Source organism: Streptococcus sp. NCTC 11567 (genome assembly GCF_902141215.1).
Taxonomy (GTDB): Bacteria; Bacillota; Bacilli; order Lactobacillales; family Streptococcaceae; genus Streptococcus; species Streptococcus dysgalactiae.
The window spans coordinates 980,418-1,038,088 of sequence record NZ_LR595857.1; the positions used below are offsets into that span (position 1 = coordinate 980,418).

Below are 57,671 nucleotides of genomic sequence, written 5' to 3' on the forward strand. Positions count from 1 at the left end.
CCAAATTGGCAATAGTGATGTCTTTGCGGAAGAAAAAGATGGGATTGATGCTGAGAAACTAGTCGATCATCAAGTTGCTGTTGCTGGTCTTGCTGTTATTACCAACTCTAAAGTTAAGGTTTCCAACCTTAGTAGCCAGCAGTTACAAAAGATTTTTTCAGGGGAATATACTAACTGGAAACAAGTTGGGGGCCAAGATCTTGAGATTTCAGTTATTAATCGTGCGGCGAGTTCTGGATCACGAGCAACCTTTGATAGTGTTATTATGAAAGGTGTCACTGCTAAACAAAGCCAAGAACAAGATTCCAACGGAATGGTTAAATCCATTGTTTCTCAGACACCAGGCGCTATTTCGTACCTCTCATTCGCCTATGTTGATTCCTCAGTGAAGTCATTACGATTAAATGGTTTTAAGGCGGATGCAAAAAATGTTGTGACAAATGATTGGCCAATCTGGTCTTACGAACACATGTATACTAAAGGTAAACCAACAGGATTGACCAAAGAATTTCTCGACTACATGTTATCAGATGAAGTCCAAAACAAAATCGTTACCCATATGGGCTATATTTCGACAACTGACATGAAAGTCATCAAAACCCATGATGGCAAAGTCATGGATAAATAATGGGGGAATTATGAAAAATCAGGAATTGGCTAAAAAATTAGTCTCACCATCAAAGAATTCAAGGCTAGAAACCTTTGGCCGTACCATCACGTTTTTGTGCTTGGCTTTGATTGTTTTTATCGTTGCGATGATTCTAATCTTTGTTGCTCAGAAAGGTCTGTCAACTTTCTTTGTGGACAAGATCAATCTTTTTGATTTCTTATTTGGTAAAGAATGGCAACCTAGTGTCAAAAATGCAGCTGGTGTTCCTTATCTTGGAGCGCTCCCAATGATTACAGGGTCTTTTTTGGTCACTATTTTATCTGCCATTATTGCAACACCATTTGCCATTGGAGCAGCTGTCTTTATGACAGAAATTTCACCCAAATATGGCGCTAAGCTATTACAACCTGCAGTGGAACTTTTGGTAGGTATCCCTTCCGTGGTATATGGGTTTATTGGCTTACAAGTGATTGTTCCTTTTATACGCTCTATCTTTGGTGGTACAGGTTTCGGGATTTTATCTGGGGTTTGTGTCTTATTTGTTATGATTTTACCAACCGTAACCTTTATGACAACAGATAGTTTGCGCGCTGTGCCTCGTCATTACCGTGAAGCATCGATGGCTATGGGAGCAACACGTTGGCAAACCATTTGGCGTGTTGTTCTTAATGCAGCTCGTCCAGGTATTTTTACTGCCATTATTTTCGGGATGGCGAGAGCTTTTGGTGAAGCCTTAGCCATTCAAATGGTTGTCGGTAACTCTGCTGTAATGCCAAGTTCACTAACGACACCAGCAGCAACCTTAACGTCTGTCTTGACAATGGGTATTGGTAACACGGTTATGGGAACTGTTCAAAATAATGTCCTTTGGTCACTTGCTTTAGTCTTGTTATTAATGAGCCTAGCTTTCAATTCCCTTGTCAAATTAATCACGAAAGAGAGAAAGAGAAATTATGAACGCTAAAAAAGTCGATAAATTAGCGACTGGTACCCTCTATACCATTGCTGGAATTATTGTAGCTATTTTGGCTTCCTTAATTCTGTATATTCTTGTCCGTGGCTTGCCACACATCAGCTGGTCCTTTTTAACAGGAAAATCGTCTTCGTACGAAGCTGGTGGGGGAATTGGTATCCAGTTGTATAATTCCTTCTTCCTATTGATTGTTACCTTGATTATTTCCATTCCTCTTTCAACTGGAGCGGGGATTTACTTGGCTGAATATGCCAAGAAAGGACCTGTTACCAACTTTATTAGAACCTGTATTGAGATTTTGTCTTCTCTACCATCTGTGGTTGTGGGGCTCTTTGGTTACTTGATTTTCGTTGTGCAGTTTGAATATGGCTTTTCTATTATTTCAGGAGCTCTTGCTTTGACGGTCTTTAACCTTCCTCAAATGACCCGTAACGTTGAAGATAGTTTACTTCATGTACACCACACACAACGTGAAGCAGGATTAGCTTTAGGCCTATCACGCTGGGAAACAGTCTTCCATGTGGTTATTCCAGAGGCATTGCCAGGAATTGTCACTGGTATTGTTTTGGCTTCTGGCCGTATTTTTGGGGAAGCAGCAGCGCTCATTTATACTGCAGGTCAATCAGCACCTGCCCTTGATTGGTCTAATTGGAACCCGCTTAGTGTCACCAGCCCAATCTCTATCTTCCGTCAATCGGAAACCCTAGCTGTTCATATTTGGAAAGTTAACAGCGAAGGAACAATCCCTGACGCCACACTTGTTTCCGCAGGAAGTGCAGCAGTACTGTTAGTCTTTATTCTTTTGTTTAACCTTTCAGCTCGCTTTATTGGGAAGAAACTTCATTCTAAAATGACAGCAGCGAAATAAGATATTGGAGAAATCATGACAGAATATAATTGGAATGAACGTCATATCATCACATTCCCTGAAGAAACGATTGCTCTAGCTACCAAGGATTTACATGTCTACTATGGTGCGAAGGAAGCTATCAAAGGGATTGATATGCAGTTTGAAAAAAATAAAATTACCGCCTTGATTGGTCCGTCTGGATGTGGCAAATCAACTTATCTTCGCAGTCTTAACCGTATGAATGATACCATTGATATTGCCAAGGTTACAGGTGAAATCCTTTATCAAGGGATTGATGTTAACCGTCAAGACATGAATGTCTACGAAATTCGGAAGCATTTGGGAATGGTTTTCCAAAGACCTAATCCTTTTGCAAAATCCATTTATAAAAACATTACCTTTGCCCATGAAAGAGCTGGTGTTAAAGACAAGAAAGTTTTGGATGAAATTGTTGAGACTTCACTGAAACAAGCCGCACTTTGGGACCAAGTGAAAGATGATCTTCATAAATCAGCCTTTACCTTGTCAGGTGGGCAACAACAACGCTTGTGTATTGCGAGAGCTATCTCTGTGAAACCTGATATTCTTTTAATGGATGAACCAGCCTCAGCCTTGGATCCAATTGCAACGATGCAACTGGAAGAAACCATGTTTGAATTGAAGAAAAATTACACCATTATTATTGTGACACATAACATGCAGCAAGCTGCTCGCGCTAGTGACTACACTGCCTTCTTCTATTTGGGCGACCTCATTGAATACGATAAGACACGTAATATTTTCCAAAATGCGAAATGTCAGTCAACAAACGACTATGTTTCCGGGCACTTTGGTTAGAAAGGGGACATGATGACAGAACCTATTTTACAAATCAGAGACCTTTCTGTTTACTATAACCAAAAGAAAACATTAAAAGATGTCTCTTTGGATTTTTATCCAAATGAAATAACAGCTTTAATTGGACCTTCTGGATCTGGGAAATCTACTCTCTTGAGGTCTATCAATCGTATGAATGATTTGAACCCCGAAGTGACGATTACTGGGTCAATCGTTTATAATGGTCACAATATTTATAGTCCAAGAACAGATACTGTCGATTTAAGAAAAGAAATTGGAATGGTTTTTCAACAACCGAATCCATTTCCAATGTCTATTTATGAAAATGTTGTTTATGGATTGCGCTTAAAAGGTGTTAAGGACAAGGCAATTTTAGATCATGCCGTTGAAAGTTCTCTCAAAGGGGCTTCGATTTGGGATGAAGTAAAAGACCGTCTACACGATTCTGCGGTCGGCCTCTCAGGAGGTCAGCAGCAGCGTGTCTGTGTTGCGAGGGTGCTTGCAACAAGTCCTAAAATCATTCTTTTAGATGAACCTACCTCAGCTCTCGATCCAATTTCAGCTGGTAAAATCGAAGAAACTCTTTTCTCTTTGAAAAAAGATTATACCATGGTTATCGTTACCCGCTCCATGCAACAGGCATCACGTTTATCAGACCGGACAGGTTTCTTCTTAGAAGGAGATTTACTAGAATTTGGCCCTACAAAAGCTATGTTCATGAACCCTAAACGTAAAGAAACTGAAGATTACATCTCTGGTAAATTTGGCTAATCATCACTAGTAGATGGTTGTGTCCAACACCAGTTAGCCCTATAGCAATGATCAAGAAATCATAGAAAGTTAAACCGATGTTAAGAACGAAATTTGAAGAAGAATTAGATAAGTTACACAATCAATTTTACTCGATGGGGACAGAAGTATTGGCCCAAATCAATAAAACGGTACGTGCTTTTGTAAGCCATGATCGTGAATTGGCCAAGGAAGTTATCGAAGAGGATGATACCATCAATGAATTTGAAACCAAGTTGGAAAAGAAGTCGCTTGAAATCATCGCTTTACAACAACCCGTTTCAAATGACCTTAGAACCGTCATCACTGTTTTGAAAGCCTCAAGTGATATTGAACGTATGGGAGATCATGCTTCATCGATTGCTAAGGCCACCATTCGTATGAAAGGTGAAGAGCGTATCCCAGTGGTTGAAGAACAAATCAATCTGATGGGTAAAGCCGTTAAACACATGGTTGAAGAAGCCTTGAACGCCTATATCAATGCGGACGATGCTAAGGCTTATGAAATTGCAGCTTCTGATGAAGTAATTGATAACTATTTCCGTGAAATCCAGGCTTTGGCAGTAGAGGAAATCCGTAAATCTCCAGATGCTGTTTTTGCAGGTAAAGAGTACTTCCAAGTTTTAATGTATTTGGAACGTATCGGGGATTATGCTCGTAATATTTGTGAGTGGATTGTTTACCTCAAAACTGGAAAAATTATTGAATTATAAGAAAATATGCTATAATGGGACTGGGAAAAAACTTGCCAGTCCCTAATTTTATACGAAATAGGCAAGTTAAATAGAACCAACAAGATAAACTGGCTTTTGCCAATCGTGATTTTGCTGGGCTAACAAGGAAAAAAGGTAAAGGTGATATTTGATATCATCTCTTAGCTTACTATTCCTTGTTATTAGAATTAAGGAGTTATATGAAGACAGTAGAACATCTCATCGAGACATTTGTCCCTGAAAACTATAATATCTTTTTAGATATCAACCGTCAGACAAAAACATTTACAGGGAATGTTGCGATTAATGGTGAAGCATTAGATAATCATGTGGCTTTCCACCAAAAAGATTTAGATATTAAGTCTATTTTACTCGATAACGAAGCTGTTGTTTATCAAGTAGATAACGACAATGAAGTTGTTCGTGTTGAATTGCCAGAGACGGGAATGATGACACTTGTTATTGAGTTTTCAGGTCATATCACAGATAATATGACAGGGATTTACCCGTCATATTACACTAAAGATGGTGTGAAAAAAGAAGTGATTTCAACTCAGTTTGAAAGTCACTTTGCACGTGAAGCCTTCCCATGTATTGATGAACCACATGCAAAAGCGACCTTTGACTTAAGTTTGACCTTTGATCAAGAAGCTGATGACATCGCCTTATCTAACATGCCAGAAATCAATGTCGATCGCCGTGAGGAAACTGGCCTTTGGACATTTGATACCACTCCGAGAATGTCATCTTACTTGCTAGCCTTTGCTCTAGGGAATCTTCATGGAAAGACTGTAAAGAGTAAAAGAGGAACTATTGTAGGTGCCTATGCCACTACAGCTCACCCCCTTAGTTCTCTTGATTTTTCATTAGACATTGCTGTACGTGCTATTGATTTTTATGAAGATTATTTTGGTGTTCATTACCCTATTCCGCAATCGCTCAATATTGCGCTTCCAGATTTCTCATCGGGTGCCATGGAAAACTGGGGCTTGATCACTTACCGCGAGATTTATTTGCTCGTTGATGATAACGCTACAGCTCAGAGTAGACAACAGGTGGCCCTTGTTGTCGCACATGAGATTGCTCACCAATGGTTTGGTAATTTAGTTACCATGAAGTGGTGGGATGACCTTTGGCTGAATGAAAGTTTTGCCAATATGATGGAATATGTGGCTATTGACGCTATTGAGCCATCTTGGAATATATTTGAAGATTTTCAAACAGGAGGCGTTCCATTAGCTTTGAAACGCGATGCCACTGATGGTGTGCAATCTGTCCATGTAGGTGTCAATCATCCAGACGAGATTAATACCTTGTTTGATCCTGCTATTGTTTACGCCAAAGGTAGCCGTCTCATGCACATGTTACGTCGCTGGATTGGGGATCGTGATTTTGCCGCGGGCTTACAACACTATTTTGACAAGCATCAGTACCGTAATACCGTTGGACGTGACCTGTGGGATGCCTTGTCGGACGCTTCAGGAAAAGATGTGGCTGCCTTTATGGACGCTTGGCTAGAACAACCAGGCTATCCTGTGTTAACTGCTCGCCTTGCTAATGACCAACTGATTCTTAGCCAAAAACAATTCTTTATTGGTGAGGGTAAAGATCAAGGTCGCCTCTGGCCGATTCCACTCAACAGCAATTGGAAAGGCCTCCCTGAAACTCTAACAGAAGCTGAAGTTATCATTCCAAACTTTAGTCAATTAGCAGCTGAAAACCAAGGAGCACTAAGGTTCAATACAGAAAATATTGCTCATTATATCACGGACTACCAAGGGTCATTATTAGATGCCTTAGTAACTGATTTGTCCCACCTAGACAATACCTCTGCTCTTCAAGTTATTCAAGAGCGCCGATTATTGGCTGATAGTGGCTTGATTTCTTACGCAGAATTGGTAGACTTGGTTGCCCAATTAGATGCTCCTAAGTCTTACATGGTAGCTGAAGCTGTGCAACAAGTTGTCACTGGATTGAAACGCTTTGTGGATGAAGGAAGTTTGGCTGAGAAATCCTTTAACCGTCTTGTAACGTCTATTTATCAGGAAGATTTTTACCAGCATGGTTTTGAGAAAAAAGTAGACGAATCAGACCAAGATGAAATGGCGCGTCAAGTTGCGTTAGGCCAGTTATGGTCAGCAGATAATCAAGCTGTTATTGATGGTGCTAAAGCTATTTTTGAAGCACATCCTGATAATCTTTCAAGCATCCCAGCTGCTGCTCGCCGCTTGGTTCTAGCTAATCAGATGAAACATTTCGAGACTGAACAGTTAGTGGATACTTACTTCGACACTTACGTAGTGACAACTGATAACAACTTACGTAATGACTTGACGGTTGCTTTAAGTAAAACCAGTCAGTCATCAACCTTAAAACGTATCTTGGTGAGCTTGAAAGACAAAGATATTATCAAACCTCAAGACTTATCATTCTGGTACAATGCACTGCTGGTACAATCTTTCACTCAAGAAACCATCTGGGAATGGGCGAGAGAGAACTGGAACTGGATCAAAGCCGCCCTTGGTGGAGACATGAGTTTTGATAAATTTGTCATTTACCCTGCAGGTAATTTTAAAACTCAAGAGCGTTTAGATGAATTTAAAGCCTTTTTTGAGCCTCAACTAGAGGATATGGCTATTAGTCGTAATATTGCGATGGGAATTAACGAGATTGAAGCACGCGTTGCTCTTATTGCTAAAGAAAAAGCAGCTGTTATAGAAGCTCTCAGTCATTATTAAAACCATAAAAAGAGTTGGAGAGCCTTATCCAGCTCTTTTCCCTTAATCTAATCGTCATATCTTTAATTAGAATAGAAAAATGGTGTCAACATTTAGTAAAGGTTAAGCTTTCTATGATACAGTCTCAATAGAAATGAAATAAAGTAAGAACGTCATAAACGATTGTCTTAGCTGCTTTAGTGACGTTGATAAGAGGTAGAAACATGATCAAACTATTATTAGTAGAAGATGACTTAAGTTTATCCAATTCCATTTTCGATTTTTTGGATGATTTTGCTGATGTCACACAAGTTTTTGATGGCGATGAAGGCTTATATGAAGCCGAAAGTGGCATTTACGATTTGATTTTACTTGACCTTATGTTGCCAGAAAAAAATGGCTTCCAAGTCTTGAAAGAATTGCGAGAAAAAGATATTAAAATTCCTGTGCTGATTATGACAGCCAAAGAAAGCCTAGATGATAAGGGACATGGCTTTGAATTAGGAGCAGATGATTACCTCACTAAGCCTTTTTACCTGGAGGAACTCAAGATGCGAATTCAAGCCCTGTTAAAACGTACGGGGAAATTCACGGATAAAAATCTAGCCTTTGGGAATGTCGTAGTGGATTTAGGACAAAAAGAAGTTCAAGTGGATGGCCGGCCGATAGAACTATTAGGTAAAGAGTTTGATTTGTTGGTCTACCTTTTACAAAATCAGAATGTTATTTTACCTAAAACACAAATTTTTGATCGCTTATGGGGTTTTGATAGCGATACGACCATTTCAGTAGTTGAAGTTTACGTTTCTAAAATTAGAAAAAAACTGAAAGGTACAGATTTTGTGGACAAACTGCAGACATTGAGAAGCGTGGGGTATATTCTAAAAAGCCATGAATAAATTAAAAAAAGAAGTCTTCTCTGACCAATACAACCATTTTTTTCATTTTTTTGCGGTTTTTACAGGTATTTTTGTTGTGATGACCATCATTATTTTGCAGATTATGCGATTTGGTGTGTATTCTTCTGTCGATAGTAGTCTGATTTCTGTTAGTAATAATGCAAGCAGTTATGCCAATCGTACTATGGCTAGAATATCCTCTTTTTACTTTGATGCAGAAAATAATGTCATTAAACCTTTGCCTGATTCAGATAATTCAAAGCTAGTAGGAACACCGGCGGCAAACACAGATATTATCCTATTTAGTGCCAATGGCACAATTTTGAATTCCTTTGATGCTTTCTCCAATTATCAAAATTTTCATTTAGACAAGCGACAATTAGGGACGATTGTTACTACTAGCCTGATTAATTTTTACGGTCAAGAGGAGAAGTATCATACCATAACAGTAAGGGTTCATATTAGAAATTACCCAGCTGTGGCATATATGATGGCAGTTGTCAACGTCGAGCAGTTGGACAGTGCCAACGAACGCTACGAACAAATTATTATCATTGTGATGATCATCTTCTGGTTAATTTCTATTTTGGCAAGTATTTATTTGTCCAAGTGGAGCCGAAAGCCGATTTTGGAAAGTTATGAAAAACAAAAAATGTTTGTGGAAAATGCTAGTCATGAATTAAGAACCCCATTGGCTGTTTTGCAAAATCGCTTAGAGTCTCTTTTCCGGAAGCCTAATGAAACCATATTGGAAAATAGTGAACATTTGGCTTCAAGTCTAGATGAAGTTCGAAATATGCGTATTTTAACAACTAATCTCTTAAATTTAGCAAGACGTGATGATGGGATCAACCCTCAGTGGACTGACTTAGACGCTACCTTTTTTGATGCTATTTTTGAGAATTATCAGCTAGTTGCTGAAGAAAATGGCAAGGTATTTCTTTTCGAAAATCAAGTTAACCGCATCTTGAGAATGGACAAGGCTCTTTTGAAACAATTGATGACGATTTTATTTGATAATGCGATCAAATACACGGATAAAGAAGGCGTTGTTGACATTAAGGTCAAGACAACAGAGAAAAATCTCTTGATTTCAGTCATTGATAACGGTCCAGGAATTAAAGATGAGGAAAAGAAAAAGATTTTTGACCGTTTTTATCGCGTTGATAAAGCTAGAACCCGTCAGACTGGAGGCTTTGGCTTAGGCTTGGCCTTAGCTCAACAGATTGTGATATCACTCAAAGGAAGTATCAGCGTTAAGGATAACCTTCCTAAGGGTAGTATCTTTGAAGTCAAACTATAAACATAGTAAAAGGGCAGCCTATCTGGTTGCCCTTTTACTATGTTTTATTAAATCTTTACTTATTTAACGATTGAAGAAATTGGAGAAGACGTCGAATAGCCTTCTTTTCATAAAACAAAAAGAAAAAACTCCTGTTGGAGTTTTCATTGGATATTTATTAGCCAAGTTTTGCAGCAAGACGAGCTTTATCGCGGCTAGCTTTGTTTTTGTGAATCAAACCTTTTGATTCGGCTTTGTCGATGCTTGAAGAAGCAGCGCGGAAAAGCTCTTCAGATGGGTTAGCTTCAAATGCTTTGATAGCAGTACGCATAGCTGATTTTTGTGCTGAGTTTTTTTCGTTTGCTTTAACGTTAAGTTCAGCGCGTTTAATAGCTGATTTAATATTTGCCAATGTTTTCACCTCCAAATTAATCTAACTACATTATTATATAGAAAATATATGCGTTTGGCAACCCTTTATCACTTTTTGAGGTAAATTTCATCAATTTTGTGATCAGCGGCTTTATGTAAAATCAATTCTGCTCGATTTCGCGTCGGTTCAATGAATTTTTCAAGATTTTCTAAATTAACTGTTTTCCAAACATTGCGGGCAAAGGCTACAGCCTCATCCTGAGGAAGAGTGGTGTATTGGGCATAGTAACTGTTAGAATCTTGTTTTGCCATGTTCAAAATACTTAGAAAGCGTTCAATATACCAGTGTTCTATATGGGCGCTATCAGCATCAATATAAATGGAAAAATCAAAATAATCACTCATATATAAGCGGTTATTTTGCTGGTTTTGGAAAACGTTTATACCCTCGACGATTAGAAAATCAGGACTGTCAACCGTTTGTTCCTGATCAGGGACAATATCATAAATATCATGAGAGTAAAGTGGTATGGTAGCTGATTGCCCACTTTTAATAGTATCCAAAAAATTCAACAGCAGTTCCATATTGTAGGATTCTGGAAATCCTTTACGATTGAAGATCCCTCGTTCAATCAAAACCTGATTAGGGTATAAAAAACCATCAGTAGTAACTAGTTCGACACGACTATTTGGGTGAGTACGTGAGAGAAGTAATTGTAAGAGTCGGCTGGTTGTTGATTTACCAACAGCGACAGAGCCAGAAATTCCAATAATAAAGGGCCTCAATTGAATGTCTTTCTTTAGAAAGAGACTTTTAGAAAAGGAAAGGTTCTCTTGAGCAATTTTGTAAATCTGAATTAAATTAATCAAAGGGAGATAAACATCAACCACATCTGTGATGTTAATATTATCATTTAAACTCGTAATACTTTTTAGTTCTTCTTGTGTCAATAAAGGTTTGGTTTTTTGGTGCAACATTTTCCAAGACTCCCTTGAAATCTTTTCAAAGTTGATAAATTCGTTTGACATACTAACTCCTAATCATTTGACAGTGCTTACATTATAACATTTCAAGGAAAAAAATGAAAAATTTTTCGTTTGAATTCGTGTGAAAATGTGTAGTATTTCGAAAAAAATATCGAACATTCCCTAGACATTTTTCTGAAAATTAAAAAGCGTGCAGTTAATGTTCGGTTTTACCGATTAATCCCCTTGGAAACCTTTAAAAACAGGCGTCTTGTAAACCGTTTCAAAGTGTGATAGAATGAAAAAGCATCTTAAAAAGATAGGAAAAACGATGACAAACATGTATTACGACGAGAACCCAGATAGCCTTCATGATATTCATGAATTGAATGTAACATTACTCGGTTTTCCGTTTACTTTCTTAACAGATTCTGGTGTTTTTTCAAAGAAAATGATTGATTTTGGCAGCCAAGTCTTACTAAACACACTTCATTTTAATAAAGGTGAGCGGGTTTTAGACTTAGGTTGTGGTTATGGCCCTTTGGGAATAAGCCTAGCTAAAGTTCAAGAAGTAGAAGCTACTTTGGTTGATATTAATAATCGAGCAATTGATTTGGCACAAAAAAATGCACGTCAAAATCAAGTTGACGTTACTATTTTTCAATCTAACATTTATGAAAACGTTAGGGGATCATTCAACCATATCATTAGTAACCCTCCTATTCGAGCGGGTAAGAAGGTTGTCCATGAGATCATTGAAAAAAGTATTGATTTTTTAGATGATCAGGGTGATTTAACCATTGTGATTCAAAAGAAACAAGGGGCGCCTAGCGCCAAAGAAAAGATGGCAAATGTTTTTGGCAATGTTGACATTATCAAAAAAGATAAAGGCTACTATATTCTAAGGAGTACAAAACATGAGAACAGTTGATTTAATTCAAAAAAAACGTGATGGAGAGGAACTGACTACAGAGGAAATCAATTGGTTAATTAAGGGATATGCTAATGGTACTGTCCCAGATTACCAAATGGCTGCTTTTGCTATGGCAGTTTATTTCAAAGGAATGACAACCCGTGAGACACGAGATTTAACCATGAGTATGGTTGAGACTGGAGAACAGATTGACCTGTCAGCAATTGCTGGTATTAAAACAGATAAGCATTCCACAGGTGGGGTGGGCGATAAGGTAACCTTGATTTTAGCTCCGCTTGTAGCAAGTTTTGATGTTCCAGTTGCTAAAATGAGCGGTCGTGGCCTAGGTCATACTGGAGGAACCTTAGATAAACTTGAAGCCATTAAAGGTTTTCAAATTGACCGTAGCCAAGATGACTTTATTAAACAAGTGCAAGACATTGGCATCTCTGTTATCGGTCAATCCGATAAACTGGTTAAGGCGGATAAACTGTTATACGCTCTAAGGGATGTTACGGCAACCGTTGATATTATTCCTCTAATAGCAAGCTCAGTCATGAGTAAAAAAATCGCCGCCGGTGCGGATAGTATTCTCTTAGATGTTACTGTTGGGGATGGGGCTTTCATGAAGACCATCGAAGACGCAGAAAAGCTTTCCCGTCTAATGGTAGATTTAGGAAAAGAAGTTGGTCGTAAAACAGTTGCTGTCATTACTAATATGAGTCAGCCCCTAGGGCGAGCTATCGGGAACCGTCTTGAAGTTTTAGAAGCTTTAGAAATCATGCAAGGTAAGGGACGTGAGGACATCACCCATTTCATTTGTGAACTGGCTCAGATTATGTTACGTCTAGCAGGTGTTGATAAGTCACTAGAAGACATCAGAAAAAATCTGGTTGATGGAACAGCTTTAGCGAAATTTGAAGAAATGGTTACCTATCAAGGTGGTGATCTCAAAGACCTTTATAGAGAGTCAGCGTCACCTGTTCAAACAGAAGTGTTTGCTGATGAAGATGGCTATATCACAGAATTGCCAGCACTAGAATTCGGACTCTTTGCGATGAGATTAGGAGCTGGTCGAGCAGTAAAAACTGACCCATTGGATTATGAATCAGGGATTGTTTTTGATAAGAAAATTGGTGACCCTGTAAGCAAGGGAGACCTCATTGCTGTCATCTTTTCACAAGAAGTTTTACCGAAAAAAGTGCTTACAGAATTCGAAAAAAATGTTAAAATAGGTGTAGAACAATTTGAGCCTAAAGAGATCATTAAAATCATTTCCTAAGGAGGAATTACCACAATGAAAATTAATAAATACATCGACCATACGTTGCTAAAAGCAGATAGCGTTCAATCACAATTTGATCAATTGATTGATGAAGCAAAGACTTATGATTTTGCTAGTGTCTGTGTGAATTCATGTTGGGTTGCTTATGCTGCAGAAGCACTAAAAGATTCTGATGTTAAAGTTTGTACCGTTGTCGGTTTTCCTCTAGGAGCAACAACATCAGCAACTAAAGCTTTTGAAACAAAAGATGCCATTGCAAATGGCGCTGACGAAATTGACATGGTCATTAATATTGGTCTTTTGAAACAAGGCGATGATCAAGCTGTTGAAGATGATATGCGAGCTGTTGTTGAAGCAAGTGGGGACAAACTTGTGAAAGTCATTATTGAAGCTTGCCTTCTAACAGATGAAGAGAAAGTTAGAGCATGCCAATTGGCTGTTAAAGCAGGTGTTGATTTTGTTAAAACATCCACAGGATTTTCAACCGGTGGAGCAACAATCTCAGATGTTAAATTGATGCGTCAAACAGTCGGTCCTGATATCGGCGTTAAGGCTGCTGGTGGTGCGCGTTCATTAGAAGACGCTATGGCATTTATCGAAGCAGGTGCTACTCGTATTGGAACGTCTGCTGGCGTAACCATTATGAAAGGTGAAGTTGCAAATGGTGGCTACTGATTTAGTTTCTTTAGCTATTGGTGCCAGTAAACACGCTTATGTTCCTTATTCCCACTTCCCTATTGGTGCAGCCTTAAAAACAAAAGATGGCACAATCTATACTGGTTGTAACATTGAAAATGCTAGTTTTGGATTAACCAATTGTGGTGAGCGAACAGCTATTTTTAAAGCTGTTTCTGACGGGCATAAAGAACTGGCTGAAATTGCGATTTATGGTGAAACGCAGGAACCTGTATCTCCTTGCGGTGCTTGCCGACAAGTAATGGCGGAGTTCTTTGAACCAAGCTCTCTTGTTACCTTAATTGCCAAAAATGGTCAAACCCTTGAAACGACTGTTGGTGATTTACTTCCCTATTCATTTACAGATTTATCATAATCTGGCTTAATTCTTGTTATCTAGCCGTCTTGGCTTTATATTTACTTTCAGCAACCTGGTTGCTAGAAATATTTTTTAGGAGGGTTCATATTCATGAACAAGAAATTTATTGGTCTTGGTTTAGCTTCAGTAGCTTTACTAAGTTTAGCTGCTTGTGGTAACCGTGGTGCTTCTAAAGGTGGAGAAGCAGGGAAAACTGATTTAAAAGTTGCAATGGTTACTGATACTGGTGGTGTTGATGATAAATCATTCAACCAATCAGCTTGGGAAGGTTTACAAGCTTGGGGTAAAGAAATGGGCCTTAAAAAAGGTGCTGGTTTTGATTACTTCCAATCTACAAGTGAATCTGAGTATGCAACTAACCTTGATACAGCAGTTTCAAGCGGCTACCAAGTTGTTTATGGTATCGGTTTTGCTTTGAAAGATGCTATTGCCAAAGCAGCTGGCGACAATGACGGTGTTCAATTCGTTATCATCGATGACGTGATTGAAGGTAAAGACAATGTTGCAAGCGTTACTTTCGCCGATCACGAAGCAGCTTACCTTGCAGGTATTGCAGCAGCAAAAACCACTAAAACTAAAACTGTTGGTTTTGTAGGTGGTATGGAAGGTACTGTTATTACTCGTTTTGAAAAAGGATTTGAAGCAGGTGTTAAATCTGTTGATGATTCCATCCAAATCAAAGTAGATTATGCTGGATCATTCGGTGATGCTGCTAAAGGTAAAACAATTGCAGCAGCTCAATACGCAGCAGGTGCAGATGTTATCTATCAAGCAGCAGGTGGAACTGGAGCAGGTGTCTTCAACGAAGCGAAAGCTGTTAACGAAAAACGTGACGAAGCTGATAAAGTTTGGGTAATCGGTGTTGACCGTGACCAAAAAGATGAAGGAAAATACACTTCTAAAGATGGCAAAGAATCAAACTTTGTACTTGCATCATCAATCAAAGAAGTTGGTAAAGCTGTTCAGTTGATCAACAAACAAGTAGCAGATAAAAAATTCCCAGGTGGAAAAACAACTGTTTACGGTTTGAAAGATGGCGGTGTTGAAATCGCAACTACAAATGTTTCAAAAGAAGCTCTTAAAGCTATCGAAGAAGCGAAATCAAAAATTAAATCTGGTGACATTAAAGTTCCTGAAAAATAATGTTTAAAAACAAGAAGCGCGACCTTTGTCGGTCGCCCTTTTTGGACTGAGATAACTTTTATCTCAGTAAAGCTTGTGACAAATGACAAGCTTTACTGAAATAAAAGATTGAATTGAAAGGAAATTATCCTATGACACAGCATGTCATTGAAATGAGAGAAATCACGAAAAAATTTGGTGATTTTGTTGCAAATGACCACATTAATTTGAATGTCAGAAAAGGTGAGATTCATGCCTTGTTGGGTGAAAATGGGGCAGGTAAATCAACCTTGATGAATATGCTAGCTGGTCTCTTGGAGCCAACTAGTGGAGAAATTGTCATTAATGACAAGCCAGTTCTGATTGATTCGCCATCTAAATCCGCTAAACTTGGTATCGGAATGGTCCATCAGCACTTTATGTTGGTAGAAGCCTTTACAGTTGCAGAAAATATTATTTTAGGTAACGAAAAGGTGAAAAACGGTCGCTTGGATCTTAAACAAGCATCGAAAGAAATCAAAGAACTGTCTGAAAAATATGGCCTTGCAATCAATCCGTCAGCTAAAGTTGCTGATATTTCAGTTGGAGCTCAACAACGTGTTGAGATTTTAAAAACCTTGTATCGCGGTGCAGATATCTTGATTTTTGATGAGCCTACAGCTGTTTTAACGCCAGCTGAGATTCAAGAATTAATGGGCATCATGCGCAATTTGGTTAAAGAAGGCAAATCAATTGTCTTAATCACACACAAGTTAGATGAAATTAGAGCTGTTGCGGATCGAGTTACGGTTATTCGCCGTGGTAAGAGTATTCAAACAGTTGATGTAGCTGGTGCGACTTCACAAGATTTAGCGGAAATGATGGTTGGGCGTTCTGTTTCATTTACAACGACTAAAAAACCATCTGAACCTAAAGATATTGTTTTGTCTATTAAAAATCTAGAAGTAGATGAAAACCGTGGGGTTCCAGCAGTTAAAGGCTTGTCTTTGGATGTAAGGGCAGGTGAAATCGTTGGTATTGCAGGTATTGATGGTAATGGTCAATCAGAATTAATTCAGGCTATCACTGGTCTTCGTAAGGTAAAGTCAGGAAGCATCATGATTAAAAATCAAGAAGTAACACATTTGACTTCTCGAAAAATCACTGAATTATCAGTAGGACATGTCCCAGAAGACCGTCATAGAGATGGTTTGGTATTGGATTTATCACTAGCTGAAAATACAGCCTTGCAAACCTACTACAAAGAACCGCTAAGTAAAAATGGTATTTTAAACTATAATAAAATCAATGAGTACGCCCGAAACTTGATGAGTGAATTTGATGTTCGTGGTGCTAATGAACTGGTTCCTGCTCGAGGGTTTTCAGGTGGTAACCAACAAAAAGCCATCATTGCTCGTGAGGTAGACCGCGATCCTGATTTATTGATTGTTAGCCAACCAACACGTGGGCTAGATGTTGGAGCTATTGAATATATCCATAAGCGTCTGATCGAAGAACGTGATAAAGGCAAAGCTGTTCTCGTCGTTAGTTTTGAACTTGATGAAATATTGAATTTATCAGACCGTATTGCAGTTATTCATGACGGTAAAATTCAAGGTATCGTATTACCACAAGATACTAACAAGCAAGAACTTGGTATCTTGATGGCTGGTGGTTCAATTCATGAGGAGGAAAGTCATGTCTAAAAATGCACAAAAAATTGCTGTGCCAATGATTTCCGTCTTATTAGGATTTTTACTTGGCGCCATTATCATGTTTATCTTTGGCTACGACCCAATTTGGGGTTACGAAGGCCTGTTCCAAATCGCTTTTGGTAGTATCAAAAATATAGGGGAAATCTTCCGAGCAATGGGCCCACTGATTCTAATTGCACTCGGATTTACTGTTGCTAGTCGCGCTGGTTTCTTCAACGTCGGATTATCAGGTCAAGCCTTAGCAGGTTGGATTGCTGCCGGATGGTTTGCATTAGTCAATCCAGATATGCCGCGCCCTCTTATGATTATCATGACTATTTTGATTGGGATGATTGCTGGAGGAATTGCGGGTGCTATTCCAGGTATTTTGAGAGCTTACCTTGGTACCAGTGAAGTTATTGTTACCATTATGATGAACTATATTATTCTTTATGTTGGTAATGCTATCATTCAAAAAGGGTATCCGGAAAGTGTCAAACAAAGTATTGACTCAACGATTCAGGTGAGCGATAATGCAAGTTACCAAACTCACTGGTTATCTGCTTTAACAAATAACTCGCGGATTAATATTGGTATTTTCTTTGCCATAGTAGCTATTGCAGTGATTTGGTTCTTGTTGAACAAAACAACACTTGGATTTGAAATTCGTTCAGTAGGGCTTAACCCACATGCCTCAGAATACGCAGGGATGTCATCAAAACGTACTATCATTTTATCAATGATTATCTCTGGAGCTCTTGCAGGTCTTGGAGGAGTAGTTGAAGGACTAGGAACCTTTGAAAATGTCTTTGTTCAAGGATCTTCTTTAGCCGTTGGTTTTGATGGTATGGCGGTAAGCTTGCTTGCAGCAAATTCTCCAATTGGTATTTTCTTCTCCTCATTCTTATTTGGTGTCTTAAATATCGGTGCTCCAGGAATGAATATTGCAGGTATTCCACCAGAACTTGTTAAGGTAGTGACCGCTTCCATCATCTTCTTTGTTGGTGCTCATTACCTCATTGAACGTTACATTATTCGCCCTAAAAAATTAGTGAAAGGTGGTAAATAAGATGAGTTTAGTAACGATTTTTGCCTTATTGGTGTCATCTATGCTTATTTATGCAACACCACTCATTTTCACAAGTATTGGGGGAACTTTCTCAGAACGTTCTGGTGTTGTTAACGTCGGTTTAGAAGGTATCATGGTTATGGGAGCCTTCTCGGGAATTGTCTTTAACCTTGAATTTGCTGAAACGTTTGGAAAAGCAACGCCTTGGATAGCCGTTTTAGTCGGTGGTATTGTTGGTTTGATTTTCTCTTTGATTCATGCTTTAGCAACCATCAATTTTAGAGCTGATCACATTGTCAGTGGTACAGTATTGAACTTGTTAGCGCCTTCCTTTGCGGTCTTCTTGGTTAAAGTGATGTACGGTAAGGGACAAACAGATAACATCCAACAATCTTTTGGGAAATTCGATTTTCCAGGTCTATCACAAATTCCTGTGATTGGTGATATTTTCTTTAAAAATACTAGTCTAGTTGGTTATCTTGCAGTTGCCTTCTCATTCCTTGCTTGGTTTGTTCTTTACAAAACAAGATTTGGTTTACGCTTACGTTCAGTTGGTGAGCACCCACAGGCAGCAGATACACTTGGTATTAATGTTTATTTGATGAAATACTATGGTGTGATGATCTCAGGTTTCCTAGGGGGAATCGGTGGAGCTGTTTATGCTCAGTCAATCTCAGTTAACTTTGCCGTAACAACTATCTTAGGTCCTGGATTTATCGCTTTGGCAGCTATGATCTTTGGTAAATGGAATCCAGTTGGCGCCATGCTATCTAGTCTTTTCTTTGGGTTATCGCAAAGTTTAGCAGTTATTGGAGCACAATTGCCAGTATTGGAAAAAATTCCAACCGTTTACTTGCAAATTGCACCATATGTTGTCACTATCGTTATCCTTGCAGCCTTCTTTGGACAAGCTGTTGCTCCAAAAGCGGATGGTGTTAATTACATCAAATCAAAATAAAAGAATTAGATTTAAATCCTTTATGAGTTTTAATAGTAGCATCCCTAATGTTAGCACTTTGATGTCTAACATTAGGGGTGTTTTTTGATGGCCATATTGTTAACGAGGCAATAAAACTTAAAGAACACATCAAAAAGCCATCAGTTGTTACTGATAGCTTTTATCTTATTATTGACCAACAAAAGCGTTGATTTCCGCTTCAATATTAGCAATTTTTTCTTCAGCACTATTAAGGGTATCACCTACTGTAGCGATATAGAATTTAATTTTTGGTTCAGTGCCAGATGGTCTAACTGCGAACCAACTATCATCTGCTAATGTATATTTCAAAACATTGCTTGGAGGAGTTGTTAACGTTGTCTGGCCATCTTTAGAACTTGCAGTTTGTGCAAGGAAATCCTCTGTTAACACAATATCAGTTTGGTTAAATTGACTTGGGGCATTGTCACGGAATTTATCCATAATCTTCTTAATTTCAGCAGCACCATCGACACCTGATAGGGTAACTGAAATGGTTTTTTCGGCAAAGTAACCATACTCTTTAAAGATTTCATCGATACCGTCAGCTAAAGTTAGGCCGCGGGAACGATAATAAGCTGCAATTTCAGCAACGAGGAGAACAGCTTGAATAGCATCTTTGTCACGAACAAACGGTTTAATAAGGTAACCAAAGCTTTCTTCAAAACCAAACATGTAGGTATGGTTATGTTTTTCCTCAAATTCTTGGATTTTCTCAGCGATGAATTTGAAACCTGTTAACACGTTAAACATGGTTGCACCATAGCTTTCCGCAATTTTGGTGACTAATTCAGTTGATACTATTGATTTTGCTAATGCAGCATTCTCTGGGAGAGTCCCAGCTTCTTTGTGAGCTTCTAAAATGTATTTGGCGATAAGAGCACCGATTTGGTTACCAGAAAGGTTCCAATAACTGCCATCAGCTTGACGAATTTCAACACCGAGACGGTCAGCATCAGGGTCAGTCGCCACTAATACATCAGCATCGACTTGACGCCCTAGTTCTTCAGCTAAGGCAAAGGCAGCTTGACTTTCAGGGTTTGGTGATGCAACTGTTGAGAAGTCTGGGTCTGGTTTTGCTTGAGCTTCGACAACTTGAACAGATTCGAAACCAGCTTGTGCTAAAGCGCGACGTGCTAGCATTTCTCCAGTACCATGAAGGGGTGTGTAGACAATTTTCATGTCACGACCGTATTGGTCAATCAAATCTTGATTAATATTAACGCTTTTAACCTCTTCAAGGTAGGCAGCATCGAGGGTTTCACCAATTACTTCAATAAGACCAGTTGATTTAGCTTCTTCTAAGTCAGCAAGGGCTATAGTAAATGGGTTATCAATCGCACGAATATAGTCAGTTAAAGCATCAGCATCAACTGGAGGCATTTGCCCACCATCAGAACCATAAACTTTATAACCATTAAAAGGAGCAGGGTTATGACTGGCAGTTACCATAATACCAGCAAATGCTCCGAGATGACGAACAGCAAAAGACAGCTCGGGAGTAGGGCGTAGGCTTTCAAAAACATAAGATTTAATGCCATGGGCCGCTAATACTTGGGCAGATTCGAAAGCGAATTCTGGTGAAAAATGTCGTGAGTCATAGGCAATAGCAACCCCAGCTTTTTTGGCCGTTTCGCCTTTTGATTCAACTAATTTGGCAAGGCCTTCTGTTGCTTGACGAACCACATAGATATTAATACGGTTTGTCCCAGCACCAATATAACCACGCATACCAGCTGTTCCAAATTCAAGGTTTGTGTAAAAAGCATCTTCTTTGGTTTTTTCATCCATATGGAGTAATTCATCTTTTAGATAAGTTGGCAGATCAGGAACATCAAGCCATTTTTGATAATTTTCTGTATAAGTCATAGGTGTCTCCTTATATATTTTTAACCGCTTTCATTATATCACGTTGAAAGGAAAAAATCACTAATTTTTTGCAGGGATTTGCAAGCTTCTTTTCAATTTTTCAGATAATCAATAGGATTTAAAAAAACATGCCCTCTTGTGCAGGAGGACATGTGACTAGTTTATGACAATTTACGATTTAACTTCGATAAGGTTGGGATAAGAGTGAAGGTAACGAGTGCTGAAATAATCATTTCAACAATAGCATTTGTTGAGACAATCGTTGCCAGTAAAGCTTTAATATTACCACCAAAAACAGTTGAGAAGAAGACGAAAATACCCGATAAGACAAAAACAGTATTGGTCAATGAACCCACAAGCCCAGAAAGGACTAAACCAAATTTATTATGGATAAACTTGTAGCAGTAATAAGGGGTGATACCAATCAACAAACGAGGTACCATAGCAATCATGAGAGAAGCTAAATTCCCTTGATCCACAAAAGGTGAAAAGAGATAACTGGTAGGTAGAAGGACCACAGTATTGGTTACAACACTGATTACTCCCATCAAGCCCCCTAAAATGGTACCGATACGCGGACCATACATAATAGAGGCGACAATGACTGGAATGTGAACTAATGTTGGCTTGATTGGTACTGGCCAAAGGTTGAATACCAGACTACTGATAAAATGGATGACTAACATGATGGCAAAAAAGATAGCCACTCGGGAAATATCTGATGATTTATGGCGATTCATTTCATTCTCCAATAAGTTTTTATATTATAATACCTAATTTTGAACTAGGTGACAAGGGCAAACAGATTAGGATTTTAACGTCGTTTCGATAGCTTCTAAAATGACATCAAGATCAGCTAAAGCACCAGGACCAGTATCCCCACAAGCTAGTAAGCTTGTCTTAGGAGGGATTTCAGTAAAGCCTAATTGAGACAAACGTTTTATATTGTCTTGGGTAATCGGATTTTGGTACATTTTAGTGTTCATGGCTGGAGCTATTAACTTAGGGGTTGTCACTGGTAACGCAAGGGCGACGCTGGTGACAATATTATCTGCAAATCCATAAGAAAGATGGGCTAAGGTATTGGCACTAGCTGGTGCAAGGATAAATAGGTCGGTTTGTTTGGCCAATTCAATATGGTTGACAATCTTAACGTCATTTTCTGCCATCACATCTAGATGAACAGGATTTTTGGATAATACTTGCAGTGTTAAAGGCGTGATAAAAGCAGTGGCGGCTTCTGTCATTAAAACGGTAACCTCATGCCCTTTTTTCACCAATTGACTCGTTAAGTCTGCGGCCTTATAGGCAGAAATACTACCAGAGACTGCTAAAGTAATGTGTTTAGTCATTTCCAACAACCCTTTCATATAATAAACTTGCAATGGCTTCTTTGGTATTAGCAGCAACCACTTCCTTCTCTGAAACAAGGAGCGCCTTATGTTGGCCAGGTTGAATGTTGGCTAAATCGTTAGCTAGGATATAATCGGCTTTATTTTTACGGAGGCTTTCACGAGCCACCTTAACCAATTCCTTCTCAGACACATTGACCAATAATTTAAAACCAATCAATTTTATCTGAGGATTCCATTTTTTGACATAAGCAATCACTTTAGGTGTTTTTTTCAAAAAGAGAACCTGATGTTCAGAGTGTGATGAGATTTTTTGTTCTCCATTTTGATGCGTTAAAAAACGATCAAGATTCTCTGCTTGAGCCATCTCTTCGAGATCTGTCATATAGACAGGGGTGTAGTCGGAAACAGCCATGCTATGGATAAGGAGATCATGATGGGGAACTTGCTCTTCTAAAACAGTCATCAAGTCTTTAACTGTCTTGATTTCAATAATGGTTAGTTTATCAGAAGTTGCTGGCTTGACAGCTGCCTTAGTTGTCACCAACGTCACCTCATGCTGATGTTTTAAAAATGTTTCAGCTACTAATTTGCCAAGCTGCCCAGTTGAATGATTGGTGATACCTCTGACGGCATCAATTGGCTCGGTTGTACCGCCTGATGTGATTAATAATTTCATAGCCATATTTTATCAGAAAAGCCTTTAATAGTAAACGAAAGTTACTGTTGCTTTAGGAAAGTATATCGTCATCCAAATACTCAACTAAACGGTTACATTGGTTGGGATTTGAAAAACCATGAAAATAAGAGAAAAATAAGGAAAAGGAAGATTCAATAGTGGTAAAATAATGTATTTTGCGTTAAAATAGGGGAAGCGGTTTCAGCTAAGAAAGGAAAAATTGTGATAGACATTAGAGATTTAAAGCACTTGCCTGTCTCTATATACGATGAGGGAATGATTGAAGCAAAGGATGCTTTACGACCTTTTGCGTGGACAGAAGTGTTTTTAAGGGAGATTAATCGACATCCCCAGCAACTTATTTTGCATATTTGGCCCATGGCAAAAACAGTTATTTTAGGCATGTTAGATCGACAGCTGCCTTATATAGAACTGGCGAAGCTAGCACTTCAAGAAAAAGGTTATCTTCCGGTTGTACGCAATATTGGCGGTCTAGCTGTTGTGGCAGATGAAGGGATTTTAAATTTTTCACTCATTATTCCAGATCAATTTTCAGAACGGATTAGCATTGCAACTGCCTATTTGATGATGGTTGATCTTATTAGGGCAACCTTTTCAGATTATTATCAGGCGATTGACTATGTGGAGATTGAAAGGTCTTATTGCCCCGGTAATTATGATTTGAGTATTGTAGGCCGTAAATTTGCAGGTATTGCTCAGCGTCGGATTAAAGACGGTATAGTCGTTTCCATTTACCTAAGTGTCTGTGGCGACCAATCAGCTCGTGGAGAATTAATCAAAACATTTTATGACACTGGTAAACAAGGAAAACCAACAAAGGTTCATTACCCAGATATTGATCCAGAATGTATGGCTAATCTCTCAGAACTCCTAGGGACGCCTTTTACAGTAGGTGACGTTACTGAACGTTTACAACTGACCTTGAGGCAACTCGGATTTTCTCTGTCACAACAGTCTCCAAGCCAAGCTCTGATGGGTGAATATGATGCCATTTATGAGCGTATGCAAGCAGAAGTGTCTAGAAAGGAAGCCTGATGAAAGAAAGTTTTGGTCCCTTATATCAGCCTTTAACATTGCCAAATGGGGTTCATTTGGTTAATCGTTTTGTTCTGTCACCTATGGTGACGAATTCCTCAACTGCAGACGGATTTGTGACCAAAGACGATTTGTTATATGCTTCACGACGAGCAGGATCAGCCCCTTTACAAATTTCAGGGGCAGCCTATATTGACCCTTATGGACAGTTATTTGAATATGGTTTTAGTGTCGCCAAAGATGCTGACATTCCTGGCTTGAAAAAATTAGCTCAGGCAATGAAAGAACAAGCGGGAAAAGCTGTCTTACAACTGACTCATGCGGGTCGATTTGCTAGCCATGCCTTAACCAAATATGGTTTTGTCTATGGTCCTAGTGGGATGAAGCTGAATTCTCCAAAACCTCACGAAGTCAAGGCCCTCTCGCTTCAACAGATAGAAGGACTTATTGAATCATATGCACAGGCGACTCGGCGGGCGATTCAAGCGGGATTTGATGGTGTGGAAATTTCATCAGCCCAGCGCTTACTGATTCAAACCTTTTTCTCCACTTTTTCTAACCAGCGGACCGATCATTATGGTTGTCAATCACTTGCCAGCAGGGCTAAATTAACTCTGGAGGTCTTGCAAGCTGTTCAACAGGTGATTGATCAGGAAGCTCCAGATGACTTTATCTTTGGCTTCAGGGCAACGCCAGAAGAGACGAGAGGACATAGTATCGGCTATTCGATTGAAGACTTTTTACAATTGATGGATTGGGCACTAGAAGTGGCAAAACTTGATTACTTGGCCATAGCAAGCTGGGGGCATCACGTGTTTCGTAACACAGTTCGCTCATCTGGTCCTTATCACGGACAACTCGTGAATCAAGTAGTCTGGAATCATCTTAACAAACGGTTACCGGTTATGGCTACTGGGGGAATTAATACGCCTGAGAAAGCCATTGAAGCTTTAGCCCATTCAGACTTTGTGGGTGCCTCGACTCCTTTTGTGGTTGACCCAGAATTTGCGACTAAAATCAAAGAAGGACGAGAGGATTCTATTCATCTGAAGATTAGGATGGAAGATTTGGAAAGCTTAGCGATTCCAAAAGCTTCCTTCAAAGACATTGTTCCTTTGATGGATTACGGTGAATCCTTGCCTAAAGAATCCCGAACACTCTTTCGCAGTCTTGCTCAATATTACGAGGAGGATAAATAAAATTCAAAGTACTTGATTATGGGGAATTGACTAAGAAGAAGCCCTCAAAAAACATGTTACCTAACCTAGACAGCAGAAAACCTTGGTTTTTCTTGGTTCTGTGGAGAACCCGAACATCAACATATTATTGAGGAAGCTCACAACGATTCTCTAAAGCAAAACCAGCGTGAAATCAGCGCTGCCAATCGTCGTCACTTTATTAATATAACTCTCTAAAGAGAAAGGAAAGAAAATGAAAAAATTTGCGAACTACTTATTAATTGAGAAAAAAGAAGACCGTTATACCATCAGTATGACACCCGAATTGCAAGATGATATTGGAACTATTGGATATGCCGAATTTACTGAAAATGACACCTTAGCGGTTGATGACATTATCTTGAATTTAGAAGCGTCTAAAACAGTTATGTCTGTTTTGTCACCATTAGCAGGGACTGTTGTGGAACGTAATGAGGCAGCAACGCTAACGCCAACCCTCTTGAATTCTGAAAAAGCTGATGAAAACTGGATTGTAGTCTTGGCAGATGTTGACCAAGCAGCTTTTGATGCCTTAGAAGATGCCTAAGTCATTTGAGTTATTAGGCAAGATGATTGAGCAGCTACAAGCAGAAGAATGGGTTGGAGATTCTCAGGTTTCTGCCTTGCCTGCCACCTTAGAAGGACGGGAAATTTTATGGCGGTCGCTTATCAACCAGCGGCCTGCTCTTCCCTTGTCTCAAAACTACCTTGTCTTGGAAGATGCTTATTTGGATGCTTGGCAGAACTCTATTCGTCCGATAAGCCTTGAAGGTTGTCAGAAAACTGCTCATGATCAGATTTTTCTTTACCACGGAGATATTAGGCACCTTGCTGTGGATGCTATTGTCAATGCAGCAAACAGTGAATTATTAGGATGTTTTATTTCTAATCATGGCTGTATTGATAATGCCATTCACACCTTTGCTGGGAGCCGCTTACGTTTAGCGTGTCAGTCTCTCATGGTTGAACAAGGGCACAAAGAAGCTATTGGTCAGGCTAAGATGACCAGTGCCTACCATTTACCAGCTTCATCGATTATTCATACCGTCGGGCCAAGAATTGCTAAAGGACAACCGATTTCGCCTATTCGAGCAGATTTACTAGCTCGCTGTTACCAATCTTGCCTTAATTTGGCAGCTCAATCAGGACTTGTGAGCTTAGCTTTCTGTTCCATTTCAACAGGTGAATTTGGTTTTCCTAAAAAAGAAGCCTCACAGATTGCTATTAAGACGGTCTTAAAATGGCAAGAACAACACCCAAATCAGCGATTAGCTGTTATTTTTAATACTTTTACCTTAGAAGATAAGGCTTTGTATGATATGTATTTACAAAAGGAGAATGATTGTGAGTAATTGGAAAACTTATCCCAATGAAGACCTCCCCCAGGCAGAACAACTAGCTCAATTGATTAAAGAAGCCGATGCTCTTGTTGTTGGGATTGGTGCTGGTATGTCAGCAGCTGATGGCTTTACTTATATAGGGCCACGTTTTGAAACTGCTTTTCCAGATTTTATTGCCAAGTACCAATTTTTGGATATGTTGCAAGCTAGTCTCTTTGATTTTGAAGACTGGCAAGAATACTGGGCTTTTCAAAGTCGTTTTGTGGCTTTGAATTACCTTGACCAGCCTGTAGGCCAATCTTATCTTGATTTACGTGACATTTTGGAAACCAAAGCTTATCATATTATTACTACCAATGCTGATAATGCTTTTTGGGTAGCTAATTATGACCCAGAAAAGATCTTTCATATTCAAGGGGAATACGGTTTGTGGCAATGCAGTCAACACTGTCATCAGCAAACTTACAAGGATGATTGTTTAATACGTCAAATGATTGCTGAGCAAGCAAATATGAAAGTTCCAGATCAATTAATTCCGCATTGTCCTAAATGCGGAGCTCCTTTTGAAATTAATAAACGTAACGAAGAAAAAGGAATGGTTGAAGATGCGGATTTCCAGGCACAAAAAGAACGCTATGACACTTTTTTATCAGAACACGAACATGGCAAAGTGCTTTATTTAGAGATTGGTGTGGGGCATACCACACCTCAATTCATTAAACACCCTTTTTGGAAGCGCGTGTCAGAAAATCCTGATGCTTTATTTGTGACCTTGAACCACAAACACTATCGCACCCCTCAACAGTTAAGATCACAGAGTTTAGAACTAACAGACCATATTGCCCAATTGATTAAGGATGCAAAAACTATATACCAAACACTACAAACCATACGAGCTAACTCACAATAGAGAGGACAACTAACATGTATCTTATTGAACCGATTCGTAACGGTAAACGAATTACTGACGGAGCTGTCGCTCTAGCTATGCAAGTGTACGTCCAAGAAAATTTATTTTTGGATGACGATATCTTATTGCCATACTATTGTGATCCCAAAGTTGAGATTGGAAAATTTCAAAATGCAGTCGTCGAAACCAATCAAGATTACTTAAAAGAACATCATATTCCTGTTGTTCGCCGAGATACTGGTGGTGGAGCTGTGTATGTTGATTCTGGAGCTGTTAACATTTGTTATCTTATTAATGATAATGGGATTTTTGGGGATTTCAAACGAACCTATCAACCTGCTATTGAAGCACTTCACCATTTGGGAGCGACAGGTGTGGAAATGACCGGACGAAATGATTTGGTCATCGATGGTAAAAAAGTATCTGGAGCTGCAATGACCATTGCCAATGGCCGTGTCTATGGGGGTTATTCGCTACTTTTAGATGTGGATTTTGAAGCTATGGAAAAGGTACTGAACCCTAACCGAAAAAAAATTGAATCAAAGGGTATCAAGTCAGTGCGAAGCCGAGTAGGTAATATCAGAGAACATTTAGCACCGCAGTATCAAGGTATCACTGTTGAGGAATTTAAAGATTTGATGGTTTGTCAGTTATTAAAGATTGAAACCATTAGTCAGGCAAAACGCTATGACTTGACTGAAGAGGATTGGCAACAGATTGATGCCTTAACAGAGCGTAAGTATAAAAATTGGGAGTGGAACTATGGCAATTCTCCACAATACCGTTACCATAGAGATGGCCGCTTTGCTGGAGGAACGGTTGATGTACATCTCGATATCGTAAAAGGTTCGATTGCTGACTGTCGCATTTACGGAGACTTTTTTGGAAAAGCAGATATTACAGAATTGGAACACCTCTTGATTGGCACCAGAATGGAAAAAGAAGATGTGCTTGCTGTTCTGGAATCCACTCATTTAACGCCTTATTTAGGGGCTATTACAGCAAGAGAATTGGTGGATTTGATGTTTTCCTAGTAAATTTAACTTGGAGTAGGTGAAAACAAACTAAAAAACGAACATTATGTGTTATGATTCAAATAAATGTACGACTAACTTAAAATGTGATATAATGACGACATTACATAAAATTGAGGAGTTATCATGAAATCAGATATCGAAATCGCCCAAAGTGTCACCTTACAACCAATTACTGATATTGTTAACAAAATTGGAATAGAAGCTGATGATATTGAGCTTTATGGTAAATATAAAGCTAAATTATCTTTTGAGAAAATCAAATCCGTCTCAACAAATGAGCCTGGAAAATTAATCTTGGTAACTGCTATTAACCCTACTCCAGCAGGCGAAGGGAAATCAACCATGTCCATTGGATTGGCAGACGCTTTAAATCAAATTGGTAAAAAAACCATGATTGCTTTACGCGAGCCTTCCCTTGGCCCTGTTATGGGTATTAAAGGGGGTGCAGCAGGCGGGGGCTACGCCCAAGTCTTGCCAATGGAAGATATCAATCTTCACTTCACAGGTGATATGCATGCCATTACCACAGCCAACAATGCCTTGTCAGCTTTGATTGATAATCATTTACAGCAAGGAAATGATTTAGGAATTGATCAACGTCGTATTATATGGAAGCGCGTGGTAGATCTTAATGATCGTGCTCTTCGCCAAGTAATTGTCGGCTTAGGCGGTCCTGTGAATGGTGTGCCACGCGAAGATGGATTTGACATCACAGTAGCTTCTGAAATCATGGCTATTCTATGTTTAGCGACTGATTTAAAAGACCTGAAAGAACGATTGGCAAATATTGTGATCGCTTATACCTATGATCGTAAGCCTGTCTATGTTCGTGACTTGAAGGTTGAAGGAGCATTAACATTAATTCTAAAAGATGCTATCAAGCCAAATTTAGTACAGACTATTTATGGAACACCAGCCCTTGTTCATGGGGGACCATTTGCTAATATTGCCCATGGATGTAACTCTGTCCTTGCTACCTCAACAGCGTTGCGATTGGCAGATTACACCGTTACGGAAGCTGGATTCGGTGCTGATTTGGGTGCTGAGAAGTTCCTCGATATTAAAGTTCCTAACCTTCCTAAAGCACCAGATGCTATTGTGGTGGTTGCCACCTTACGTGCTCTTAAGATGCACGGAGGGGTTGATAAGGCCGATTTGTCGACTGAAAATTGCGAAGCTGTTCGGTTAGGTTTTGCCAATTTAAAACGTCATGTCGAAAATATGCGTCACTTCGATGTACCAGTTGTCGTGGCAATCAATGAATTTGTCGCAGACACTGAAGCTGAAATTGCGACTTTAAAGGCTCTCTGTGCTGATATAAATGTTCCTGTAGAATTAGCCAGTGTTTGGGCTAATGGAGCTGAAGGAGGCGTAGAACTAGCCAAAACAGTGGTTCGTGTGATTGATCAAGAGTCCTCTGATTACAAGCGTCTTTATGCAGATGAAGATTCATTGGAAGAAAAAGTGACCAAGATCGTTACCCAAATTTATGGGGGTAAAGCTGTTCAATTTGGCCCAAAAGCCAAAACACAATTGAAGCAGTTCGCAGCATTCGGTTGGGATAAATTGCCTGTTTGTATGGCTAAGACACAATACAGTTTCTCCGATACCCCTTCCTTGTTAGGAGCACCGACAGATTTTGACATCACTATCCGTGAATTTGTTCCTAAAACAGGAGCAGGATTTATTGTTGCTTTAACAGGAGATGTGATGACTATGCCTGGCCTACCAAAAGTTCCAGCAGCAATGGCAATGGACGTTACTGAAGACGGGACAGCAATTGGTCTGTTTTAATCAAAACTAATCTAAATCTTAATAAAGTGAAGAAACCTGATGGATTAATCATCAGGTTTTTTAGGTGTGCTTTCCTTTGTTAACGCTTATTTTAAGTTATGGTAACATTCCAGTAGCTAATTAACTGCTTTCAGTGATAACAAAAAAGTTAATGATAAGAAAAAATAAATTAATTTTTAATAAATCTATTGTTAATTTTTTAATAATGTTGTATCGTTATATCCACACGTTATTGGAGGTATTGTAGTGACCATGAAAAATCATTCTAAAAAAAATAGTATGTCAATTGACGCTTGCAACAACAAGCCTTTTATTATTAAATCAGCACTCTGTGTTAGCCGATGAACAGCCTGTTGAGGAAACTGTTGTTCAGACTAGCTCTGTTGATTCCTCAGTTGTTGATGAAAAAACTGAAGCTTCAACAACAGCTACTAACTCAGAAACTAGTTCTGAAACAGAAGAAAGCGAAGCAGCTGCTGACGAAACAAAAGAAGAGGCTTCTAAGGCAGACGAAACTAGCTCAAAAGAGCAAGAGCCAATCTCAGCTTTTGCTGGATGTATACTATAAAAGTAGACAAAACTTTGTGTGTTACAATCTGTTTTAAAAGACACAAAAACGAAAGGACAACCTATGTCAACAGTTAAACGCTACGATGAAGAATTCAAACAATCCCTTGTCAACCTTTATCAAACTGGAAAAACTCAGTCTGAACTCTGTAAAGACTATGGGGTATCCGCTTCTGCGCTTGCAAAATGGATCAAACAGTATTCTCAAGTCAAACTCGAAGATAATTCTGTACTTACTACCAAGCAAATACAAGAGCTACAAAAACGTAATGCGCAGCTTGAAGAGGAGAACCTTATCCTAAAAAAAGCAAGTGCCATATTCATGCAAAACTTAAAGTAAGACTCCTTGCTGTCTATCGGTTACGCTTTGAACACGCCACAACAACCTTGTGTCGTGTTTTACGTGTCAATCGCTCCACTTACTATAAATTTCTAAAACATAAGCCCTCAAAAAGAGAATTGGATAATCAAATTTATAGAAAACAAATACTTGAAATTTATACCAAAGCAAACAAAAGACTTGGTGTGAAGTCTATCAAGGTCATTCTTCAAAGAGACTACGACACAAAAATCTCTGAAGGAAGAATTTACCGTCTAATGAAGAATATGGCGCTCCCTAAAATGGCTACCATTAAGCCAAAAACAGCTCTTAAAAAGACTCAAAAAACGTATCCTCAAAACTTACTCAACCAGAAATTTTATCCTGACAAACCTAATCAAGTATGGTCTACTGACTTCACCTATATTTCTATTGGATATAAGAAATATGTCTATCTCTGCGCAATACTTGATCTCTATTCTAGAAAATGTATTGCTTGGAAATTGAGTCACCGTATGGATGCAAAGTTAGCATGTGACACTCTAGAATTAGCTCTTAATAAAAGAAAGATTGAAGGAACACTTCTCTTTCATTCCGACCAAGGGTCACAATTTAAGGCCAGGGAATTTAGAAAAATAATTGATGACAACAATATCATGCATTCTTTTTCTAAACCTGGATATCCTTATGATAATGCCGTAACGGAAGCTTTTTTCAAGTATTTAAAGCATAGACAAATCAACCGAAAAAAGTATCAAAATATCAAACAGGTTCAATTAGACTGCTTTGAATACATTGAGAATTTTTATAACAATTACAACCCACATACGGCTAATCTAGGACTAACCCCTAATCAGAAAGAAGAAAATTAGTTTAACGCAATAAAATAACACGGTTTTCTGTCTACTTATTTGACATTAGTCCAATGTGAATCGGTTACACTAAACTAGACAGAATTTATAAAGTGTTCTACACTAAAGAAAACAGGAGAACAGATATGTCTAGAAAAATACGTCGCCACTTCACCGATGATTTTAAGCAACAAATTGTTGACCTCCACAATGCTGGAATGAAACGAAGTGAGCTTATCAAAGAATATGAGTTAACGCCCTCAACCTTCGATAAGTGGGTCAGACAAGCCAAACTAACGGGTTCCTTCAAGTCTGTTGATAATATGACAGATGAACAACGGGAACTGATTCAACTCAGAAAACGCAATAAAGAACTCGAAATGCAATTAGATATCCTAAAGCAAGCGGCAGTGATTATGGCACAAAAAGACAAGTAATCACTGCTAATAAGGATAAATACAGCATTTCAGCTATGTGTCGTTGGCTGGCACAAGACTGCGGAGCTCGTTAAACAAGCCATTCAAAGCATCCCTTATGCACTAACCAAGGTCAAGATGTTCCATTCTGATCGTGGCAAGGAGTTTGACAATCAGCTGATTGATGAGATGCTTGAAGCTTTTGGAATCACCCGTTCTCTCAGTCAGGCTGGTTGTCCCTATGACAATGTCGTCGCTGAGAGTACCTATCGTTCCTTCAAACTGGAGTTTATCAACCAAGAAACCTTTCAATCACTAGAAGAATTAGCCCTCAAAACGAAAGATTATGTCCACTGGTGGAACTATCATCGCATTCATGGTAGTCTTAACTACCAAACTCCCATGACCAAACGAATTATCGCTTAAAAAGCACTTTATAAAAATTGTTCAGAAAAGTGTTGCCTTTTCATTAAGGCACAAGTACTTGATAAAGATGGTAATCTCGTGTGGGAAAGTTCAACCGCTGCTACACGTAAATACTTCCAAGACTTAGACGAAAGTGCTAAAGTCATGCATCGTTTTGAAAACACTGAATGGAGTGGTCAATCAAGTGATAACGAAACTGTTGCAGATGGGCTATACACTTACCGAGTACTCTATACACCAGTAGCAGAAGGTGCAAAAGCTCAAATTCAAGATTTCAAAGTAGAGGTGAAAACAAGTCTACCTGAACTTCCAACGGAAGCGTCCTATGATGCAGAAACAGGTAAATTCAGGATTGATGTGAGTCAATTACCAGAAGGTGTTCGTTTCCAAATTGGTTATAATACTGAAATTCCAGCTGAAGTTGAAGAGGGTGAAGAACCTTATAATGATCAGGTTGTTCACTATATTCCAATGCAGGCAGATGGAAGCTTTGATATTCCAAAAACAATTGAAACAGAATTATCAGAAGAACCACTGACAGTTGACTTTAGCAAACTTGTTTTAATTGCAGAAGATCGTTTCGGCAATTACCATGCTGTTTCTCTTGAAAAACTGTTACCTAAAGGTCAATCAGATCAGCCTACAGAAAACGAGAATGTTGAAAAAGAAACACCAGAAGAGGTTGAAAAAGAGTCTTCTCAACCAATGACAAATGGAGAAGAACAGTCTTCAGAAGCATCTACAGATCCTGAAATGACTGATGAGCAACTCAAAGAATTCATTGATAGTATGATAGATGACGCTAATCTCTTGATGCTTACGGAAACAAAATCGGACCAACCTAAGGTATTAGCTCCAAAAGGCTTAGATGAAAAGGAAAATGCTGACACATTCCACTACAATATGGAATCTCAGCCATCTTCAGCAAAAGTACTGCCTAAGACAGCAGAACGTTCAAACCCTTCTCTTTTAGCTGGACTAGGACTTCTATGCTCGACTGTTTTTGTAGCTCTTTTCAAAAAGAAAGAAAAACACTAAGTCCTTTTTCATAAAACAAATCACTAATAATTTAGCTTAGTATTAGTCATTGACTAATTTAGTTTAATCCTTTAGTGAATTCTGCTGATTTGTTAGTTAAGAGGCTAGATTTCAGAAAAGAAGTAAGACAATCTCTCTGTCTTTTTAGCGAGGAGAGATTGATCTGCTTCTTTTTTATCATCATGCCAGAATCATTTATTTAGAGAGAGTTACAGTTGAAACATAGACTTTTAGAGGAGAAATAGTTAAATACTAGAAAAAAGCTATTGTCACCAATACTATTAGTGAGCTATTTAAGAGAGTAAGGCTATTAATCAAATTAATCAGATTATAGGTGACTCGCTTCCTCCATTACTATGATATAATATGTAAAATGAGATTTGTTAAGATGGAGGATTGGTTATCAAAAAGAAAGCAAAAGTAAAATATTTGCTCCATAAAGGGAGACGAGGAGTTTTACGAGGCATTTTTAGTCGAACAACTGTTATTGTTTTATTAATTATCCTTCAGCTAGGTTTCTTATTTCTAACCTATGCTTGGATGGAGCAATACCGTGTTTGGATTACTATTTTAGAAGGTATTTTTGCTATTGCTATCGTCTTGTATCTGGTTAATAGTGAAATGGATGCTATTTCAAGAATGACTTGGTTAATTTTAATTATGATTGCCCCCTTGTTGGGTTCGCTTTTTCTCATCTACACCAAATTAGACTGGGGTTATCGCGGACTCAAACAAAGAATTAGCTATTTAGTGGATCTTTCTGCTCCTTACCTCAGAGATGATGAAGCTATTTTAGAAGTCCTTAAAGATAATACCTCAACCACTTACCACCTGGTGCAATATTTGGAAAGGAGCCGCGGCAATTTTCCAATCTATAACAACACAAGAACAACTTATTTTCCAACAGGGGAAACGTTTTTCAAACGGTTAAAAGAAGAGTTGCTTTTGGCCCAAAAATACATTTTCTTAGAATTTTTCATTATTGCTGAAGGGCAAATGTGGGGAGAAATTTTAAGCATTTTAGAGAAAAAAGTAAAAGAGGGTGTGGAAGTAAGAGTCTTGTTTGATGGAATGAATGAATTGTCAACCCTATCACCAGACTATGCGGTAAGATTGCAACAACTAGGAATCAAGGCAAAGTCATTTTTACCGATTTCACCATTTATTTCCACCTATTATAATTACCGAGATCACCGAAAAATAGTGGTCATTGATGGAGACGTTTCGTTTACGGGCGGTGTGAATTTAGCTGATGAATACATTAACGAGATTGACCGTTTTGGCCACTGGAAAGATGCTGGATTGATGTTAGAAGGTGAAGCAACCGATAGCTTTTTAATTCTCTTTTTACAGATGTGGTCTATCACTGAAAAAGAGTTGATTATCGACCCCTATCTTTCGAAACATATTCCCTCCCTTCCATCGGATGGCTACGTGATTCCTTATGGAGACTCGCCTTTAGATACCGATAAAATCGGAGAGAATGTTTATATTGATATTTTGAACCATGCCAAAAATTATGTCTACATCATGACCCCTTACTTGATTTTAGACAGTGAGATGGAACATGCTCTGCGATTTGCTGCAGAACGTGGTGTAGATATTCGTATTATTATGCCTGGTGTTCCTGACAAAGGCATTCCCTATGCCTTAGCTAAAACATACTACAAAGCTCTAATGACGTCGGGGGTTAAGATTTATGAATACCAGCCAGGATTTGTCCACTCCAAGATTTTTGTATCAGATAATACCAAAGCAGTCGTTGGGACAATTAACCTAGATTATCGCAGTTTATATCATCATTTTGAATGTGCGACCTATTTGTATCGTGTGTCTGCCATCGCGGAAATTGTCAAGGATTTTAAGGAAACACAAGAAAAATCAGTTTTAGTAACACAAGAACAACTCAAGACCCGCCCATGGTATCAAAAATTAGTTGGACTGTTAGTCAGAACCATTGCTCCTCTCTTGTAATTTAGGACATGTTCTGTTAGAATAGTAGTATGCGATGAGTCGATTGTGGTTGCAAAACCACTTTTGCGCAGGGGAGGTCATTAAGGCGGGAAGCCGACTTTGATAATTTGTGTGAACCTTTTTATCACGCTCTTACTAAGTAAGAACGCCCCTAGGATTGAGATATTCTCAATCCTTTTTTTGTGCTTTTCTTTTAAAATAAAATAAGCTATAATAGGTCTATTATAAATTTTTAGAAAATTACAAAAAGAATGTCTGATAAAGACTTCAACGTAAGAGGTGATTGTATGGGCTATACTGTAGCTATTGTGGGAGCAACAGGAGCTGTTGGCCACCAAATGATTAAGATGTTAGAAGAATCCGATCTCCCTATTTCAAAACTCAAACTTCTGGCATCGGCACGTTCTGTAGGTAAGACGTTGCCATTCAAGGGGCTAGAGATTCCAATTGAAGAAACAAATGAAGCAGCCTTTGATGGGATTAATCTTGCTCTATTTTCAGCGGGTGGTAGCGTCTCAGAGCGATTCGCACCTTATGCGGTTCAGGCAGGTGCAGTAGTTGTTGATAATACCTCCCATTTTCGCCAACATCCAGAAGTCCCTTTGGTCGTTCCAGAAGTCAATGCAGAAGCTCTCGATCATCATAAAGGTATTGTGGCCTGTCCTAATTGTTCAACCATCCAAATGATGATTGCACTTGAACCCATTCGCCAACGGTGGGGGATAGAACGCATCATCGTTTCAACTTATCAAGCTGTTTCAGGAGCTGGTCAGTCCGCTATCGCAGAGACACTTTCTCAATATGAACAAATCCTTCTTCAAGGCAAAACTCCAAAGGAAGTAGCAGCAGCTATTTTACCTTCAGCTGGAGATAAAAAACATTACCCTATTGCTTTTAACGCTCTGCCTCAAATTGATCTCTTCACAGAAAATGATTACACTTATGAAGAAATGAAGATGACCATGGAAACCAAGAAAATTATGGCAGATCCTACACTCAAAGTCTCTGCCACTTGTGTTCGTATCCCAGTCTTATCCGCTCACTCTGAATCTGTTTATCTCGAAACAAAAGTGCCAGCCCAAATTGATCACGTCAAAGAGGCTATCCGTCAGTTCCCTGGAGCGGTTCTGCAAGATGATGTGAGCCAGCAACTCTATCCTCAGGCTGTTAATGCCGTAGGGAGCCGTGATACCTTTGTGGGTCGTATTCGTAAAGACCTCGACATTGCTAATGGGCTTCATCTATGGGTGGTTTCGGATAATTTATTAAAAGGTGCTGCTTGGAATGCCGTTCAAATTGCAGAAAGTCTGCATGAGAAAGGGTTAATTGTCCCAAGTGATTTAGGTGTTTTCCCTATACATTAAGGTTTTTTCATTTGATGAATGAAACAAAGAAAGGCAAGAAACCTTGCTATATCGCTAGTTTGAGTGCTATGACTTGACAAATCGTGAAAACATTTGCATAATGTAAGTAGAGATGAAAACTAATGAAAAGAGGCGCTCTTATGCAAATTATTAAGCGTGATGGTCAAGTCGCTGAATTTGACCCCGATAAAATTTATCAAGCGATTATCAAAGCAGCAAGAACGGTATATGTTATCGATGATACCTGGCGACAAAATCTCGCTCAAGTTACTAAAAAAGTCGTCATTGATTTAGAAGAAGTGCATGCTGAACGCCCTACCATCAACATGATTCAATCCCTCGTTGAAAATCGTTTGATGGATGCAGGTTATATCACCATTGCAGAACATTACATTTCTTATCGCCTACAGCGCGATCTTGAACGGAATGGTTATGGTGATAACATTATTGTTCACTTGCGTTTTGAGCAAACAAAATAAACCCAAATCCCCCAAAGGATAGCCTTTGGGGGATTTTTAGTGTCTTGTTAAAAATAGCTCTTACAAGGAGTTATTGAGAGTGTCAAAAAATAACCTTAACTGATGTAGGCTGTTTTGATGAATAGTTATTATCAGATAACGACTGTTACCACTTATGAGAAAAGAACTCTTTTCAGGGAGCAACGCCTGAGGGAGAGTGGGAGAGTTATCAGTATTGATAATGAGATGGGTAGGAGTCAAACGGTACTGCTTCTTCAATAAGTGAGTCGTTAGAACTGTGTCTAAACCATCTTCCCTCTCCTTTAACAAACGTTTGATGTGCTTGAGATTTTTATAAAACATGCCATTTTCCAAATAGAGTGCCAAGGCTTTTTGCATCAACAAGTTGGTATCCAAATCAATCATTGATTTTTGAGTCAGAAACTGTGACTTTAAAGCTTGGGGTAAAACAAGTGTAGCGATTCTAAGTGCCGGAAAAACACTCATGGAAAATGACTTGAGGTAAATCACACGCTGATGAGTATCATAATAGTGAAGAGGAGGTTCCTTTGCTTTAACAAAGTCACCTAGGTAATCATCTTCTAAAATATAGACATGGTATTGTTCTGCCAAGCGAACAATAGCTTCTTTCTCTTTGGTCGTGTAAGAAAGCCCTAAAGGATTTGAAAAGCGTGAGATAGTATAAAAAAACTTAATCTCTTCAGACTGAAAAAGGGATTCTAGGACCCCTAAATCCAGCCCATTAAACCCTCGATTAATGGTTTGATAGGGTACTCCTAAATGATTAAGCAGAGATTCCATACGATGATAGGTTGGCTTTTCAATAAGAATGGTCTGCCCAGCGGTTGGGAAAGGCATTTGCGATAGTATATAGAGAGCCTGCTGTGTCCCAGAAGTAATAAGAAGTTGCTCCTTGCAGCTATAAATACTATTGTCTGCCAGATAAGGCACCAAAGCATCTCGTAAATCATCTAGCCCTTCGGCTTTGTGGTAGTAGTGAAAGAGATAAGAATCTCTAGCTTCCAGAGCTTCATTGAGGCAAAGCCGAAAGTCTTCGTAAGCAATGTTGTTATAGTCCTCGAGACTTAAATCGACAGCAGTATCTTCTTCAGACACTTTTCCTAGAACATAATAACCACTTTTTGGCACCGCATAAATGAGGTGTCTATATTTTAGTTCTAATAGAGCACGTTGCACAGTGTCTTTGCTGCACCGATAATGGTCACTTAATTGCCGAATGGAAGGGAGTTTATCTCCTTTTTTTAATGCTTGCGTTTGGATAGCTTGGTCCAAATCTGAAATAATGGTTTGGTATTTGCTTGTCATAGTTGTCCCCATACAGTTAATCGTTAACTCTATTGTACCTAATAACACTTTTTCTTACAATAGTTACTAAGGAAAAGAGGTATGTGAGTATGAAACGTATTATGGTGGCCAACGACTTAGTTGGCATAGGAAAAGTAGGACTATCAGCCAGCATTCCTGTAATGGCAGCCTGTTGCATGGAGCAAGCCTTATTACCGACCTGTCTCTTATCGGGGCATACAGGTGGGGGAAACAAGCCTGTGAAATGGGGAACTTCAGATTTAATGAAGGCTTTTTTAACAGAGTGGAGAGAAAGAGGTGCTGATTGTCATGCCATAGTTGTAGGCTATCTTAGCCAAACAGAAGATGCAGAGAAGATTTTGGATTTTCTGTCGCAACAACAAGTGCCTCTGATCCTTGATCCTATTATGGCGGATCAAGGAAAACTTTACACTGGCTTCACAAGCCAACATGTAGCTGTGATGACTCAACTGGCAGGCCAAGCGGACTTGTTAATACCTAATGTGAGCGAAGCTTGCCTGTTAACGCAAACTCCCTATTTAGGCACACATTACAGTGAAGAGGATGTGAAACAATTAGTCATAAAATTAGCATCTCTTGGACCTCGGCATATTGTCATTAGCGGAATCTCTTTCCAAGAAGGAGAAATTGGTTTTGCTTACTATCAATCGTCTAAAAATCACTTAAGCTATTATTTTGGAACTCAGTTTCCTCAACAATTTTATGGGACAGGAGATATCGTTTCAGCTATTATAGCATCTGGTTTTTGCTATGAATTGCCTATGAAAGATGTTCTTAACCTTGCTATTTCCTTTATCGAAAAAGCTTTGCAAACGACTCTTATGCTAAAAGAAGATATCTCTTTTGGAATTGCCTACGAACCGCATCTAGCCTATCTGAACACATCATTTCAACAATTAATGGAGGAAAACAAATGACATCATCTAAACTAGCTCATCGCATTGAACTGAGTCTCTATGCTAGCCTAATTTTTATAGCTGTCCAATTGCTACGTATTCCAGTGGGCGCTCAATTTGTTCATCTTGGAAATGCCTTGGTGGTGGTTGCTGTTCTTCTATACGGTAGTAAAGAAGCAGCTCTGGTGGCCAGTCTGGGATTGGGCATTTTCGATATTTTAAACGGTTATGCCCCTGTTGCCTGGATAACCATTTTGGAATCTATGATAATCTGTCTTGTCCTACACCTTATTTATGAAAAAGGAATGCAGTCAAGTCAGCGTCCAATAGCTATTATAGCAGTGGGAGTCATAGCAGGCTTGGTTAAATTGCTCCTCAATATCATCAAATACAGCTTGCTTCATTATGCTGTAGGTCAACTTTCTTTTCCAGCAGCTTTCTTCGTAGCACTCGGAAAGGTTGGAGGTAGTTTTGGGACGACACTCGTCACCATAGTAGCAGTCCCTATTCTCTACCCTATACTACAAGGATTAAGAGCTAAATGGCGTCAGAAAAAACCAGATAATGATATTATCTAAAAATAAAAAATAAATTATTTTTTAGATAAAAATACTTTAAACTTTCTCACATCTTAAATTTAGAAAGAACTTATAGCGGTATCATAAAAATCAATTATATTTTCAGATAATTGATTTTTAATTGTATTTTATCAAAATCCCGAAATGAGAATGTTTTATTTTCTAATAATGATAATGTATAATGATGAGGAAAGGGAGGTTTTTTTATGAAAAAACATTTAGGATTATTAGGCGTTACACTATTGAGCGCCGCAGTATTTGCACACGCTAAACCGGTACAGGCTGTTGCTGGGCCTACTTGGATGGAGCCTGACGATATGTTCTTAAAAAAAGTTATCTAATTATCTCTGTGACTGGACGAGTTCAAGAAACAGGTCAAGAAGTTTATATTAAATTCATTGATTATGATATTAATACAGCAGTATACAGTAAAGCGGACTTATTAAAAGCTGTTCAACACCAATTATCAAGTAGCCGTTTTACTCGTCAATTTCAAGTCGTTGACTTTGATAAAGATGCTCGTGTGACAAATCGTTATGGTGACCTTTATATTGCAGGAACTGATGGATCAGTCAATTTTGGGAAAGATGAGGTCCAACAATATCTTTTATCAGGTCATGTTATCTTAAAAAAAGCTGAAAAAGAAATTGACCCTGAAGTGGTTAAGCCTGCTACAGATGTCGCAGTTCACTATAATGTCAACTTTGAATCTTATGAAGACGGAAGAAAATACAATTATTCTCTTGATTTAGATAGGAAAAAAATAAATTCAGCAATTGATTCAGAAAAATTAAAAACTAGAGCTCAGGAAATTTTAAACGAGAAACATCCTGGGTTCGTAATTGCTGAAAGAGTTTCGACAAGAATTACACATGATGGTCAACGTGATACATTTTTTGACGAAGATAACTTTACCTATTATGTTAAAAATCGCGAATTTATTCCTAAAGAAGGGGATAAAACAGGCTATGGAACAGAGAATGGTAATACTGATGCTATCACCGAAACGTATACTATTGTTCATAAAGATCAGTTAGCTAATTATGGTAAGGAAAAAACAGAGCCTATTAATATCAATTATATTGACGATACCAATGGACAGCTGTTATTAGAACGTAATTTACTAATTCATGGATTACATGATATTGATTTTACAGACGGTTACGATAGTAATTTCAAAAATCGGGTCTTAGTTAATAATTTAGATTACTATAATATTGAAAATTATACTATTACAGGTCGTGTTGATCATTTTGTTTTAGATGGAAAAAGAAGAGTAAATGTTTACATGACTAAACGAACAGCTAATATGCGTCCGACTGATCATTATGGTTATGATAATGGTTACTCAGAAGAGGAAAAACAAAAATATGCTTATTTAAGAGAGGATGAAAAACAACAACTAGAAACAATTCAAGAGAATGGTGCGTCCGCTGATAAGTTCCTTCCCTCAATTCCAGAAAAATAACTAACTATTCCTTCATTGACAAAAAGTTACAATTTTGCCATAATTGAATAAATGCAGAAAGCCGTTTTAACGGCTTTTTTGATGATTATTAAGGAAGAAGTCATGAGTATTTTAGAAGTGAAACAACTTAGTCACGGTTTTGGTGATCGTGCTATTTTTGAAAATGTATCTTTCCGTCTTCTCAAGGGAGAACATATTGGTTTGGTTGGGGCAAACGGTGAAGGCAAGTCAACCTTCATGAGTATTGTTACTGGTCACCTCCAGCCAGATGAAGGAAAAATTGAATGGTCCAAATATGTCACTGCAGGGTACTTGGATCAACACACAGTGCTTGAAGCTGGGCAAACCGTTCGAGATGTCCTTCGAACAGCGTTTGATGAGTTATTTAAGACCGAAGAGCGTATCAATGACATTTACCTGTCAATGGCAGATGAAGGAGCAGATGTTGATGCCTTGATGGAAGAAGTCGGCGAGCTGCAAGATCGTCTGGAAAGCCGCGACTTCTATACCTTGGATGCTAAAATTGATGAAGTGGCACGTGCCTTAGGGGTGATGGATTTTGGGATGGAATCTGATGTCACCGCTCTATCAGGTGGCCAACGAACTAAAATCTTATTGGCTAAGCTATTGTTGGAAAAACCAGATATTCTTTTATTGGATGAGCCAACAAACTACCTCGATGCAGAACATATTGAGTGGCTCAAGCGCTACTTGCAAAACTATGAGAATGCCTTTGTTTTAATTTCGCATGATATTCCTTTCTTGAACGATGTGATTAATATTGTTTATCATGTTGAAAATCAAGATTTGGTTCGCTACACTGGTGATTATAATCAGTTCCAAGCGGTCTATGACATGAAAAAATCCCAGTTAGAAGCAGCCTATGAACGCCAACAAAAGGAAATTGCGGACTTGCAAGACTTTGTTAATCGTAATAAAGCTAGAGTAGCAACGCGTAATATGGCCATGTCTCGTCAGAAGAAGCTGGATAAAATGGATTTGATTGAGCTTCAAGCAGAAAAACCAAAACCAAGTTTTGACTTTAAGGAAGCAAGAACTCCGAGCCGTTTTATTTTCCAAGCTAAAGATCTTGTGATTGGTTATGACCGTCCTTTAACCAAAGAGCCTTTGACCCTTAACTTTGAGCGCAATCAAAAAATTGCTATTATTGGGGCCAACGGTATCGGAAAATCTACCCTCCTCAAGAGCCTATTAGGAATTATTCAACCGTTAGAAGGGGAAGTTGAAACAGGAGACTTCTTGGAAGTTGGATACTTTGAACAAGAAGTAGCAGGTGATAATCGTCAAACACCTTTAGAGGCTGTTTGGGATGCCTTTCCAGCTTTGAATCAGGCTGAGGTACGAGCAGCTCTTGCCCGTTGTGGCCTGACATCAAAACATATCGAAAGCCAAATCCAAGTGCTTTCTGGTGGCGAACAAGCTAAGGTACGCTTCTGTTTACTCATGAATCGTGAGAATAATGTACTTATTTTGGACGAGCCAACCAACCATTTAGACGTGGATGCTAAAGAAGAACTCAAACGTGCTCTGAAAGCTTATAAAGGATCCATTTTAATGGTCTGCCACGAACCTGACTTTTACGACGGTTGGGTCACCGATGTTTGGGATTTCAATCAGTTAACATAAGTAGATTTCCAAGATCTCAAAAGGTCTTGGATTTTTTAATAGTAGCCAAAATCTGGTAACGATTATGAAAAGATAGTTAACGCCAATCAATCAAAATCTTTGACGAGATACCTTACTCATGGTATAATGACAATATAAATTAATAAATGTGTTGTCACTTTTCAAATTAAGACGATATAAGGCTTTAATATCTATTTTACAAAGCATTTGATTGAGTCTTATTTTATTGAAAATACAAAAATAATTGGTGTAGTCACTTTGGCAACCATTCATTAATCCTTTTAGATAAGACAATGTGGTGACTCATCAATTGAAAGGACGTGTAACGATGTCAGAAGAAAAATTTGATGCTAAACGAGACCAAATCTCAGGAAAAATTAAAGAAACTGTAGGTCATCTAACAGATGATAAATCTTTGGAGGCAGAAGGCAAAGCTGAACATACTAAAGGGAAGCTTGCAGAAGTGCTTGATGATGCTAAAGATAGTCTCAAAGGATTTGTTGATCATTTATCAGGAAAAGATAAAAAGGAGTAATTTGCTTCATGAAAAAACGAAATATTAAATTCACCGAAGTCTTACAACTTGTTTTACTGGTCGTTCCAGCTGTCAAACTGGCAAAAAAAATTATTAACGACAGTAAAACTCCGACTAACAGAAAGTAGGTCAGCCAATGGCTAAGAAAAATCATGGCATCTTTTTAGGATTATTGTTAGGTTCAGCCGCAGCAACGATTGCTTACTTGAGCCTTTCATCTTCTAAAAAAGACCAATTGTTGAAAGAGAGTGCTAAGAAGATTGAAGATCTTAACACTTACTTGCATGATAAAAGTAAAAAAGTACTAGACACGGTTTCCGAAAAAGTCCAAGAATCCAAAGATGCTGTTGAAGTATATGGTGGGATTGCGGCAGAAACGGTTGAAGAAAAATGGCAAGATACTAAAGATGCTGTCGAAGTGTATGGCGGTATTGCCGCAGAAACGGTTGAGGACTCATTAGAACAGGCTAAAGAAAAGGTAGAAGGATTTAGTGAAACAACTAGTCAGACTATCCAATCTAAAGTGAACCAACTCAAAAGCGATAAGACCGATACTGAAGACGATTCAGAAAAAACCAAAAGTTAACCTTTTAGATAAGACAAAAAAGTGCCGTATGGCACTTTTTTAATTGTCTTTAGGAACGATAATGGAAACTGCTTTTGGAATCAGGTCTAACTGAATAGGAAGGTAGTCACTTTTATCTCCATCAATTCGGGAACGAGGAGAAATAGCTTGTTTGTGATGCTGAGGTTGAAGGGTTAGACTATTGGCTTGGAAATGACTAATTTCTTCTGCCTTGGAGAAATCGCCTTGTCTGAAATCATTAATGTGCCATAAAAATTTAAAGAAGGAAACTTTTTTCATGGTGTAGACTTGGAAGTAGCCGTCGTCAGCTTGTGCTCCTGGGGAGAAGGAAGGAAAACCAGCTATGGTATTAGTCATGGTAATTAATAAAAATTTTGTTTTTAAATGAATATGATGATTGTGGCTAATCAATGAGATATGATAGCTGCGATTTCGTCTCAGTATTCGAATACTATCTTTCAAAAAGGGTAAAGGACCAAACCGTCTTTTCTCATCAGCCGTTACATCTGCAGCAATATCAGCTAGTAACCCAAGCGTCAAACTAGAAATCATGTAATGGTGATTGGCTTTGCAAATGTCAACTTTCTTCACTTGACCAGATAAAATAGTATCTAAGGCCTCAGAAGTTTGTAAGGGAGCATGGAGAGCCTTCGCAAAATTATTAACCGTTCCTGACGGGACTAAGCCAATTAAACAGTGAGCTCCTCCCTCATATACACCACCGATAATTTTATTAAGCGTACCATCTCCTCCCAAAGGAATGACGAGGTCGATATGATCTTTGGCAGCTTGTTTCGCTAGGAGGAAAGCTTGGTCTGCATCTTTAGGGGTAATCACTTCAACATCTTTTTCGGAAAAACCATGATGAAGAAAATAGTCTCTAACGTCACTGGCAAGCTGATCTTCTTTTTTTCCAGAATTGGGATTATAAAAAATACGAACAGTTTTCATGAGGTCTCTACTTTCTAATCACTTATTAATTGTTAACCATTATACCATTTCTCTTAATGAATGTCCCTATAAAAAAGGCATAGGAAACTCTGTTTGACTCTTATCAGACCACCTATTTTAAAGCATAAAGAAGGTGATGGCAATAAATTGAAGGGTTGAGGCCAATAAGATGAAAAGATGCCAAATCATGTGGAAGTAGGGTCTTTTTTTGGCATAAAATACCGCTCCAATGGTATAAGACAAGCCACCAAATAACATGAGAAGACCAAAAGCAAGACTAGTTTTTTGAATGATGACTGGCAAGATAAACACAACGAGCCAGCCCATAACGATATAAAGCATCAAACTGAATTTTTCATTGATACGTTTGGCAAAAATTTTGTATAAAATCCCAAAAAGCGTAATGCCCCACTGCAAAACAATAATGATATAGCCTAGCCAACCAGAAACAAGGGATAAGGCAACAGGTGTATAACTTCCTGCGATAGCAATGTAAATCATACTGTGATCAATAATGCGTAGAATGTATTTGTGAACCGAACCATAAGCCATGGAGTGGTAAATCGTAGAGGATAAAAACATCAAAAAGAGACTGATGACAAAGATGGAGATACCAATAGCGGCTTTAAGGTCATAAGTTTGATAAGCATAGCTGGCTGAAATAGGAAGTAGAATGAGCATAGCAAATGCTCCGATAGCGTGTGTCACGCTGTTTGCTACTTCCTCACTAAAAGATAAGGGTAAACTTTGTTTAAAGGTTTGGTTCATTGGGTCACCTCCTGTAATAAATAAATAGTTTTGTGGTAATCTTTGACCGTTTGACAGGCAACCTGCACAATCGGTGGAATGTCCTCCTCAATGGGAGCCTTCTGATTCCAACAGGTTACAAAAGTATTGTAAAGACTTTCAGAATCAGCCTGTGCCTGAAGTTCCTCCAATACGCGACTAATATCTTGAATAGGAAATACCGTTTTAAACAAACTGATGGCAATTAAGCGCGCTAGTTGTTGCTTTTGGTATTTTTTCTTGATAGGTTTAGTCACATACCCATGCTTGACGTAATTATTAATCATAGATGCCGTTAACGATTTATTATCTGACACCATAGAAAAATCCGTGCATTGATTGACGTACAATAGAACTTGATCTAAATAAAGGTCTAAATCAGGAAGGTCTTGCCAATAAGGTAATGATGGGAAAATCATTTGTCACCCTTCTATCTAGTTTTGATAACTAGATTATATGATTAATAAAAACTAATTGCAAGTGAAAACTGTAAATCATAGCCAATGATTATCCTCAATTTCCCTATTTTCAAAGCAATTAGCTGTTCCAAAAAATAAAAAATCTAATCATTCAATGTGAACAACTAGATCTTTGACTTATCTTATACCAATAACAATAATACTTTCTAATATAATCGGAAAAAGTGTTAACAAACCGTGTTTTTCATGTGATAATCCTCACTTTTATTTTTTCATATTGTATGCTATTATGAAGTTAATTTAAATTTATTCCCATATATGCGTGATAGAGGTTTAAAATGAAAAATTAATGATTTTAGGAAATATCTGTACTGCTTTTTTGACTAAAAAATTATCTATACGAACGGCTATTTTAGTTTCAAATATGGCAAATTTGACTATTTCTTTTGGGATATTATTCTCTGACTATAGTTTAATTCTTTTTGGAGCTTTTGGAAGTGCTTTCTTTATGGGGATAATCAACCCTAAACTCCAAGAGTTGTTTTTTAAACAAGTTCCAGAAGATAAAATGGGAGCGATTGAGTCCGGTTTGGGATTTCTAATAACTTGTATAGGAAGTTTGCTTTCTATGTTTATGGTTTTTATAGCCACACAACATACAGAATTATCAGCTTATTTATCAATGGGAATTTTAGTTTTTTCTAGTTTTTTATTAGTGAGAATTAAATCTGATGTATAGCCGAAATAGTCCATATATCACTGCTCCTAACTTAAAAATTAATAAATGAAGTAAACGTTAGGCTTTGATTGATTCAGTTGCCCTAGCTGTAACAAGTTTTATCATGATGATTGACTAGAGTGTCTAATTCCGATTATACGATGAAGTAAATTCAGCTACAGAATCTTATTTATAAGAAATAGCAGAGCAATTTAAATGAACAAGTTGAACAGGAAAAAGATTTAAATTAGTTTAGCAGTTTGACATATCGACACCCTAAAAATCTTAGAGCAGGTACTGAAAGAATGCTCTAAGATTTTTCTATATTAATCTGAGTCTTAGAACAACAGTCTACAATAATCTTTCTTGAAGGGAAATATGAGATTATAAAACATGTATAACGAGATGATTAACTCAATTCATAAATCAGTTTTTATTTTTTCAAAGGCTTTTGAAAACGGTTAAGGTAGAACAGAAGTCGGAAAAATCACACAAATCATGATATAATATAAAGCGGTCAAATTTTCTTTGTCTGATTTTAGAGAAAAAAGAGTAGTCTAAAATCAATTTAGTCACTAAGCTATATAAATGGCTGTTTTTTCTTTCTCTTAAGAAAGAAACTAAAAAAATATTAATAATCAGCTGGCTTTGTGACTGCAAAATGTTGACTCTTATTTGGTCCCCAATAGAAAATAGCAAATGTTATGTATAAAAAACCTTGCTACGAAAGGAATGATAAACTCATGGCAATGATTCAATGGTTTCCTGGGCACATGTCCAAAGCCAGAAGACAGGTTCAGGAAAATTTAAAGCATGTTGACTTTGTAACTATTTTAGTGGATGCACGCTTGCCACTTTCTAGTCAAAATCCCATGCTCACCAAAATTGTTGGTGATAAACCTAAATTAATGATTTTAAATAAAGCTGACTTGGCAGATGCAACTCGAACTAAAGAGTGGAAAGCCTACTATGAAAGTCAAGGCATTAAAACACTAGCCATCAATTCTAAAGAACAATCAACAGTTAAAAAAGTAACAGAAGCAGCCAAGGAACTCATGGCTGATAAAATTAAGCGCCTGCGTGATCGTGGTATTCAAAAAGAAACCTTACGAACCATGATTATTGGCATTCCGAATGCTGGTAAATCTACCTTGATGAATCGCTTGGCTGGTAAGAAAATTGCTGTGGTTGGTAATAAACCTGGTGTGACCAAAGGGCAACAATGGTTGAAGTCCAATAAGGAATTGGAAATTCTAGATACCCCTGGTATTTTATGGCCAAAATTTGAGGACGAATTGGTTGGCTTAAAATTAGCTTTAACAGGTGCTATCAAGGACCAATTACTACCAATGGATGAGGTCACTATTTTTGGTTTGAATTACTTTAAAACACATTATCCTAGTCGCCTTACTAAGCGTTTTAAGAATATTCCTCTTGAGGAAGAAGCTCCTGAAATCATTATGACCTTGACACGCCAACTGGGATTTAAAGATGATTACGACCGTTTCTACACTTTATTCGTCAAGGAAGTTCGAGATGGTAAATTAGGTCAATACACCTTAGATCAGGTGGGAGATATGGATGTCGACTAGTATTAAAGCCATCAAAGAAAGCCTGGAAGCTGTTACTAGCCTCTCAGACCCCCTCTTTCAAGAATTGGCAACTGACGCTAGGTTAGGTGTCCAAAAAGCGCTAAAAAGTCGACAAAAGGCTATTCAGGCCGATTTAGCAGAGGAAGAACGATTAGAAGCCATGCTTTCTTATGAAAAAGCGCTTTATAAAGAAGGCTACCAAGCCATTGCAGGTATTGATGAGGTGGGACGTGGCCCCCTAGCAGGTCCCGTTGTCGCAGCATGTGTCATCTTACCTCAACATTGCAAAATTAAAGGTCTGAATGATTCTAAAAAAATCCCTAAATCTAAGCATGAGACCATTTATCAGGCAGTGAAAGAAAAGGCTTTGGCTATCGGTATCGGTATTATTGACAATCAGCTTATTGATGAGGTCAATATTTATGAAGCAACCAAACTAGCTATGCTAGAAGCCATTAAACAGTTAGAGGGCCAACTCACACAGCCAGATTATCTCTTGATTGATGCCATGACATTGGATATTGCCATTCCACAACAGTCTATTATTAAAGGCGATGCCAATTCCTTGTCTATTGCAGCAGCATCAATTGTAGCTAAGGTCACCAGAGATCAGATGATGGCTAACTATGATCGCATTTTTCCTGGTTATGGCTTTGCTAAAAATTCAGGATATGGTACCAAAGAACATTTAGACGGTTTGCGGACACACGGGATAACACCAATTCATCGCAAGAGTTTTGAACCAATCAAGTCCATGTAATCCTTATTAAGGCTTACTAACTGATTCTAATAACCTTTAAAAAGTTCTGCAGATTGCAGACTTTTTTTCTTTATTTTACGAATAAAAGAAGTAGGGAGGTAACTTAGTGAATCATTTTGAACTTTATAAGCTAAAGAAGGCTGGACTGACTAATAAAAATATTCTCAATATTCTTGACTACCAAAAGCAACAGGAAAAATCGTTGTCGCTTCGAGACATGGCCGTTGTTTCCGGTTGTAAGCACCCGTCTCACTTTATAGAAACCTATAAGCAGTTAGATATCCAAAAGTTAAAAATGGAATTTAAACAATTCCCTAGTATTTCTATCCTAGATAAACATTACCCAATGGCTTTGAAAGAAATATATAATCCGCCCGTCCTCTTGTTTTTTCAAGGCAATTTAGACCTTCTTGATAAACCTAAATTAGCCATTGTGGGCTCAAGGCGCTCAAGCGATACCGGAGTAAAGTCTGTCCGTAAAATTCTTAAAGAACTCGGGAACCGTTTTGTGATTGTCAGCGGACTTGCTCGAGGTATTGACACTAGTGCACATTTAGCCTGTCTTAAAAACGGAGGACAAACCATTGCGGTGATAGGAACAGGATTAGACCGTTTTTATCCCAAAGAAAATCAAGAATTACAAACATTCTTAGGAAGGAAACACCTTATCTTGACGGAATACGGTCCAGGAGAAGAACCACTATCGTATCACTTTCCGGAACGCAATCGTATTATTGCAGGGCTTAGTCGAGGTATTCTCGTCGTTGAAGCAAAAAATCGCTCAGGTTCCTTGATTACTTGTCAAATTGGGATAGAAGAGGGTCGAGATATTTTTGCTGTTCCAGGAAACATTTTGGACGGCGAATCTGAAGGTTGTTTACAGCTTATAAAAGAGGGAGCAACCTGCGTCACATCAGGGATGGACATCCTTTCTGAATATCAAAAATAACAAAGTTTCTTCCTATGTAGCATTTTTTTATTGACAGTTCCTTAAAAATGGGATATTATGCTATAAGCTTTAAGCAAACTGTTATAGGAAGTGTGTCGAATTGGGAACAAAAACTACAACTAAGCCGAAAACGGGGACTAAAAAGTCTACCACTAAAAAGAAATCAGCAGCAAAGAAAAATCTTGTTATTGTTGAATCACCTGCCAAAGCTAAGACTATTGAAAAATATCTTGGACGCAGTTATAAAGTTGTCGCTTCAGTAGGGCATATTCGTGACTTAAAAAAATCCTCTATGTCTATTGATTTTGATAATAATTATGAGCCACAATACATTAATATCCGTGGTAAGGGCCCCCTTATCAATTCTTTGAAAAAAGAAGCCAAAGCTGCTAAAAACGTTTACTTGGCAAGTGACCCGGACCGTGAGGGAGAGGCTATTTCTTGGCATTTGTCACATATTCTAGGACTCGATCCTGAAGATAAAAACCGAGTGGTTTTCAATGAAATTACCAAAGATGCGGTGAAAAATGCTTTTGTGGAACCTCGTCAAATTGACATGAACTTAGTGGATTCTCAACAAGCCCGTCGCGTCTTGGACCGTATTGTAGGTTACTCCATCTCACCTATTCTTTGGAAAAAGGTCAAAAAAGGTCTTTCAGCAGGACGTGTCCAGTCGGTTGCTTTAAAACTCATCATTGACCGTGAAAATGAAATCAAAGCCTTTGTTCCAGAAGAATACTGGTCTATTGATGGCCTCTTCAAAAAAGGAACCAAGAAGTTTCAAGCAAGTTTTTACGGTCTTGATGGCAAGAAGATGAAACTTTCCAACAATGATGACGTTAAAGCAGTTCTTGCTAAATTAAAAGGTGATGATTTCTTGGTTAGTAAGGTTGAGAAAAAAGAGCGCCGTCGAAATGCCCCATTACCTTATACGACCTCTTCTCTACAACAAGATGCTGCTAATAAAATCAATTTCAGAACGCGTAAAACCATGATGGTAGCCCAACAACTGTATGAGGGGATTCATTTAGGAGAAAACGGAACTCAAGGTTTAATTACCTATATGCGTACTGATTCTACACGGATTAGTCCTGTAGCGCAAAATGATGCTGCCCAATTTATCAGTAATCGTTTTGGAGCTAATTATTCTAAACATGGGAATCGTGTCAAAAATACCAGTGGTGCCCAAGATGCTCACGAGGCTATTCGTCCATCTAGCGTCAATCATACACCAGAAGCTATTGCCAAATACCTTAACAAGGATCAGTTAAAACTTTATACTCTGATTTGGAATCGTTTTGTGGCTAGCCAAATGACAGCAGCTGTTTTTGATACCGTAAAGGTGAATTTGGAGCAAAATGGCGTGCTTTTTGTTGCCAATGGAAGCCAAATGAAATTTGACGGTTATATGGCTGTTTACAATGACTCAGATAAAAACAAAATGTTACCTGAAATGGAAGAAGGAGAAACCGTTAAAAAGGTATCAACTTCTCCAGAACAGCACTTCACGCAACCTCCGGCTCGCTACTCCGAAGCAACTCTGATTAAAACTTTAGAAGAAAATGGGGTCGGTCGACCATCAACTTATGCCCCAACCTTAGAAGTGATTCAACGCAGGTACTATGTTAAATTATCTGCTAAGCGCTTTGAGCCAACTGAGCTTGGGGAAATTGTCAACAAGCTTATTGTCGAATTTTTCCCAGATATTGTTGATGTTGCCTTTACTGCCGAGATGGAAGGTAAGCTAGATCAAGTTGAAATCGGTGAAGAAGAATGGCAACATGTCATCGATCAATTCTATCAACCCTTTGTCAAAGAATTGAATAAGGCTGAGTCTGAAATTGAAAAGATTCAAATCAAAGATGAGCCAGCTGGTTTTGACTGTGATGTTTGTGGCCACCCAATGGTCATTAAGTTAGGACGTTTTGGGAAATTTTACGCGTGCAGCAACTTCCCTGAGTGTCGTAATACAAAAGCCATCACTAAAGAAATCGGTGTTACCTGTCCCATTTGTCATAAGGGACAAGTCATTGAACGAAAAACTAAGCGCAATCGGATCTTTTATGGTTGTGATCGCTACCCAGAATGTGACTTCACTTCTTGGGATTTACCAGTTGGACGTGACTGTCCTAAGTCTGGTGACTATTTGGTTGAAAAGAAAGTACGTGGTGGCGGCAAACAAGTGGTTTGTAGCAATGAAACGTGTGATTACAAAGAAGAAAAAATCAAATAAAAGAAAGAATTGGAACTCCTTGTCTTGTTCCAATTCTTTCTTTGTTTATAAAGGAATTTTTAACTACACAAATCGCTAGTTCGTTTTTAAAAGGCTTAAAAATTCCTCAATAACTGGACTGAAACTCGCATCATCTCGGTAAGCAATCCCAATAGGGTAAAAATCATTTTTGTCTTGCAAAGGGATCCAAACTAAGTTATCTACCTGATTAAGGCTCTCAAAATCACTCGGGAGGATAGTCAAGGCATTCAAATCGTGCAAACTATGAATAAGAACTTTCCAATCATTGTGTTTAAAGACAATATCTGGTTCAAAACCAAGAGCTCGGCATTTTCTAGGAAGCATTTCGCCTAGCATGTAGTGATCGTTTAAAGAAGCAATCTTATAGCCTTTTAAATCTTTAAGTTTTAACTGAGGGTGTTGCGCCAAAGGGTGCTGTTTGGGGAGAACGATACTGATCTTACAGCCTTTTGTGGATGTTTGTAATGGCTCAATGGTAATATCCTTTCGAATACTTGGAAAGGAGAGAAGACCAATATCAATTTTCCCTTGGGACAATAATTCTTGTAATTTGCGAGAACCATCCTGTATAAGTGATACTTCAACATTTGAGTGAGTAGCCATAAAGGTTGAAATTTGTTTCATGAATTGTATAGCAAACAGTGACGTTAATCCAACACGAATCATCTCTTTTTTTCTTGGTTTAATTGTTGAATATCCGCAACAATTTGATTAAAGTCATCCACAAGGTCTTTGCCTTTGTGATAAAGAATATCTCCAGCTTCGGTTAGTAATAGCTACCGACCACTTTGTGTAAAAAGCGTCGTGTTCAACTCGGACTCTAGCCTTTTAATTGATTGAGAAAGAGTAGGTTGCGTCACAAACAAACTTTTAGCAGCGTGGGAATAATTTTTTGTTTCAGCAACTGCAATAAAATAGGTTAATTGTCTAATATCCATAGTAGATCCTTTTCTTTAAGCTCTAGTATATCATATTTGCCCCTAACCCTATGATTTTTTGACATTGATAAGAACTATTAGTCAGAGTTATAGTTATAGTTATACTCGTGGTGCTAGTTAAACTCAACGTATTTCAGATTATAAGCAAGGATAATTTGTTCGATTCTCAATTGTAATCCTGTAACTCCTCTAGTCAGTGTGTGTTCTATATCAAAAAGGGAACAAAGTTCTGAAAATCGAGTTTCAATAGTTCGTCTCATAGCCATCACTCTCCAATGATTATGCTGTTTAGCCCCTGTCATATTTTGACGCAAGGGTGTCCATAGCTGATAGCCTTTTTGTTCCAGATTATTTTTCAGCTCACGGCTAAGGTAGCCCAAGTCTGCTAAAATGATGGACTGGTCACATTCTTCTAATAACTCGTGAACCGCTTTAATATCATGAACAGAAGCTGGTGTGACAACATAGTTCAGAATATAGCCTGATAAAGTCACTAACGTGTGGACTTTGAACCCATAGAACCACAGGTGCTTAGAGGTGTTATAACCAATATCAGCCACTCCTTTAAAAATATGGGCTCTATGATTACGGACAGGTTGACAAAGTGGTAGAGAAAAACTGTCAATGATGACTATTGTATCAGGAGAAATTCGAGCATTCATAGCTTGTCTAATGACTTGGACTAACCAAATTAATTGTCTTGCTCGTCGATTAAAACGACTTCTTTCAAGGAGATGACCGCAAGGAAAGAGTTGACAGATACGATAAAAATGCCGTTGTGACTTAATACCTAATTCAGCTTGCAAGACAAGCAAGACTAGTAGAGACTCATCTGAGACCTTGGACAAGCTAATGTTACGACGGTGTTTTAAGCCTTCTGGACAATAATCACGATATAGCTGATGGCAAATCGTAGATAATTGTGTGACATTCCATTGTAAGTGATGGGATTTAGCGGTATACTGTAAGTGGCTCATTGGGGCTAACCTCCTGTTTGTTTGAACACTTACAGTATAGTCCTTTTGGGCTTTTTGTTGTATTCTGACATTAACTAGCACCACGAGTATAGTTCTATAATTTTTTGCAATTTTTCTTTTTAGTTTCAATGTGCTATATTTAGTTAGTGAAATCACAAACAATATTTAATATTTTTAGGAGGCCATTTTGATGTCCAAAGAGGTTATAAAACAAACACCAAAATCATTTACCATGAATGTGCTAAATGGTTTAGCCATGGGAACAGTAGTTGTTCTCATTCCAGGAGCAATCCTAGGAGAATTGATGAAGGCACTTTTGCCAATGTGGAGTGGTTTTGGCACTTTGATTGCTGCAACAGCTATTGCAACCACCTTAATGGGGCTCGTTATCGGGATGTTTGTCGGCATGAACTTCAAATTTAACCCCATTCAATCTGCTTCGTTAGGTCTTGCTGTTATATTTGCAGGTGGATCACCTAATTTTGCTAACGGTGTTATCACCATGCAAGGAACTGGTGATATCATCAACATGGGAATTACAGCAGCTTTAGGGGTTTTGTTGATTCAATTTCTCTCTGATAAGACTAAATCATTCACACTAATTATTGTCCCAACAGTAACTCTTTTACTTGTTGGACGTGTCTTGTTGCCATACGTGAAGATGATTACAACCATGATTGGTCAGGGAATTGCGTCTCTACTTGGTTTACAACCTATTTTGATATCTCTCCTTATTGCTATGATTTTCTGCTTCCTTATTGTTTCTCCAATTACAACGGTAGGAATTGCTCTTGCGATTAACTTATCTGGTATTGGTTCAGGTGCTGCAAACTTAGGTATTTGTGCCGCAAGCTTTGGACTTTGCTTAGCAGGTTGGGCTGTTAATTCAAAAGGAACTTCACTTGCTCACGTCTTGGGATCACCGAAAATTTCAATGGCCAACGTTTTATCAAAACCAAAAATCATGTTGCCAATGTTATGTTCTGCAGCTGTACTTGGTGTTATTGGTGCTATCTTTAATATTCAAGGAACACCTGCTAGTGCAGGCTTTGGAATTAGTGGTTTGATCGGACCTATCAATGCCCTTAATTTAGCTAAAGGCGGATGATCTCCAGTAAATATTCTACTTATCATTATCATTTTTGTAGGGGCACCCATTGTGCTTAATATGATCTTTAACTACCTCTTTATTAAGGTGCTTAAAGTGATTGATCCAATGGATTACAAACTTGATATCTAAGAAAGGAACTTTTGATGAAATTAAAATTATATAATGTTAGAGGCGAAGAAGCAGTCTTAGCAAAAAAATGGGCTGATGACAATGGGATTGAGATTTCCTTGATGGAGTCTCCCTTAACTCCTGAAACGGTTAAAGAAGCTGAAGGCTTTGACGGGATTGCCAATGCCCAAATTGGTCCTTTAGATGATGCGATTTATCCTCTCTTAAAGGAAATGGGGATTAAACAAATCGCTCAGCGCAGTGCTGGTGTCGATATGTATAACCTTGATTTGGCCACCGAAAATGACATTATTATCACAAATGTTCCTAGCTATTCTCCAGAATCCATTGCAGAATTTACGGTTACTATTGCCCTTAATTTAATTCGTCATGTGGAGTTGATTCGTGAAAATGTTAAAAAACAAAATTTCACTTGAGGACTCCCTATCCGCAGCCGTGTTTTAGGTGATATGACAGTTGCGATTATCGGAACTGGACGTATTGGTCTAGCTACTGCTAAAATCTTTAAAGGTTTTGGCTGCAAGGTCGTTGGATATGATATTTACCAAAGCGATGCTGCCAAAGCTGTCTTGGACTATAAGGAATCTGTAGAAGAAGCGATTAAAGATGCTGATCTTGTTTCCTTACACATGCCACCAACTGCAGAGAACACACACCTTTTCAATGCTGATTTATTTAAATCATTCAAAAAAGGGGCTATTTTGATGAATATGGCGCGTGGTGCCCTCATTGAGACGCAAGATTTACTGGATGCTTTGGATGCAGGCTTACTGAGCGGAGCTGGTATTGACACTTACGAATTTGAAGGACCTTATATACCTAAGAATTTTGAAGGTCAAGAAATTACAGATTCACTATTTAAAGCTTTGATTAACCATCCTAAGGTTATTTATACACCTCATTATACTGATGAAGCCGTTAAAAACCTAGTTGAAGGTGCCCTTAATGCTACAGTAGAGATTATCAAAACTGGGACAACGACAACTCGTGTTAACTAATAACTGATTTGACGTCCATTATAAAGGAATAATTCTAAAAATTCCTTTATAATGGACTTTTTTGTATTAGTCCGTTATAATAGACTGTAAGAAAGGGGACCCTTATGACATATATAGCGCTTATTGGAGATATTATCCAGTCCAAACAATTGACGGATCGTTCCAAAGTTCAAAAAACTTTAGCAGCTTATTTAGACGACCTCAACAAAACCTTTGCTCCTTATATTATTTCTAAATTATCCCT

General features: G+C 38.3%; 54 protein-coding genes and 4 pseudogenes (2 of these 58 cut by a window edge). 46 read left to right on the plus strand and 12 right to left on the minus strand.

The window, feature by feature from the left end; genetic code table 11:
• From FQT67_RS05035 to FQT67_RS05075, 9 genes are all read left to right on the plus strand, one after another.
• Window positions 1-628, plus strand: partial view of a phosphate ABC transporter substrate-binding protein PstS family protein gene (locus FQT67_RS05035; RefSeq protein ID WP_012766990.1) — the 3' portion only. 239 nt of this gene lie to the left of the window's left edge; only the last 628 of its 867 coding nucleotides appear in the window; its start codon lies off the left edge, out of view; it ends in the stop codon at window positions 626-628.
• Window positions 629-638: 10 nt separating this feature from the next.
• Window positions 639-1,574 (plus strand): phosphate ABC transporter permease subunit PstC, encoded by a 936-nt coding sequence (pstC, locus tag FQT67_RS05040; RefSeq protein ID WP_003057772.1) that lies wholly within the window; start codon window positions 639-641, stop codon window positions 1,572-1,574.
• Window positions 1,564-2,451, plus strand: a complete 888-nt coding sequence (pstA, locus tag FQT67_RS05045; protein ID WP_003057770.1) for a phosphate ABC transporter permease PstA — start codon at window positions 1,564-1,566, stop codon at window positions 2,449-2,451. Before pstC ends, pstA begins: the two co-directional genes overlap by 11 nt.
• A 15-nt stretch (window positions 2,452-2,466) precedes the next feature.
• Window positions 2,467-3,270, plus strand: coding sequence for a phosphate ABC transporter ATP-binding protein PstB (gene pstB, locus FQT67_RS05050; protein WP_003050950.1), 804 nt, complete (start codon window positions 2,467-2,469; stop codon window positions 3,268-3,270).
• Window positions 3,271-3,282: 12 nt separating this feature from the next.
• Window positions 3,283-4,041: a phosphate ABC transporter ATP-binding protein PstB gene (pstB, locus tag FQT67_RS05055; RefSeq protein ID WP_003057749.1), complete on the plus strand. Its 759-nt coding sequence runs from the start codon at window positions 3,283-3,285 to the stop codon at window positions 4,039-4,041.
• Between the two features lie 77 nt (window positions 4,042-4,118).
• Window positions 4,119-4,772 (plus strand): phosphate signaling complex protein PhoU, encoded by a 654-nt coding sequence (gene phoU / locus FQT67_RS05060; protein WP_003057760.1) that lies wholly within the window; start codon window positions 4,119-4,121, stop codon window positions 4,770-4,772.
• A gap of 200 nt (window positions 4,773-4,972) precedes the next feature.
• Complete coding sequence (locus FQT67_RS05065; protein ID WP_046177283.1) at window positions 4,973-7,510, plus strand: M1 family metallopeptidase; 2,538 nt, start codon at window positions 4,973-4,975, stop codon at window positions 7,508-7,510.
• A gap of 203 nt (window positions 7,511-7,713) precedes the next feature.
• Entirely contained in the window at window positions 7,714-8,388 is a 675-nt protein-coding gene (locus tag FQT67_RS05070; RefSeq protein ID WP_003060678.1) for a response regulator transcription factor, read from the plus strand.
• Window positions 8,381-9,691 carry a HAMP domain-containing sensor histidine kinase gene (locus FQT67_RS05075; protein WP_012766987.1) on the plus strand — a complete coding sequence of 437 codons (1,311 nt, stop codon included), beginning with the start codon at window positions 8,381-8,383 and terminating at the stop codon, window positions 9,689-9,691. The genes FQT67_RS05070 and FQT67_RS05075 overlap by 8 nt, the downstream gene beginning before the upstream one ends.
• Window positions 9,692-9,848: 157 nt before the next feature.
• Here the strand turns inward: FQT67_RS05075 and rpsT are convergent, their stop codons facing one another.
• Complete coding sequence (rpsT, locus tag FQT67_RS05080) at window positions 9,849-10,097, minus strand: 30S ribosomal protein S20 (RefSeq protein ID WP_009881183.1); 249 nt, start codon at window positions 10,095-10,097, stop codon at window positions 9,849-9,851.
• A 53-nt stretch (window positions 10,098-10,150) separates the two neighbouring features.
• Window positions 10,151-11,071 carry a type I pantothenate kinase gene (coaA, locus tag FQT67_RS05085; protein ID WP_012766986.1) on the minus strand — a complete coding sequence of 307 codons (921 nt, stop codon included), beginning with the start codon at window positions 11,069-11,071 and terminating at the stop codon, window positions 10,151-10,153.
• A 268-nt stretch (window positions 11,072-11,339) separates the two neighbouring features.
• Between coaA and FQT67_RS05090 the strand changes: the two genes are divergently transcribed.
• From FQT67_RS05090 to FQT67_RS05125, 8 genes are all read left to right on the plus strand, one after another.
• Window positions 11,340-11,939: a class I SAM-dependent methyltransferase gene (locus FQT67_RS05090; protein WP_015057597.1), complete on the plus strand. Its 600-nt coding sequence runs from the start codon at window positions 11,340-11,342 to the stop codon at window positions 11,937-11,939.
• The gene (locus FQT67_RS05095) at window positions 11,926-13,203 is read left to right on the plus strand and encodes a pyrimidine-nucleoside phosphorylase (protein WP_015017041.1); all 1,278 of its coding nucleotides are present in this window, start codon (window positions 11,926-11,928) and stop codon (window positions 13,201-13,203) included. Before FQT67_RS05090 ends, FQT67_RS05095 begins: the two co-directional genes overlap by 14 nt.
• Before the next feature lie 15 nt (window positions 13,204-13,218).
• Window positions 13,219-13,881, plus strand: a complete 663-nt coding sequence (gene deoC / locus FQT67_RS05100; RefSeq protein ID WP_046159693.1) for a deoxyribose-phosphate aldolase — start codon at window positions 13,219-13,221, stop codon at window positions 13,879-13,881.
• On the plus strand, window positions 13,868-14,257 hold the full coding sequence (locus FQT67_RS05105; protein ID WP_003058840.1) for a cytidine deaminase: 390 nt from the start codon (window positions 13,868-13,870) through the stop codon (window positions 14,255-14,257). Before deoC ends, FQT67_RS05105 begins: the two co-directional genes overlap by 14 nt.
• 93 nt (window positions 14,258-14,350) lie before the next feature.
• Complete coding sequence (locus tag FQT67_RS05110) at window positions 14,351-15,403, plus strand: BMP family protein (protein WP_003058857.1); 1,053 nt, start codon at window positions 14,351-14,353, stop codon at window positions 15,401-15,403.
• A gap of 131 nt (window positions 15,404-15,534) precedes the next feature.
• The gene (locus FQT67_RS05115; protein WP_003058849.1) at window positions 15,535-17,067 is read left to right on the plus strand and encodes an ABC transporter ATP-binding protein; all 1,533 of its coding nucleotides are present in this window, start codon (window positions 15,535-15,537) and stop codon (window positions 17,065-17,067) included.
• Window positions 17,060-18,124: an ABC transporter permease gene (locus FQT67_RS05120; RefSeq protein ID WP_003062245.1), complete on the plus strand. Its 1,065-nt coding sequence runs from the start codon at window positions 17,060-17,062 to the stop codon at window positions 18,122-18,124. Before FQT67_RS05115 ends, FQT67_RS05120 begins: the two co-directional genes overlap by 8 nt.
• Window position 18,125: 1 nt before the next feature.
• Window positions 18,126-19,082: an ABC transporter permease gene (locus tag FQT67_RS05125; RefSeq protein ID WP_046177282.1), complete on the plus strand. Its 957-nt coding sequence runs from the start codon at window positions 18,126-18,128 to the stop codon at window positions 19,080-19,082.
• A gap of 168 nt (window positions 19,083-19,250) precedes the next feature.
• Here FQT67_RS05125 and FQT67_RS05130 read toward each other — a convergent pair whose 3' ends face one another.
• The 4 genes from FQT67_RS05130 to FQT67_RS05145 all read right to left on the minus strand — a co-directional run bounded on the left by FQT67_RS05130 (window position 19,251) and on the right by FQT67_RS05145 (window position 23,000).
• Complete coding sequence (locus FQT67_RS05130) at window positions 19,251-20,969, minus strand: phospho-sugar mutase (RefSeq protein WP_046177281.1); 1,719 nt, start codon at window positions 20,967-20,969, stop codon at window positions 19,251-19,253.
• Between the two features lie 161 nt (window positions 20,970-21,130).
• Window positions 21,131-21,709, minus strand: coding sequence for an ECF transporter S component (locus tag FQT67_RS05135; protein ID WP_003061736.1), 579 nt, complete (start codon window positions 21,707-21,709; stop codon window positions 21,131-21,133).
• 66 nt (window positions 21,710-21,775) lie between these two features.
• On the minus strand, window positions 21,776-22,321 hold the full coding sequence (gene coaC / locus FQT67_RS05140; RefSeq protein WP_003057552.1) for a phosphopantothenoylcysteine decarboxylase: 546 nt from the start codon (window positions 22,319-22,321) through the stop codon (window positions 21,776-21,778).
• Window positions 22,314-23,000 (minus strand): phosphopantothenate--cysteine ligase, encoded by a 687-nt coding sequence (locus FQT67_RS05145; RefSeq protein WP_280641368.1) that lies wholly within the window; start codon window positions 22,998-23,000, stop codon window positions 22,314-22,316. The genes coaC and FQT67_RS05145 overlap by 8 nt, the downstream gene beginning before the upstream one ends.
• A gap of 222 nt (window positions 23,001-23,222) precedes the next feature.
• Here FQT67_RS05145 and FQT67_RS05150 point away from each other — a divergent pair, with 222 nt between their 5' ends.
• From FQT67_RS05150 to FQT67_RS05215, 14 genes and pseudogenes are all read left to right on the plus strand, one after another.
• Window positions 23,223-24,056: a lipoate--protein ligase family protein gene (locus tag FQT67_RS05150; RefSeq protein WP_037589901.1), complete on the plus strand. Its 834-nt coding sequence runs from the start codon at window positions 23,223-23,225 to the stop codon at window positions 24,054-24,056.
• Window positions 24,056-25,255, plus strand: coding sequence for an NADH-dependent flavin oxidoreductase (locus FQT67_RS05155; protein WP_003062323.1), 1,200 nt, complete (start codon window positions 24,056-24,058; stop codon window positions 25,253-25,255). Before FQT67_RS05150 ends, FQT67_RS05155 begins: the two co-directional genes overlap by 1 nt.
• Window positions 25,256-25,487: 232 nt before the next feature.
• Window positions 25,488-25,820: a glycine cleavage system protein H gene (locus tag FQT67_RS05160; protein ID WP_003050906.1), complete on the plus strand. Its 333-nt coding sequence runs from the start codon at window positions 25,488-25,490 to the stop codon at window positions 25,818-25,820.
• Window positions 25,813-26,625, plus strand: a complete 813-nt coding sequence (locus FQT67_RS05165; protein WP_046177279.1) for a protein-ADP-ribose hydrolase — start codon at window positions 25,813-25,815, stop codon at window positions 26,623-26,625. Before FQT67_RS05160 ends, FQT67_RS05165 begins: the two co-directional genes overlap by 8 nt.
• Window positions 26,612-27,523, plus strand: coding sequence for an NAD-dependent deacetylase (locus FQT67_RS05170; protein WP_012766975.1), 912 nt, complete (start codon window positions 26,612-26,614; stop codon window positions 27,521-27,523). The genes FQT67_RS05165 and FQT67_RS05170 overlap by 14 nt, the downstream gene beginning before the upstream one ends.
• A gap of 14 nt (window positions 27,524-27,537) precedes the next feature.
• Complete coding sequence (locus FQT67_RS05175) at window positions 27,538-28,557, plus strand: lipoate--protein ligase (RefSeq protein WP_012766974.1); 1,020 nt, start codon at window positions 27,538-27,540, stop codon at window positions 28,555-28,557.
• Window positions 28,558-28,683: 126 nt separating this feature from the next.
• Window positions 28,684-30,354, plus strand: a complete 1,671-nt coding sequence (locus tag FQT67_RS05180; protein ID WP_003059420.1) for a formate--tetrahydrofolate ligase — start codon at window positions 28,684-28,686, stop codon at window positions 30,352-30,354.
• A 286-nt stretch (window positions 30,355-30,640) separates the two neighbouring features.
• Window positions 30,641-30,922: a hypothetical protein gene (locus FQT67_RS05185; RefSeq protein ID WP_022554662.1), complete on the plus strand. Its 282-nt coding sequence runs from the start codon at window positions 30,641-30,643 to the stop codon at window positions 30,920-30,922.
• Between the two features lie 63 nt (window positions 30,923-30,985).
• A protein-coding gene (locus tag FQT67_RS05190; protein ID WP_143936378.1) for an IS3 family transposase occupies window positions 30,986-32,112 on the plus strand; the annotation gives its coding sequence in 2 pieces (ribosomal slippage) (window positions 30,986-31,220 and window positions 31,220-32,112; 1,128 coding nt in all).
• Window positions 32,113-32,237: 125 nt separating this feature from the next.
• Window positions 32,238-32,933 (plus strand): annotated as a pseudogene (locus FQT67_RS05195) (integrase core domain-containing protein).
• 78 nt (window positions 32,934-33,011) lie between these two features.
• Entirely contained in the window at window positions 33,012-33,971 is a 960-nt protein-coding gene (locus FQT67_RS05200; RefSeq protein WP_012766968.1) for an LPXTG cell wall anchor domain-containing protein, read from the plus strand.
• Window positions 33,972-34,367: 396 nt separating this feature from the next.
• The gene (gene cls, locus FQT67_RS05205; RefSeq protein WP_003061177.1) at window positions 34,368-35,945 is read left to right on the plus strand and encodes a cardiolipin synthase; all 1,578 of its coding nucleotides are present in this window, start codon (window positions 34,368-34,370) and stop codon (window positions 35,943-35,945) included.
• A 287-nt stretch (window positions 35,946-36,232) separates the two neighbouring features.
• Entirely contained in the window at window positions 36,233-37,309 is a 1,077-nt protein-coding gene (locus FQT67_RS05210; protein ID WP_046177251.1) for an aspartate-semialdehyde dehydrogenase, read from the plus strand.
• A 140-nt stretch (window positions 37,310-37,449) separates the two neighbouring features.
• A complete protein-coding gene (locus FQT67_RS05215) occupies window positions 37,450-37,788 on the plus strand; it encodes an ATP cone domain-containing protein (RefSeq protein ID WP_003050875.1) in 339 nt (112 codons plus the stop codon).
• A 60-nt stretch (window positions 37,789-37,848) separates the two neighbouring features.
• On the opposite strand, the gene FQT67_RS05220 is transcribed toward FQT67_RS05215, so the two are convergent.
• Window positions 37,849-39,114, minus strand: coding sequence for a PLP-dependent aminotransferase family protein (locus FQT67_RS05220; RefSeq protein ID WP_003060966.1), 1,266 nt, complete (start codon window positions 39,112-39,114; stop codon window positions 37,849-37,851).
• A gap of 89 nt (window positions 39,115-39,203) precedes the next feature.
• Between FQT67_RS05220 and FQT67_RS05225 the strand changes: the two genes are divergently transcribed.
• The 7 genes from FQT67_RS05225 (at window position 39,204) to FQT67_RS05255 (ending at window position 44,845) form a co-directional block, all read left to right on the plus strand.
• Window positions 39,204-40,052, plus strand: a complete 849-nt coding sequence (locus FQT67_RS05225; protein ID WP_014612289.1) for a pyridoxamine kinase — start codon at window positions 39,204-39,206, stop codon at window positions 40,050-40,052.
• Entirely contained in the window at window positions 40,049-40,609 is a 561-nt protein-coding gene (locus tag FQT67_RS05230) for an ECF transporter S component (protein WP_046177252.1), read from the plus strand. The genes FQT67_RS05225 and FQT67_RS05230 overlap by 4 nt, the downstream gene beginning before the upstream one ends.
• 206 nt (window positions 40,610-40,815) lie before the next feature.
• Complete coding sequence (locus FQT67_RS10930) at window positions 40,816-40,950, plus strand: hypothetical protein (protein ID WP_003058468.1); 135 nt, start codon at window positions 40,816-40,818, stop codon at window positions 40,948-40,950.
• Window positions 40,951-40,958: 8 nt separating this feature from the next.
• The gene (locus tag FQT67_RS05235; RefSeq protein ID WP_012766963.1) at window positions 40,959-42,077 is read left to right on the plus strand and encodes a staphylokinase domain-containing protein; all 1,119 of its coding nucleotides are present in this window, start codon (window positions 40,959-40,961) and stop codon (window positions 42,075-42,077) included.
• 102 nt (window positions 42,078-42,179) lie between these two features.
• A complete protein-coding gene (locus FQT67_RS05240; RefSeq protein ID WP_046177277.1) occupies window positions 42,180-43,724 on the plus strand; it encodes an ABC-F family ATP-binding cassette domain-containing protein in 1,545 nt (514 codons plus the stop codon).
• A gap of 328 nt (window positions 43,725-44,052) precedes the next feature.
• A complete protein-coding gene (locus FQT67_RS05245) occupies window positions 44,053-44,259 on the plus strand; it encodes a CsbD family protein (protein ID WP_003057010.1) in 207 nt (68 codons plus the stop codon).
• Between the two features lie 136 nt (window positions 44,260-44,395).
• A complete protein-coding gene (locus tag FQT67_RS05255) occupies window positions 44,396-44,845 on the plus strand; it encodes a hypothetical protein (protein WP_003061154.1) in 450 nt (149 codons plus the stop codon).
• 39 nt (window positions 44,846-44,884) lie between these two features.
• On the opposite strand, the gene FQT67_RS05260 is transcribed toward FQT67_RS05255, so the two are convergent.
• The 3 genes from FQT67_RS05260 to FQT67_RS05270 form a co-directional block, all read right to left on the minus strand.
• Window positions 44,885-45,796, minus strand: coding sequence for a diacylglycerol kinase family protein (locus tag FQT67_RS05260; RefSeq protein ID WP_046177254.1), 912 nt, complete (start codon window positions 45,794-45,796; stop codon window positions 44,885-44,887).
• 117 nt (window positions 45,797-45,913) lie between these two features.
• Window positions 45,914-46,564, minus strand: coding sequence for a hemolysin III family protein (locus tag FQT67_RS05265; RefSeq protein WP_046177255.1), 651 nt, complete (start codon window positions 46,562-46,564; stop codon window positions 45,914-45,916).
• Complete coding sequence (locus FQT67_RS05270; protein ID WP_046177256.1) at window positions 46,561-47,001, minus strand: DUF1836 domain-containing protein; 441 nt, start codon at window positions 46,999-47,001, stop codon at window positions 46,561-46,563. The genes FQT67_RS05265 and FQT67_RS05270 overlap by 4 nt, the downstream gene beginning before the upstream one ends.
• 349 nt (window positions 47,002-47,350) lie before the next feature.
• Here FQT67_RS05270 and FQT67_RS10935 point away from each other — a divergent pair, with 349 nt between their 5' ends.
• The 5 genes from FQT67_RS10935 to topA all read left to right on the plus strand — a co-directional run bounded on the left by FQT67_RS10935 (window position 47,351) and on the right by topA (window position 53,253).
• Complete coding sequence (locus FQT67_RS10935; protein ID WP_232089461.1) at window positions 47,351-47,740, plus strand: hypothetical protein; 390 nt, start codon at window positions 47,351-47,353, stop codon at window positions 47,738-47,740.
• Between the two features lie 722 nt (window positions 47,741-48,462).
• Entirely contained in the window at window positions 48,463-49,311 is an 849-nt protein-coding gene (ylqF, locus tag FQT67_RS05280) for a ribosome biogenesis GTPase YlqF (RefSeq protein WP_003062503.1), read from the plus strand.
• Complete coding sequence (locus FQT67_RS05285; RefSeq protein WP_022554642.1) at window positions 49,301-50,071, plus strand: ribonuclease HII; 771 nt, start codon at window positions 49,301-49,303, stop codon at window positions 50,069-50,071. The genes ylqF and FQT67_RS05285 overlap by 11 nt, the downstream gene beginning before the upstream one ends.
• Window positions 50,072-50,177: 106 nt before the next feature.
• The gene (gene dprA / locus FQT67_RS05290) at window positions 50,178-51,020 is read left to right on the plus strand and encodes a DNA-processing protein DprA (protein ID WP_022554641.1); all 843 of its coding nucleotides are present in this window, start codon (window positions 50,178-50,180) and stop codon (window positions 51,018-51,020) included.
• A gap of 100 nt (window positions 51,021-51,120) precedes the next feature.
• Window positions 51,121-53,253 carry a type I DNA topoisomerase gene (gene topA / locus FQT67_RS05295; RefSeq protein WP_014612281.1) on the plus strand — a complete coding sequence of 711 codons (2,133 nt, stop codon included), beginning with the start codon at window positions 51,121-51,123 and terminating at the stop codon, window positions 53,251-53,253.
• A gap of 75 nt (window positions 53,254-53,328) precedes the next feature.
• Here the strand turns inward: topA and FQT67_RS05300 are convergent.
• Both FQT67_RS05300 and FQT67_RS05305 read right to left on the minus strand, forming a co-directional pair.
• Window positions 53,329-54,212, minus strand: a pseudogene (locus FQT67_RS05300) (LysR family transcriptional regulator).
• 113 nt (window positions 54,213-54,325) lie between these two features.
• Window positions 54,326-55,189 carry an IS982-like element ISSpy2 family transposase gene (locus FQT67_RS05305; RefSeq protein ID WP_003059102.1) on the minus strand — a complete coding sequence of 288 codons (864 nt, stop codon included), beginning with the start codon at window positions 55,187-55,189 and terminating at the stop codon, window positions 54,326-54,328.
• A gap of 190 nt (window positions 55,190-55,379) precedes the next feature.
• On the opposite strand from FQT67_RS05305, the pseudogene FQT67_RS05310 reads away from it, so the two are divergent.
• From FQT67_RS05310 to FQT67_RS05320, 3 genes and pseudogenes are all read left to right on the plus strand, one after another.
• A pseudogene (locus tag FQT67_RS05310) lies at window positions 55,380-56,429 on the plus strand (PTS sugar transporter subunit IIC).
• Window positions 56,430-56,443: 14 nt separating this feature from the next.
• Window positions 56,444-57,427: pseudogene (locus FQT67_RS05315) on the plus strand (D-lactate dehydrogenase).
• 104 nt (window positions 57,428-57,531) lie between these two features.
• A protein-coding gene (locus FQT67_RS05320) for a SatD family protein (protein ID WP_003061859.1) crosses the window boundary here: on the plus strand, window positions 57,532-57,671 show its beginning. Its footprint extends 526 nt past the window's final position; only the first 140 of its 666 coding nucleotides appear in the window; it begins with the start codon at window positions 57,532-57,534; its stop codon lies off the right edge, out of view.

Excerpts from the sequence above, each read along its gene's own strand:
- pstC (WP_003057772.1), top strand. The coding sequence starts at position 639 with ATGAAAAATCAGGAATTGGCTAAAAAATTAGTCTCACCATCAAAGAAT.
- pstA (WP_003057770.1), top strand. The coding sequence starts at position 1,564 with ATGAACGCTAAAAAAGTCGATAAATTAGCGACTGGTACCCTCTATACC.
- pstB (WP_003050950.1), top strand. The coding sequence starts at position 2,467 with ATGACAGAATATAATTGGAATGAACGTCATATCATCACATTCCCTGAA.
- pstB (WP_003057749.1), top strand. The coding sequence starts at position 3,283 with ATGACAGAACCTATTTTACAAATCAGAGACCTTTCTGTTTACTATAAC.
- phoU (WP_003057760.1), top strand. The coding sequence starts at position 4,119 with ATGTTAAGAACGAAATTTGAAGAAGAATTAGATAAGTTACACAATCAA.
- FQT67_RS05065 (WP_046177283.1), top strand. The coding sequence starts at position 4,973 with ATGAAGACAGTAGAACATCTCATCGAGACATTTGTCCCTGAAAACTAT.
- FQT67_RS05070 (WP_003060678.1), top strand. The coding sequence starts at position 7,714 with ATGATCAAACTATTATTAGTAGAAGATGACTTAAGTTTATCCAATTCC.
- FQT67_RS05075 (WP_012766987.1), top strand. The coding sequence starts at position 8,381 with ATGAATAAATTAAAAAAAGAAGTCTTCTCTGACCAATACAACCATTTT.
- coaA (WP_012766986.1), bottom strand. The coding sequence starts at position 11,071 with ATGTCAAACGAATTTATCAACTTTGAAAAGATTTCAAGGGAGTCTTGG.
- FQT67_RS05090 (WP_015057597.1), top strand. The coding sequence starts at position 11,340 with ATGACAAACATGTATTACGACGAGAACCCAGATAGCCTTCATGATATT.
- FQT67_RS05095 (WP_015017041.1), top strand. The coding sequence starts at position 11,926 with ATGAGAACAGTTGATTTAATTCAAAAAAAACGTGATGGAGAGGAACTG.
- deoC (WP_046159693.1), top strand. The coding sequence starts at position 13,219 with ATGAAAATTAATAAATACATCGACCATACGTTGCTAAAAGCAGATAGC.
- FQT67_RS05105 (WP_003058840.1), top strand. The coding sequence starts at position 13,868 with ATGGTGGCTACTGATTTAGTTTCTTTAGCTATTGGTGCCAGTAAACAC.
- FQT67_RS05110 (WP_003058857.1), top strand. The coding sequence starts at position 14,351 with ATGAACAAGAAATTTATTGGTCTTGGTTTAGCTTCAGTAGCTTTACTA.
- FQT67_RS05115 (WP_003058849.1), top strand. The coding sequence starts at position 15,535 with ATGACACAGCATGTCATTGAAATGAGAGAAATCACGAAAAAATTTGGT.
- FQT67_RS05120 (WP_003062245.1), top strand. The coding sequence starts at position 17,060 with ATGTCTAAAAATGCACAAAAAATTGCTGTGCCAATGATTTCCGTCTTA.
- FQT67_RS05125 (WP_046177282.1), top strand. The coding sequence starts at position 18,126 with ATGAGTTTAGTAACGATTTTTGCCTTATTGGTGTCATCTATGCTTATT.
- FQT67_RS05130 (WP_046177281.1), bottom strand. The coding sequence starts at position 20,969 with ATGACTTATACAGAAAATTATCAAAAATGGCTTGATGTTCCTGATCTG.
- FQT67_RS05135 (WP_003061736.1), bottom strand. The coding sequence starts at position 21,709 with ATGAATCGCCATAAATCATCAGATATTTCCCGAGTGGCTATCTTTTTT.
- coaC (WP_003057552.1), bottom strand. The coding sequence starts at position 22,321 with ATGACTAAACACATTACTTTAGCAGTCTCTGGTAGTATTTCTGCCTAT.
- FQT67_RS05145 (WP_280641368.1), bottom strand. The coding sequence starts at position 23,000 with ATGAAATTATTAATCACATCAGGCGGTACAACCGAGCCAATTGATGCC.
- FQT67_RS05155 (WP_003062323.1), top strand. The coding sequence starts at position 24,056 with ATGAAAGAAAGTTTTGGTCCCTTATATCAGCCTTTAACATTGCCAAAT.
- FQT67_RS05160 (WP_003050906.1), top strand. The coding sequence starts at position 25,488 with ATGAAAAAATTTGCGAACTACTTATTAATTGAGAAAAAAGAAGACCGT.
- FQT67_RS05165 (WP_046177279.1), top strand. The coding sequence starts at position 25,813 with ATGCCTAAGTCATTTGAGTTATTAGGCAAGATGATTGAGCAGCTACAA.
- FQT67_RS05170 (WP_012766975.1), top strand. The coding sequence starts at position 26,612 with ATGATTGTGAGTAATTGGAAAACTTATCCCAATGAAGACCTCCCCCAG.
- FQT67_RS05175 (WP_012766974.1), top strand. The coding sequence starts at position 27,538 with ATGTATCTTATTGAACCGATTCGTAACGGTAAACGAATTACTGACGGA.
- FQT67_RS05180 (WP_003059420.1), top strand. The coding sequence starts at position 28,684 with ATGAAATCAGATATCGAAATCGCCCAAAGTGTCACCTTACAACCAATT.
- FQT67_RS05210 (WP_046177251.1), top strand. The coding sequence starts at position 36,233 with ATGGGCTATACTGTAGCTATTGTGGGAGCAACAGGAGCTGTTGGCCAC.
- FQT67_RS05215 (WP_003050875.1), top strand. The coding sequence starts at position 37,450 with ATGCAAATTATTAAGCGTGATGGTCAAGTCGCTGAATTTGACCCCGAT.
- FQT67_RS05220 (WP_003060966.1), bottom strand. The coding sequence starts at position 39,114 with ATGACAAGCAAATACCAAACCATTATTTCAGATTTGGACCAAGCTATC.
- FQT67_RS05225 (WP_014612289.1), top strand. The coding sequence starts at position 39,204 with ATGAAACGTATTATGGTGGCCAACGACTTAGTTGGCATAGGAAAAGTA.
- FQT67_RS05230 (WP_046177252.1), top strand. The coding sequence starts at position 40,049 with ATGACATCATCTAAACTAGCTCATCGCATTGAACTGAGTCTCTATGCT.
- FQT67_RS10930 (WP_003058468.1), top strand. The coding sequence starts at position 40,816 with ATGAAAAAACATTTAGGATTATTAGGCGTTACACTATTGAGCGCCGCA.
- FQT67_RS05240 (WP_046177277.1), top strand. The coding sequence starts at position 42,180 with ATGAGTATTTTAGAAGTGAAACAACTTAGTCACGGTTTTGGTGATCGT.
- FQT67_RS05245 (WP_003057010.1), top strand. The coding sequence starts at position 44,053 with ATGTCAGAAGAAAAATTTGATGCTAAACGAGACCAAATCTCAGGAAAA.
- FQT67_RS05255 (WP_003061154.1), top strand. The coding sequence starts at position 44,396 with ATGGCTAAGAAAAATCATGGCATCTTTTTAGGATTATTGTTAGGTTCA.
- FQT67_RS05260 (WP_046177254.1), bottom strand. The coding sequence starts at position 45,796 with ATGAAAACTGTTCGTATTTTTTATAATCCCAATTCTGGAAAAAAAGAA.
- FQT67_RS05265 (WP_046177255.1), bottom strand. The coding sequence starts at position 46,564 with ATGAACCAAACCTTTAAACAAAGTTTACCCTTATCTTTTAGTGAGGAA.
- FQT67_RS05270 (WP_046177256.1), bottom strand. The coding sequence starts at position 47,001 with ATGATTTTCCCATCATTACCTTATTGGCAAGACCTTCCTGATTTAGAC.
- FQT67_RS10935 (WP_232089461.1), top strand. The coding sequence starts at position 47,351 with ATGATTTTAGGAAATATCTGTACTGCTTTTTTGACTAAAAAATTATCT.
- ylqF (WP_003062503.1), top strand. The coding sequence starts at position 48,463 with ATGGCAATGATTCAATGGTTTCCTGGGCACATGTCCAAAGCCAGAAGA.
- FQT67_RS05285 (WP_022554642.1), top strand. The coding sequence starts at position 49,301 with ATGTCGACTAGTATTAAAGCCATCAAAGAAAGCCTGGAAGCTGTTACT.
- FQT67_RS05305 (WP_003059102.1), bottom strand. The coding sequence starts at position 55,189 with ATGAGCCACTTACAGTATACCGCTAAATCCCATCACTTACAATGGAAT.